The sequence below is a fragment of the Pseudomonas sp. TWI628 genome (genome assembly GCF_039673865.1).
In the GTDB taxonomy this organism is placed as follows: Bacteria; Pseudomonadota; Gammaproteobacteria; order Pseudomonadales; family Pseudomonadaceae; genus Aquipseudomonas.
In genome coordinates this window covers 57672-113816 of the sequence record NZ_JBDJMM010000009.1, presented here as the reverse complement: position 1 = coordinate 113816, position 56145 = coordinate 57672, and the positions used below count along the sequence as shown (strand labels likewise).

Here is a 56145-nt window from a genome sequence, read left to right as displayed (position 1 = left end):
CGCTTCAAAACGAGTTGTGGCGTTGACTTTTCCTACGATTTGGCCGGAATGCGCCGTCTATGCAATCGTGGCGACCGTTGAAAAACTATGCCCGTAACGGGTATGGTTTGGAGGCCGCTCATGGAAGTTCTCAAGCGCAAGGATTTTGCGCGCTGGCAAGCCGGGCAGAAACTATCAGATGCGATGTTGTGCCAGGCGGTGAATGAAATGCGCAGAGGGCTGGTTGATGCCAGCCTCGGCGGTGAGTTGTTCAAGAAGCGTGTTGCAGGGCACGGTACCGGCAAGCGCGGTGGTTACCGGACACTGCTGTCTGCTCGTATCGGCAATCGCTATGTGTTTCTGCACGGGTTTGCCAAGAGCGACAAGGCCAACATCACGCCGGAAGAACAAAAAGCGTTGCGCTTCGCTGGTAGGGTTTTCCTGGAGCTTTGTCCTGTAGCGCTCAGGCGGGCATTGCAATCAGGTGTATTGATGGAGGTTTGCTGTGAGCAGCAAAATTGTTGAATCGTTGCGAGAGGATCTGGCCGTTCTTCATGAGGCCGGGGCTGTTGGCAAGGTTACCCTTCGGGATTTCGAAATGCTCTGTCCCGCTCCGGTGCGGGATTTCAGTGCGCTGGATATTCGCCAGCTTCGTGAGGCACTGAATTTCAGCCAGCCGGTGTTCGCACTGCATCTGCATACCAGCGCATCAACGGTGCGTAAATGGGAGCAGGGCGAGACACGTCCGGCAGGCCCTGCGCTGAAGTTACTAAATGTCATTGCAATCAAAGGGTTGCAGGCAATTCTTTAGGTAATTTATTTGATTTCGTATCTGTCAGAGTAAACGTATATAAATCAGGTGTTTACCATGCTTTCATAAGGCTGCTTGTAAAGTTGAGCCGTCGCGAGAAGGTCATTCCCGCGACAAGCTCGGCCTGACTCGCACTTAACCCAGGGCCTCCCGCAACCGGTACCACAACATCCCCAGTGCCAGCAGCGGCGAGCGCAGCGCCTTGCCGCCGGGGAACGTCAGGTGTGGCACCGCGCTGAACACATCCAGCCCCTGGCTCTGCCCCAGCGCGATGCCTTCGGCCAGCAACTTCGCCGTCCAGTGGGTCACGTTCAGCCCATGCCCGGAATAGCCCTGGGCATAGAAGACGTTAGGGTGCTGGCTCAACCGTCCCACTTGCGGGAAACGGTTGGCGGTGATGCCGATCATGCCGCCCCACTGGTAGTCGATGCGCACATCGGCCAGTTGCGGGAACACCTTGAGCACCTTCGGCCGCATATAGGCCGCGATATCCTTGGGGTCACGCCCTGAATAATGGCAGGCACCGCCAAACAGCAGGCGGCGGTCGGCAGTGAGGCGGTAGTAGTCCAGGCCGACCTTCTGGTCACACATGGCCATGTTCTGCGGGATCAGCCTGCTGGCCACTGCTTCGGTCAGCGGCTCGGTGGCCACCACGTAGCTGCCGGCCGGCAGCACTTTACCGCTCAGGCGTGGCTCCAGTTCGTCGAGGTGGGCGTTGCAACCCAGCACCAGGCTCTGGGCCCGTACCTTGCCCCGTGCCGTGTGCAGGGTCACCGTGGGGCCATGCTCGATGCGCAGCACCGGGCTTTGCTCGAAGATGCGCACACCCAGGCCGTGGGCCACACGCGCTTCACCCTGCACCAGGTCGAGCGGGTGCAGATGGCCTGAGCCCATGTCCACCAGGCCGCCGGCATACTGGTCGCTGGCGACGATCTCATGTATGCCCTCGGGCCCGACCAGGCGGGTTTCGTGGCGGTAGCCAAGGCTGGCCAGGTCGTCCTGTTCAGCCTTGAAGGCAGCGAACTGTGCCGGGGTATTGGCCAGTTCGCAGAAGCCCCAGCGCAGGTCACAGGCAATCGCGTATTGCTCGATGCGGCGAGCCACCAGGGCCACCGAGTCGATGCCGGCCTGCTGCAGGTAGCGCACGCCGTCCTGGCCGACGTAGCGGGCAAAGCCGCTGACATCATGGCCGATGCCGCGGATCAGCTGGCCGCCGTTGCGCCCGCTGGCGCCCCAGCCGATGCGCCGGCCCTCCAGCAGCACTACAGAAAGCCCGCGCTCGGCCAGTTCCAGCGCGGTGTTGACCCCGGTCAGGCCACCGCCGACCACGCACACGTCAGCTGTCAGTTCACCCTCAAGGCAGGGGTAGGGCGTCGCGTTGCGCGCCGTGGCGGCGTAGTACGACGCGGTATGTTGGGTATCGAAAGGCATGGCGCGTTCTCGGTTCAACGGTTGGACTTGATCTTGCTCCAGGAGCGGGTCATGACGCGCATGATCTTCGGGCTCGGGGTGCTGGAGATGTACAGCTTGTCCAGCACCGCCTGGGGTGGGTAGATCTCGGGGTTGTCGACCAGCGACTTGTCCATGTAGGCCTGGGCATCCGGGTTGGCGTTGGCATAGCCGACCGTGGCGCTGACCTTGGCGATCACTTTCGGGTCGAGCAGGTAGTTGATGAACGCCAGGGCCTGCTCAGGGTTCTGGGCATCCTTGGGGATCGCCAGCAGGTCGAACCACAGGTTGCTGCCTTCCTTGGGAATGCTGTAGGCGATCTTGACGCCGTTCTTCGCTTCCACGGCCCGGTTGGCCGCCTGGAACACGTCGCCGGAATAGCCGAAGGCCACGCAGATATCACCATTGGCGAGGTCCGAGACGTACTTGGAGGAGTGGAAGTAATTGATGTACGGGCGCAGTTCGAGCAGGCGCGCTTCGGCCTTGGCATAGTCGCCCGGTTTTTCGCTGCGTGGGTCCATGCCCAGGTAGTTGAGCATCGCCGGGAACAGCTCGTCGGGGGAGTCCATGAAGGCCACCCCGCATTGTTTGAGCTTCTTCAGGTTCTGCGGCTCGAACAGGGTGGCCCAGGAGTCGATATGGTCGACGCCCAGCGCGGCCTTGACCTTCTCGACGTTATAGCCGATGCCGTTGGTGCCCCACAGGTACGGCACTGCGTATTGGTTGCCGGGGTCATTCTGTTCAAGCTGCTTGAGCAGCTTCGGGTCCAGGTGCTGCCAGTTCGGCAGCTTGCTGCGGTCCAGCGGCAGGAATGCACCGGCCTGGGCCTGGCGGGCCAGGAAGTGGTTGGAAGGCACCACCACGTCGTAGCCGGTGCGGCCAGCGAGCAGCTTGCCTTCCAGGGTTTCGTTGGAGTCGAACACGTCATAGACGACCTTGATTCCGCTGCTGGCCTGGAAGTCGGCCAGGGTCGTGTCACCGATGTAGTCGGTCCAGTTGTACACGCTGACGCTGGGCGTGGCCTGTGCGGCGGCGCCGAACAGCAGGGCGAATGTGGCGGGGATCAGGGCTTGCAGATGACGCATGTCGACACCTCGTTGGTCTTGTTCTTTGAATTCGGTGCAAGGGGGCGCTTGGCGCCCCCCGGAGAATCACACGCTCAGCAGCAGGAACTCGCGCTCCCAGGAACTGATGACGCGCTTGAAGTTTTCATGCTCGGCGCGCTTGACCGCCACGTAGCCCTGAACGAACTGCTTGCCCAGGTAGCGCTGCACGGTCTGGCAATCTTCCATGTGCTGCAGGGCATCCTCGATGGTGATCGGCAGCCGCAGGTTGCGCCGTTCATAGGCACGGCCCTGGACCGGCGCGCTCGGCTCGATCTTCTCGATCATGCCCAGGTAACCGCACAGCAGGCTGGCGGCAATCGCCAGGTAAGGGTTGGCGTCCGCACCCGGCAGGCGGTTCTCCACCCGCATGGCATCGGGGCTGGAGGTCGGCACGCGCAGGCCGGCGGTGCGGTTTTCCTCGCCCCATTCGACGTTGACCGGTGCCGAGGTGTCCGGCAGGAAGCGGCGGAACGAGTTGACGTTCGGCGCGAACATCGGCAGCAGTTTGGGGATGTACTTCTGCAGGCCGCCAATGTGGTGCAGGAACAGTTCGCTCATGCTGCCATCGTCATTGGCGAACACCGGTTTGCCGGTGGCAATGTCGACCACGCTCTGGTGCAGGTGCATGGCGCTGCCCGGCTCGTCGGTGATCGGCTTGGCCATGAAGGTGGCGGTGACGTTGTGCTTGAGCGCGGCTTCACGCATGGTGCGCTTGAACACGGTGATCTGGTCGGCCAGGTCCAGCGCGTCGCCATGACGGAAGTTGATCTCCATCTGCGCCGGGCCGTCCTCGTGGATCAGCGTGTCCAGGTCCAGGCCCTGCAGCTCGCACCAGTCGTACACGTCTTCGAACAGCGGGTCGAATTCGTTGGCGGCGTCGATCGAGAACGACTGGCGTCCGCTTTCGGCGCGGCCCGAGCGGCCCAGTGGCACTTGCAGGGGCAAGTCCGGGTCTTCGCAACGCTGGGTCAGGTAGAACTCCATCTCTGGCGCGACGATCGGCTGCCAGCCCTTGTCGGCATACAGCTTGAGCACCTTCTTCAACACGTTGCGTGGCGACAGCTCGATCGGGTTGCCCTGTTTGTCGAAGGTGTCGTGGATGACGATGGCGGTCGGTTCGATGGCCCATGGAATCTGGTAGACGGCTGTCGGGTCGGGGCGGCAGACCATATCGATGTCGGCTGCATCGAGCAGGCTGTAGTAGATCTCGTCATCGACGTAATCGCCGGTGACGGTCTGCAGCAGCACGCTTTCTGGCAGGCGCATGCCGCGCTCGTGAAGGAATTTGGCGGTCGGTGCGATCTTGCCGCGGGCGATGCCGGTCAGGTCGCTGATCACGCATTCGACTTCGGTGATGCGGTGTTCTTTCAGCCAGGTGGACAGCTGATCGAAGGGGGCGTTCATACAGACCTCTTGGTTGGGTTTTTGTGTGCGCGGCAGGTGCCGGTGGCTTCCCAGGTGGCGCGCTGGAGACTATCTTGAGCGCAGGCCCGCAAAGCCATCTATCCACTTTCTTCAGCGATGAATGCACCAAAAGAGTGCAACTAGGACAAAGCGTGACAACGCCCAATGCCTTGCAGGTTCAGGCTTTCCACACCACGGATGTCTCCGAACAGGTGCGCGCCACCCCCGGTTGGCAGCAGCAGTACCGGCAGATGTCGCCGGGGCATTTCAGCGGCCAGTTGCGCTGCCTGGGGCTTGATGGCGTGGAGGTCTACGAGGAACGGCTCAATACCCGCGTCGAGCAGTTCTTCCGCGCGCCGAGCGGTTCGCTGGCGTTCTGTTTCGACCAGAGCGAAAACAGCCTGTACCTGCTCAACGAGCAGAGCCGCAACATCTGGATCACCCCGGAGAACTACCAGGAAGTGGCCGTAGTGTTCGACCAGGCCTTTCTCGCCCGCCATGGCCTGGACCCGCAACGGCTCGAAGGGTTGTTCATGGTGCCGCTGGGCAGCGGGCAGAACGCGCTGTTCGGCAGTTGGCTGAGCGCCACCCTGACCCGCCTTGGCCAGGCCGACTGCCCGTTGCAAGGGCAGGCATTGGCCGAGCAGTTGCTCGAAGACTGCCTGTTCATCCTCGACAATGCCTGCCAGCGCTTGCAGGGCGGGGCGCTGGGGCGGCGCGGCGAGGAGCGGGCGATCATGCAGCGGGTCAGCGAATGGGCGGCAGATTGCCCGGAAGAAACCCTCAATCTGGTCGAGCTGGCCGAGGTGGCCGGTGTGTCGCTGCGCCAGCTGCAGCAGGCGTTCAAGGCCTTCACCGGGATGCCGCCGGCACACTGGTTGCGCTTGCGTCGGCTCAACGGTGCGCGACGGGACCTGTTGCGCGGCGGTGAGGTGACCGTGGCCGAGGTGGCCATGCGCTGGTCGTTCTGGCATTTGGGAAGGTTTTCAGAGAGTTACCGGCAATTGTTCAAGGAGTTTCCGAGCGAGACCTTGAAGCGGGGAAGGGGCTGAGTCCTATGGTGCCTTTACCGGCCTCTTCGCGGGTTCACCCGCGAAAGGGCCGGTGCAGACAACCCAGCATTCCCGTTGGAAAATTGCTATCGTGCCCGGCAGTTTCCACCCGAGGTCCCGATGTTCTACCTGCCTTTGCCCAGCGACCAGGCCGACCGCCTGGCCAGCGCGCCCACCGCCACTGACTACTTCCCGACCGCCAGCCTGCTGGAGGCTGCCGCCGTGCTGTTCGTGCAGAACCTGCCACGCCAGCCGGCCAGCGCCTCGGCGGACGCGCAGGAGCGCCGCTTCGCCGAGATCGTGCGTATCGCAAATGAAGTCGAAGGCGCAGCCCCGGGCCGCTTCCAGGGGCAGGTAGCGCAGCATTTCGACCGCGAGGCGTTCGCCATGGGGCTGGGCATGCTGGGTGAGAATGGCGTCGCCCTGGTGTCGGCCGAAACCGAGTACCAGGCCGACGAGTTCCAGGACGCCGAAGGCCAGTGGAATTTCCAGTTCGCCGACAGCTACCGCCAGCGCGTGACCCCGCTGCACCCGGTCTACCTGCCGTCACTGGCCACTGACCTGATGCTCAGTGACCAACAGAACCGCCTGCTGCGCGAGTTTCTTTGCGGCGTCGACGAATCGGTTGCCGTGCAGGGTTTTGCCGGCACCGGCAAGACCTTCCTGATCCACCAGTTCGCCCGCCTGCTCGACCCCCAGCGCACGCTGTTGCTGGCCCTTACCGAAGGCCAGTTGCGGGCATTGCAGGCACGGGTGAAGGATGCCCAGGCCTACACTGCGCTGACCTTCGGCCAGCTGGCCGACGAAATCCTCAACCGTGACCTCACCAGCAACGGCTGGCGCCTGCGCGACCCGTATCGCACCAAACTGTCCTGGCGCCCGCAGGAGGCGCAGGTGGTGCGCTGGCTGAACATCCCCGACATCGGCCCGCTCGCTGCGTGCGATGTGGTGGCCCTGTGCGTCAAGGCCGTGCGCAGCTTCTGCCGCAGCGGCGACAGCCAGTTGCAGCTGCATCACTTGCCTTGGGCCGGGCCGGGTACCTCGCCATTGGACCAGGAAGTGCTGCTGGAAAAGGCCCGCCTGTACTGGCAGGAGCTGATCCGCCCGTCAGCCCGCGAAATCCAGCTGCCGGTGCGTGACTACCACCGGGTCAAGCTGCTGTCGCTGACCGCCGAGGTGATCGACAGCCGCTACAGCCATGTCATCGTAGACGAAGCCCATGAATTGTCCGCGCCGATGCTCTCGGTGCTCGATCGCAGCCCGCAGTCGGTGATCGCCCTGGGTGACGAGTTGCAGAACCTCAATGGCCTCAGCCCGCACCATGGCAACTTCATCCGCCAGCGCTACATCGACCATTCGCTGCGCGCCGGCCCGGCCATGGACGGCGTGCTCAACCCGCTGATTCAGGCGCACCCGGCGGCGATCCAGGCCGCCTTCAGTGGCAGCGCCGAGCATTACACGCGGGTGAGTTTCTTCGACACCGTGACGGTGCCCGAGCAGCCAACCGCCTTGATCGTCGATGACGAGTGGGGCCTGTTTGGCTGGTTCCAGCGCCTGACCCACCAAGGGGTGCCCTTCGTGTTGCTGCAAAGCGCGCGCAAGGACTTCGAGCTGTTCGTCGAGGATTGCATCGAGCTGTATCGCCACGGCACCCGGGCGCGTCATCCGATGTTGTTCCGTTACCCCAGCTGGCAAGCGCTGGAGCAGGACAAGGGCGACGACAAGGCCTTTGTTGCCGTGGCCGGCATGCTGCGCAAAGGCTATACCTCCGAGCATTTTGCCAAGGCCAAGAGCCGTTACCGCTGGGACAAGGCGCCGAAGCTGTTCCTCGGGCGGGTGCGGGATGTGAAGAACATGGAGTTCGCCCGGGTGATGGTGTCGCCGGAGCTGATGGTGGCGCCTGCCACAGCGGGCAACCGCAACGAGCGGGCGCGGATGTTGGCGGGGCTGTATACCGCCTGTTCGCGGGCGCGGCATGAACTGATCGTGCCGGGGGGGATGCTGGACTGGGTCAAGGACCAGGTCCGGGGTTGACGGTGCTGGGGCCGCACAGCGGCCCCAATGCCTGGTATCAATTACGATCCAGCCAAACGGTCTGGGCATTGGTGAACTCGCGCACGCCAAAGTGCGACAGCTCACGCCCGAAACCGCTCTTCTTCACGCCACCAAACGCCACGCGGGGGTCGGAAGCGCAGTAGCCGTTGATGAACACGCCACCGGTGTCCAGCGCGGCGGTCATGCGCTCGGCCAGCGCATAGTCGGCGGTATAGATGGTCGACGCCAGGCCGAACTCGCTGTCGTTGGCCAGCTCCACGGCATGCTCGGCGTCACGGGCAGTGATGATCGCCGCCACCGGCCCGAACAGCTCCTGCTTGAACGCAGTCATGTCCGGGGTGACGTTGGCGAACACGGTCGGTGCGTAGAAGTTGCCCACGCCTTCGACCTTGTTGCCGCCCAGCAGCAGGGTGGCACCTTCGGCCAGCGTCGCCTGGACCTGGCCATCCAGCTCGTCGCGCAGATCAAAGCGGGCCATCGGGCCGATGTAGGTATCGTCTTCCAGCGGGTTGCCGAGTTTCAGCTTGCGCGTGGCTTCGACGAACTTGCGCGTGAATTCCTCAACGACGCCTTGTTCGATGATCAGGCGCTTGGCAGCGGCGCAGACCTGGCCGGTATTCTGGTAGCGACCGATCACGGCGGCCTGCACGGCGGCATCGATATCGGCGTCAGCCAACACGATGAACGGGTCGGAACCCCCCAGCTCCAGCACGCACTTCTTCAGCGCCGCACCCGCCTGGGCACCGATGGCCATGCCGGCACGCACGCTCCCGGTCAGGGTCACGGCGGCGATGCGCACGTCGTTGATGGCGCGGGTGACGCCGTCCGGGGTGACGTTCAGCACTTCGAACACGCCTTCAGGCAGGCCGGCGTCCTTGAACAGCTCACCCAGCAGGTAAGCGCTGCCCATCACGTTCGGTGCGTGCTTCAGTACATAGGTGTTGCCCGCCAGGATCGCCGGCACGGCGCCGCGCAGCACCTGCCAGACCGGGAAGTTCCACGGCATCACGGCGAGGATCGGGCCCAGCGGGCGGTACTCGATGCGGGCTTTCTCGACCTGGGTCGGCTCGGCGGCGAGCATGGCCGGACCGTGCTCGGCATACCAGCGGCACAGGCCGACGCACTTGGCGACTTCACCACGGGCCTGGGCGATCGGCTTGCCGATTTCGCGGCTGATCATCTGCGCGAAGGCTTCGGCCTTGGCTTCGAGGGTGCTGGCCAGGGCGAGCAGGTACTCGCTGCGCTGACCCAGCGACACCTGGCGCCACTGGCTATAGCCAGCCTTGGCACGTTGCAGCGCCGCTTCCAGTGCGGCGTCGGTGTCGAACGGGTAGGCGCCAATCTGCTCGCCGCTGAACGGGTTGACGGAGATGGCGTGGGTCAGGCTGCTGATCGCACTCATGGCGGGGCACTCTCGTTGTTGTTAATCAGTGAGGCCAGACTAGTGGGCTATGGCTTTAATGAAAACTGAATAATAATGAGCGAAACATTCACGTTTGGAGAATGACTGTGGACCTGGTGCAACTGGAGATCTTCAAGGCCGTGGCCGAGCAGGGCAGCATCAGCGCCGCCGCCCAGCATATCCATCGGGTGCCGTCGAACCTGACCACGCGCATCAAGCAGTTGGAGGAAGACCTCGGTGTCGAGCTGTTCATCCGCGAAAAAAGCCGCCTGCGCCTGTCGCCAGCGGGCTGGAACTTCCTTGAATACACCCGGCGCATTCTCGACCTGGTGCACGAGGCGCGGCTGACCGTGGCAGGGGAAGATCCGCAGGGCACCTTCGCCCTGGGTTCGCTGGAGAGCACGGCGGCGGTGCGCATTCCGGCGCTGCTGGCTGCCTACAACCAGCGTTACCCCAAGGTCGACCTCGACCTGTCCACCGGGCCGTCGGGGACCATGCTCGAAGGCGTGCTGGCCGGGCGCCTGGTGGCGGCCTTCGTCGACGGCCCGGTGCTGCACCCCACGCTCGAAGGCATGCCGGTGTTCGAGGAGGAGATGGTGATCATCGCGCCGCTCAACCACGCCCCGGTCACCCGTGCCCAGGACGTCAACGGCGCGAGCATCTATGCCTTCCGGGCCAACTGCTCGTACCGTCACCACTTCGAGAACTGGTTTGTCCAGGACCAGGCGGTGCCTGGCAAGATCCACGAAATGGAGTCGTACCACGGCATGCTCGCCTGCGTCAGCGCCGGTGCCGGCCTGGCCATGCTGCCGCGCAGCATGCTCGACAACATGCCCGGCTGCAGCACGGTCTGCGCCTGGCCGATGCAGGAGCAGTTCCGTTACCTCAAGACCTGGCTGGTGTGGCGGCGCGGCACGGTTTCGCGCAGCCTGAGCATGTTCGTGAAACTTCTCGAAGAGCGGCGAACGGCGTGAACATCAGCACCGTGTGGGGTCAAATATCAGGTAAGCCATCTCCTTGAGGAGGAGCTGACCATGCGTAACCATCACTATGCTTTGGGCGCCACGCTGCTGATCGCACTGGCGCTGCCCTGGACCCTGGCCGCCGCCGCGGAAGTGGACGACCACAACGCCCCCATCGACATGCAAGCCGTGCAACTGCAGCCGCAGGAGCAGAATGGCGTGCGCTACCTGGAGGGCGGTATCGGCCAGGACGAAGCCAATGCCATGCGCCGCACCAAGGGCTATGACCTGCACGTCGAACTGTCCACCGGCGCACACGGCCAGTTCGAAAGCGGCGCCGCAGTCGATATCCAGAATGCACAAGGCAAATCGGTGTTGAGCCTGCAGGATGCTGGGCCGCTGGTCTATGTCCAGTTGCCACCGGGTCAGTACAAAGTCGTTGGCCAGGGGCAGGGCACCACGGTCCAGCAACAGGTCACGGTGAACGGCAAGACGCCGGTCACTGCAAGCCTGAACTGGCACTAATGGGCAAAAACGGGCGGAGTACATCTGTACTCTGCCTGGGCAGGAGCTTGTTGGCATGAGCCTCGACACACAACTGCAAGCGCTGGAGGAGCAGGGCTACGTCCTGCTTCGCGGCGTGCTCGATGGCGTGCGGGTGGCGTTGCTGCGTTGCGCCATCGACGACCTGCAACCCCTGCACTGGGACTACCAGGGGCTGCTTGAACACTACAAGTGCGTCTTCAATCGTGACCCGCTGTGGTTGCCCTTTCTTGACCTGCCGCCATTGATCGAGCTCGCCGAAGCAGCCCTCGGTGCAGACTGCCACGTGATCGGCCAGACCGTCTGGCGCAGCCACCCTGGCTACCCGGGCATGGACCTGCACCTGGACCACCTGCCCATGACGTTGCCGGCCTGGCTGGTTGCACGCGGCGATTTTTGCCAGCCCATGCAGATTCTGACGGCGCAGCTGTACCTGAGTGACATTGACCTCGACCTCGGCCCCACCTGGGTGGTCCCCGGCAGCCATCGCGCTGCGCGTTCACCGCAACCTGGCGAACAGCAGTGGCAAGGCTGCGAAGCCCGCCCGGTACTGTGCCAGGCGGGCGACGCGCTGGTGTTTCGCAGTGACATCTGGCACAGCGGCGGTGCCAACTGCAGCAATACCCGCGAGCGCGACATGCTGCAGGTGCACTACGGCCGGCGCATGGTGGCGCAGAAGTTTTCCCCCTACCTCAGCTGGCAGTTCAACCCACAGGTACTGGAGCAGGCGACACCTCGGCAACGGCGCTTGCTGGGGGAGCATGAGGAGGCCGAATACGACTGAGGTACCGGAGCACGGCGGGTAAATTCAAACAATGCTGGCAATTCACTTTCAACTTTCTGATTATCTAGACAATAATCAGAAAAGTATTACCCCGTGTGACCGGTTGGATGCACCGTTCACCGTAAAAATCGAGGGGCCCAAGCCCCCACTTGCCAGTGTGACCATCAGGAGAAGTCATTGATGAAAACCCGTCTTGCCAGCACGCTGGCCGCCGCCCTATTGGCCCTCGCCGGCACCAGCCTGGCGCAGGCCGCGCAGATTTCCGGTGCCGTGGGGGCTACCGGGCAAGGTGACATGACCTACCGTCTCGGTATGTCGTTCGATTGGGACAAGCAGTGGCTGAAAAGCGACATCGGTTATGTGACGGGCTATTGGGATGCGGCCTACACCTACTGGGAAGGTGGCGATGCCAGCGGCGCTCACTCGCTGTCGTTCAGCCCGGTGTTCACTTATGAGTTCAGCGGTTTCACCTACACCCCGTATGTCGAAGCCGGGATAGGCCTGGCGGCCTTTTCCAAGACCGAGGTGGGCGACCACGACCTGGGTTCGGCAGTCAACTTCGAAGACCGCATCGGTTTCGGCCTGAAGTTGCCGGGTGCGCAGAAGGCGGGGGTCCGCCTGATTCACTACTCCAATGCCGGCATCAAGCAACCGAACGACGGCATCGAGTCGTACTCGCTGTTCTACAGCAAGAGCTTCTGATGCAGGGGGCCGCCAAGCGGCCCCAGCAGTTTAGAAGGTGTAGGAAACCCCAGCCTGCACCGTGCGCGGCGCCCCCGGGTACACATAGGTGTTGAACGCCCCCTCGTCATAGCCCTTGTTGAACACGTTCTTCACGTCCAGGTTCAAGCGCACGTGCTCGTTGACCTTGTAGAAGCTCAGCAAGTCCACCACGCTGTAGCGCTCCATGGTGTAGGTACTGGCGGCAGTCTGCCCGGCGCGGTCATCCACATACTTCACGCCAACCCCCAGCCCCAGGCCCTTGGCCAGCCCATCCTGGAACTCATAGGTGTTAAGCAGGCTGAAGCTGTTGCGCGGGATGTTCGCCAGGCGGGTGCCGGTGGGGATGCTGTTGTCCTGGGTCACCTCGGCGTCGACGTAGGCATAGCCGCCGATCATCCGCCACTCCGGGGTCAGGTTGCCGGCGACGTTGATGTCCAGGCCGCGGCTGCGCACTTCGCCGGCAGCGACGCTGTAGGTGCCGGTCGGGTCGTTCGGGTCGCGGGTCAACACGTTTTCCTTGACGATGTGGTAGATCGCCGCGTCCACGCTCAGCTGACGGTCCAGCGCTTCCCATTTCACGCCCAGCTCATAGGACTTGCCCTTTTCCGGGTCGAAGCCTGTGCCTTGCAGGCTCGCGCCGCTGTTGGGCTTGAACGAGCGCGCGGTGTTGGCGTACACGGCAACGGTATCGGTCAGGTCGTAGATCAGGCCGAAGCGCGGGGTGACGCCGTTCTCGCCCTTGTTGAAGTCACCGGCATTGTTGAGCTTGTTGTCATAGTCATGCTCGTAGCGCTCGAAACGCACCCCGGCGAGGGCTTTGAGGCGCTCGGTGAGGGCCACCTGGTCCTGGATGAAGGCCGCCCAGGTCTTGAGGTTTTCCTTGTCATGGGTGGTGGTGCGGGTCAGGGCAGGGCGCGGCTGGCCCAACACCGGGTCGAAAATGTCGATCGGGTAGGCGCCGGTACCTGCGGCAGAACGCTGGATGATCGAGTTGTAGTCGTAGTCTTCATATTCGATGCCGGTCAGCAGGGTGTGGGCAAAGCCGCCGGTGTCGAAGTGGCCGGTGAGGTTGAGCTGGTAGTCGCGGTCGGTCCACTCCAGCTTGCGGTAGTTGAAATTGCGCCCCAGCGTGCGACCGTCGGCCTGCAGGCCGTTGGCTTCCACGGCGTTGCCCTTGAGCGAGCCGTCCAGCCATTGCAGGCCGCCGCCCAGGGTCCAGTTGTCGTTGAGCAGGTGCTCGAAGCGCAACTGGGCCATGTTGTTGTCGTTGTGCAGCAGGTTGTCGCTGCCTTTTTCCCAGATATTGGTGTCGCGCGAGGCCGTGCCGATCTGGCCGGGCAGGCGGGTCAGGCCGCGATCCAGTGGGTGGTTGTTGCGCATGAAGTCGCCTTCGAAGATGACCTTGGTGGCGTCGTTGACTTGCCAGCTGATCACCGGAGCAACGTCATAACGCTCGCTTTCGACATCGTCGCGGAAGCTCTCGCCCCCTTCGCCCAGCACATTCAGGCGATACGCCAGCGAGCCATCGGCGTTCAGCGGCCCGGTGGCGTCCAGGGTCGCGCGGTGCATGCCCTGGTCGTCGAACTGGCTACCGAGGGTCACCTTGGGCTCGGCCAGCGGCTGTTTGCTGACCACGTTGAAGGTGCCGCCGGGGTCGCCGCGGCCATACAGGCTGGTGGCCGGGCCGCGGATCACTTCCAGGCGCTCGACGGTGTTGGCGTCGGGGGCGTTGGGGTAGCCGCGGTTGATCGGGAAACCGTTGCGGTAGAACTCGCCGGTGGTGAAGCCGCGCACGGTGAAAGTGGTCAGGCCCTGGCCGCCGAAGTTGTTGGCGCGGCCGACGCCACCGGCATAGTCCAGGCCGTCCTGCAGGCGGGTGGCGCCGGTGTCTTCGAGCACATCCCTGGGCACCACGCTGATCGATTGCGGGGTTTCGTGCAGGGCGGTGTCGGTGCGCGTGGCACTGGCCGAGCGGCTGGCCTTGTAGCCATCCACCGGGCCATCGGCGCGTTCGCTGTCGGCGCTGCTGGTGATGTTCAGGGCCTGGAGTTCGATCTGCGCCGGTTCGCCGAGCGGCTCAGGCTCGGCAAAGGCCAGCGGGGAGATAGCTTGAAGCACACAAAGCGAAACGAACGTGCGACGCATCGACGGTACGATCCTGGAGTAGGGCGCTGATAGGAAATGAGGAAAGCGCCGAGAAACTACTACGAATCATTATCAAATGCATTCTTTTTAATCGGAACTGGTGTGCCAGATACCAAGCGCTTGGCAGGCCTGGCCTGCGAGAGCCGGCAAGGGCGGCTCCCGCACGCCTGGACAAAGCTCAGCGGCGGTCCTTGATCGCCAGCACATTGCACAGCGGATGCTCCAGCACATGCGCCGTGGTGCCGCCAAGGAACGTCTGCATCGCATCATGCCGATGGCTGCCCATCACGATCACATCGACCCGGCTGTGGCTGACGAACTGGGCAATCGCCCGGATCGCCGCGCCCTCGACAAAATGCCGCCGTTCCAGCGGAATCTGGTGATGGTCGCCCAGCCGGTTGAATGCCGCCCGCTGCGACGTGCGCACACTGCCATCGAACCCTGGGATGGTGACGGTGCCGGCACCAAAGTCGGCGATATGGGTCTTGGCCGCGTCGCACACATGCAACAGGTGCAGTTCGGCGTTGCATTGCAGGGCCAGGGCATGGGCACTGTGGATCACCTGATCGTCCAGGTGCTCGCCGACGCCGTGGCAGTTGAGGTCCACCGCCGCGGCAATCTGCCGGGGCAGCGGCAGGCGGATGTCGCTGACCAGGTGCACGGCCACCGGGCTTTCCTTGAGCAATTGCCAGTCCAGCGGCGTGACCAGCAGGCGCTTGAGCACCGGTTCGTGCTGCACGTCCTTGATCAGCAGGTCGCAACCTAGCCGTTCGATGCGTTCGAGCACGCTGCTCAGCGGGTCGCGGGTCAGCAGCAGTTCGGTTGACACATCGAGCCCGGCGTTGCCCAGTTGCTCGGCCTCGTCGGCCAGCCACTGGCGGTTGTCGCCGAGTAGCCGTTCACGCTCGTGACCGTCGCTCATCAGGCCAAGCGTGTCGACATCGTCGACGAACACATTGATATCCAGCAGGGCACCGCTGGACTCGGCCAATGCCGCCGCGCGTTGCAGCGCCGGGGTATGGCGCATTTGCGGGCCGAGCATGACGAACAGACGCTTGAACTGGCTCATCGCACACCTCCACGTGTGGCAGCCCCCCGGTTCATGCCATGTTTTCTGGTCTGTACAGTCTAGACCGCGCTAGCGCTTCGGTCGGCCCACTGCGCTGCGGGTTGTCGGGTATGATGCGCGCCACACCATTTTTCACGAGGCCTGCCCCATGTCCCTGAATGCTGAACAGATCGGCGAATTCCAAGCCTTCGCCGAGCAGCTGGCCGATGCCGCTGCGCTGGCGATCAAGCCGTACTTCCGTGCCAGCCTGGAGGTCGAGGACAAGGGCGGGCGCCTGTACGACCCGGTGACCGTGGCCGACAAGGCGGCCGAGGATGCCATGCGTGAGCTGATCCAGGCGCGCTACCCGGAACATGGCATTCTCGGTGAAGAGGCCGGTGTGGCGGTGGGCAGCAGCCCGCTGACCTGGGTGCTCGACCCGATCGACGGTACCCGCGCATTCATCACCGGGCTGCCGCTGTGGGGCACGCTGATTGCTCTGAACGATGGCACGCGCCCGGTGGTGGGGGTGATGAACCAGCCGTTCACCGGCGAACGTTTCGTCGGTACCCCGGCAGGCGCCTGGCGCAGTGGCACGCCGCTGAAAACCCGTGCCTGCGCCGACCTGGCCTCGGCCACACTGATGTGCACCACCCCGGACATGTTCGACACCGCCGAGCGCAAGGCGGCGTTCGAGGCCGTGGCGGGCAGGGCGCGGCTGATGCGTTATGGTGGTGACTGCTATGCCTACTGCATGCTGGCTTCGGGCTTTGTCGACGTGATCGTCGAAGCGAGCTTGCAGCCGTATGACGTGCAGGCGTTGATGCCGATCATCGAAGGGGCGGGCGGGGTGATCACGGCCTGGGACGGCAGCAGCGCGCAGAATGGCGGCTGCGTGGTGGCCTGCGGCGACCCGGCGCTACATGCGCAGGTGGTGGAGATGTTGCGTCAGGCCATGTGAGCGCTTAGCCGAGGACGGCTGGCTATATCGACTGGCGGCGTTGGAGGGGCCCCATCGCAGGGGCCACCCACAGTCAGGACAGGAAGCGGGCAATCATTTCGTAAAAAGGTCGGTCGCCGACAGGCATGAGTGTAAGAACGCGGATGCCTTGGGTGTTGACGTGCATGCCGTTACTGGCCCAGAGATAGTCGTTCCGGTCTGAAAAGCCGTCTTTGCCAAAGCTGAGGTCCATCGTTCCGTCAACCAGCAATCGTGCTAGACGCAACTCGGCATGAATCTGCGGATCGCTGCCAGCCCTGTAGTATCGCTGGCCCGCGAGAACCAGACGACCTTGCTCGTCGAACGCGATATGCACAAGCGAGAGATTCCCATCAGGCAGTTTGAGTGTGCGCCTGAAGCGTTCGTCCTGGTGGCCCTCGAAGTTGAAACCGTAAAGCTCGGTTTCACTGGGTACACTGATGTTGAAGGTCGCACCGCTGCTGACCACGATCAACTCGTCCTTGATCGCTAGCCCGAACTGACGGTGCCTGAGCGGCAGCTCGATGAAGCCCACGCCCGCGAATGAAGTCTCAAGTTCTGCGTTGGCTTTGAAACGCAGCAAGTACATGGACGTGCCTGCTGCTGCCAACAGGAAGAAGCCGCCGTCATTGAGAAAAACAGCACGGTAGGGATCTAACGTTTTGTCTTGGAATGTCGGCAGGGCCCATCGACTTCTATCCAGCCCAGGGCCAAGCGCGTTGACCATTATTCCCGAGCCTGGATCGAGCGTCACGCACAAGGTTTCCTCGATCAATTCGCCGTCTGCCGTTTCGGTTTTGGCATTGAAAACAACCCTGATCAACCCAGCGGCCAATGCCATTTTCGGTGCGCTTCGGTAGTCCGATGCTTTTGCATTGAGGTTCCTGGCTAGCAATTGGCCCGCACGGCGGGTCACTGGACGTGTCGTGGCGATGCCGTCATCTGCAAAACCCGGCCAAGGTAGAAAATGCTGTGTGTAGCGACCGACAACAATTTCTTGATACAAGTTATCGTCTTCAAAATAGTACGCATACCCTGCCGTCAGAAGTCCGCCCTCTGCATTGCCTGTCGTGTGGCACAGCGTTGCAAAGTTGTCAAAATTCAATGGCATGGGGTCGTTCTGGTTTTTTGAAATCGGCACATGCCCTGTTGCGCGATCCCAGCGGCCGTCAGCATGTATCCGGGTGAACACTTTGTTTTCTTGAGTCGGGTCGTCGGGATTGTAGCCATAGAGCGCTGCTGAGCCTTCATTGGCCCATGCGCTGGGGCCTATCAGAAGTGTGTATACATCTGGGTCCAGATTGCCCAAGGGCGGTATGCGCGCAAGGCCGTCACCCTGGTCTCCGTAAGTAAGGTCCAGATCGCCAGCTTGTTGAGTAGTCATGGTGCTTGCTCTCATGTAATGGAGGTACAGCAACGTTAAGAGCGAAGTGATTTTCTCGAAACTGACAGAATTGCCAGGTGGGTGCTGAAGGGCGGCCGTCGCACTTTTTCCGATTTCCGGGCTCTATGCTTGGCCAGGCCGTACTGACCCCCGGTGCGGCCGCCGAATATCGATCCGGTGCCGATGGTTGCAAGCAATTTCCGATTTTTCCCGCGTCTGCTGCTGGCAGGCGCCCTGATTGGCCTGGCCGGCTGCAGCCCGCAGCAAGGCCACGACATCGTCAACCAGTTTGGTAACGGCAAGCCCAGCGAGCTGTTCCAGACCAGCGTCGACCGTATGGCCACACTGGCCATGCGCGACAACCTGCAGAGTCTGTACCTGCTGATGAACAAGCTGTACCTGCGCAACCCCAACCAGTTGACGCTGTCCGGCTACCTGGATGCAGCTACCGCCGAACGGCAGATCCGCATCGCCATCGAGCAGCGCCAGCCGTTGCCGCAACTGGGCAACCGCCGCGACCTTGCCGCCCTGAGCTACGCCCTGAGCCCGGAGTTTCGCGGCGACCGGGTCGGCGCCTTCATCTACGCCATCGGCAGCATGCTGATCACTGCGCACGGCGGGCGTACCGAGTTCTACATGACCGATACCCTCGACCCGTTGTTCATCAATAACGCGGCGCGCAATATCGAGAAGGCCACGTGGATGCTCAGCCAGCGCCAGGATGCCAACGGGGTGCTGTTGCTGTTTTCCAACGAGATCTCGGAGGAGGGCAGCAACCTGAGTTTTGCCGTGGAGTTCGGCAAGGTCGTGGCGCGGCTGGACCTGCTGGCGGAGTTGCTGGACGAGCGCTATCGGCGAATCGGCCTTAATTATGCGCAGAGCCTTTTGTTGATGAATTTCCTGCCGGTGCAGTGAGGCCTACAGGGTCCGCCTTGTTTGACCCTTCGATATCGATGCTGCATGCAATACAAAAAAATCAATTTTGTTCGATAATCGCCCGCATAACACCAGTCGCGGTCCGTTATTCGCCCACCCAATCCGAACATCGGATTGCCCAAGCCCCGCGTTTTTGCTTAGCTGTGACAATACTACGCCAGTGGTCAGCTGCCCCAAGATACCTGACCCCGGCCCGATAGAATGACTGTTAACGACCGCAACCACAGGCCCACGGGCCAGTAGGGCGCGGCGACCAAAACAATAACGATGCCGAGTGCCTTGCCTATGGAAAGCCGCCTGCTGAGCGAGCGCAGTAGCGTGTTCCATCACGCCGACCCTTATGCCGTGTCCGACTACGTCAACCAGCACGTCGGTCAGCACTGCATCGGCCTGTCGCGCACCACCCACCCGCAGGCCAGCCTCAGCCACCGCAAATTCGCCGAGCTCGACCTGTGCCGCATCAGCTATGGCGGCAGCGTGCGGGTCACCTCGCCGGCACTGGAAAGCATCTATCACCTGCAAGTGCTGCTCAACGGCAACTGCCTGTGGCGCGGTCGCCAGCGCGAACATCACCTGGTGCCGGGCGAGTTGCTGCTGATCAACCCGGACGACCCGGTCGACCTGACCTATTCCGATGACTGCGAGAAGTTCATCCTCAAGGTGCCGACCCGCTTGCTCGACAGCATCTGCGACGAGCAGCGCTGGCAGCGCCCGGATGGCGGCGTGCGGTTCCTGCGCAATCACTACCGGCTGGAGGAGCTGGATGGCTTCGTCAACCTGCTGGCCATGGTATGCCACGAAGCCGAGGTCATTGACTCGTTACCGCGGGTGCAGGGGCACTACAGCCAGATCGTCGCCAGCAAGCTGATGACCCTGATGAGCACCAATATCCGCCGCGAAAGCCTGGGTACGCCGGGTGCGAGCCTGGAGCGGATCCTCGATTACATCGAGCGCAATCTCAAGCTGGAGCTACCAGCCGAAGCGCTGGCAGAGCAGGCCTGCATGAGCGTGCGCTCGCTGTATGCGCTGTTCGATCGCCAGCTGGGCACCACGCCCAAGCAGTATGTGCGCCAGCGCAAGCTGGAGCGGGTGCATGCGTGCCTGGGCGATGGCAGCTGCGCGGTGCGCAGCGTCACCGAACTGGCCATGGATTATGGCTTTCTGCACCTCGGGCGCTTCTCCGAGGTGTATCGCCAGCGGTTTGGCCAGCTGCCTTCGGAAACCTTCAGGCAGCGCCAGTGACAGGGCTTACAAGGGGTAGTGCTTGAGTTCGCGTGCGATCAGCATGCGCTGGATCTCACTCGACCCCTCATAGATCTGGGTAATCCGCGCATCGCGGTAGTAGCGCTCGACCGGGTAGTCTTCCAGGTACCCATACCCGCCATGCACCTGAATCGCCATCGAGCAAACGCGCTCGGCCATCTCAGACGCAAACAGCTTGGCCTGCGACGCCTCCGACAGGCACGGTTTGCCCGCCGTGCGCAGCCGTGCGGCATGCAGGATCAGCAAGCGCGCAGCATTCACCTGCACCTGCATGTCAGCCAGCAGGTTGGCAATGCTCTGGTGTTCGTTGATCGGCTTGCCGAACTGGATGCGATCACGCGAATACACCAGCGCCGCCTCGAAAGCGGCACGGGCAATGCCCAGGGCCTGGGCGGCGATGCCGATGCGGCCACCTTCGAGGTTGGACAGGGCGATGGCCAGGCCTTTGCCGCGCTCGCCGAGGATATTGGCCGCCGGGATGCGGCAGTTGTCGAAGGTCACCGCGCAGGTGTCGGAGGCGCGGATGCCCATCTTGTGCTCGCTGCGGTCGACCTTGAAGCCTGGGTTGTCGGTCGGCACCAGGAACGCCGACAGGCCTTTCTTGCCCAGCTCCGGGTCGGTCACCGCGAAAACGATGGCCAGGCCCGCACGCCGGGCGTTGCTGACGAACTGCTTGGCACCATTGATCACCCACTCGCCATTGACCAGCTCGGCGCGGGTGCGCAGGTTGTGCGCTTCGGAGCCGGCCTGAGGCTCGGTCAGGCAAAAGCAACCGATCACCTCGCCAGCGGCCAGGCGTGGCAACCAGGCCTGTTGCTGTTCGGGCGTGCCGTAGGCGAGCAGGGGGCCGCAACCGACCGAGTTGTGGATGCTCATCATCGCGCCGGTGGCACCGCAACCGGCGGCGATTTCCTCAACTGCCAGGGCGTAGGCCACGTAATCGGTGTAGCTGCCGCCAAAGTCTTCGGGCACGACCATGCCGAGCAGGCCCAGTTCACCCATCTTGCGGACCACGCCATCGTCGATCCAGCCGGCCTTTTCCCAGGCCTGGGCATGCGGCGCGATCTCGCCACGGGCGAAGTCCCGGGCCATGTCGCGGATCATGATCTGTTCTTCGCTCAGTTCCAGGTCTTGCATCTGTGTACTCCCGGGCTCACAGGCCTTCGAAGAATTGGTCGACCCGCTGGCGCGACAACCCGGCCAGGGTCGGCGGGTTCCAGCGCGGCTGCTTGTCCTTGTCGATGATCAGGGCGCGCACGCCCTCGATGATGTCGCCGTACTGGAACCACTGGCGGTCGATGTGCAGCTCCATGGCGAAGCAGTCTTCCAGTGCCAGGTGGCGACCGCGGCGCAGCATCTCCAGGGTAACCGCCATGGCCAGCGGCGAGCGGCTTTCCAGCTGGTCGGCAGTGGCCACCGCCCATGCGTGGCTGTCGCCGATGCGCACCGCACGCAGCTGCTCGATGATCGCCGCCAGGTCGGGCTGGGCGAAGAAGTGGTCGATGACCGGGCGCAGCTTTTCCAGCGGCGCATCGTGCAGGACCTGGCTGCCGAGCTTGGCCAGCAGGTTTTGCAGGTCCTTGAGCGGATGGTCGCCGAAGCGCAGGGTGTTCAGGCCTTCATCCAGGGCGGCGAGTTTGTCGCTGGCCAGGTACCAGTCGGCCAGCCCGCAGTACAGGGCATCGGCGGCCTGGATCTGGGTGCCGCTGACGCCCAGGTAGGTGCCCAGTTCGCCCGGGATACGCGAGAGGAAGTAGCTGCCGCCGACATCCGGGAAGTAGCCGATGCCGACTTCGGGCATGCCCAGGCGGCTGCGTTCGGTGACGATCCGCAGGTCGCAGCCCTGGGCCAGGCCCATGCCGCCACCGAGGGTGAAGCCGTCCATCAGCACCAGCACCGGCTTGCGGTAGCGGTGGATGGCCAGGTCCAGGGCGTATTCCTCGACGAAGAAGTCTTCGTGAAGGGTTTCGCCTGCTTTATAGCTGTCGTGCAGCGAGCGGATATCGCCACCGGCGCAGAAGCCCTTGGGGCCTTCGCCGCGCAGCACCACGGCCTGCACCTGTGGGTCTTCGGCCCATTGGTCGAAGTGCTGGCGCAGGCTGCGCACCATGTCCAGGGTCAGGGCATTGAGGCCGGCAGGGCGGTTGAGGGTAAGGTGGCCAATCTGGTTACGGACCTCGGCCAGTACATGAGCCGTTGCCGAGGTATGAGCGTGCGCGGTCATCGCGTTCTCCCTGCTTTGTTATTGATTTTCCAAGTGAAGTCTGGAGTGCGCTGGAGGGTCGCTGGATCCTGGCATGCGAATTTGCCTTGTACAATCGACAAATCTGCAGGGGCATCGTGCGTTTTTGCCTTGAGCCATTCAGCGCCTATCGAAATTACGTCGTCCGCCCAAGGCTGGCAACCATGGCCACGTTGCAACAGATGTGGGAGCGGATTTCTCCGCGATGCGCCGCGCGGGCGGCGCTCGATCTCGAAACCCCTGAAAAACTATCGCCAGGCACCCCAAACCAGCAACCATTACTAAAACCGTAACGATCATCCCCCCAGCTTGATTGATCCCCCGACCAACCCCGCCCTAATGTGCCCCCACGACAGCGAACCCGTGGAGTCACCCAATGACCATAACGAAGAATCCACCGCCGCAATGGTCCAGGCGGCGCGCCGAGAAGCAGCGCCGCCTGGACCGCGTCCGTCACCTGGCCGACGGTGTGGTGCTGCCCACCGAGCGGATCGTCGAAGCCCTGGAACTGCTGATTGCCCCCGGCGACCGGGTGGTGCTCGAAGGCAACAACCAGAAGCAGGCCGACTTCCTCTCGCGTTCGCTGGCCAAGGCCGACCCCGAGCGCCTGCACGACCTGCACATGATCATGCCCAGCGTCAGCCGCGCCGAGCACCTGGACCTGTTCGAGCGCGGCATTGCGCGCAAGCTCGACTTCTCCTTCGCCGGCCCGCAGAGCCTGCGCATCGGCCAGCTGCTGGAAGACGGCCTGCTCGAAGTCGGTGCGATTCACACCTATATCGAACTGTATTCGCGGCTGCTGGTCGACCTGATCCCCAATGTCACCCTGGTCGCCGGCTTCATGGCCGACCGCGATGGCAACCTGTACACCGGCCCGAGCACCGAAGACACCCCGGCACTGGTCGAGCCTGCCGCCTTCAGCGACGGCCTGGTGATCGCCCAGGTCAATCAGCTGGTGGACCGCGTGGACGACCTGCCGCGCGTGGACATTCCGGCGTCCTGGGTCGACTTCGTGGTGGTTGCCGACCAGCCGTTCTACATCGAACCGCTGTTCACCCGCGACCCGCGCCACATCAAGCCGGTGCATGTGCTGATGGCGATGATGGCGATCCGCGGCATCTACGAGAAACACCAGGTGCAATCGCTGAACCACGGCATCGGTTTCAACACTGCCGCCATCGAGCTTATCCTGCCGACCTACGGCGAAGCGCTGGGCCTGAAAGGCAAGATCTGCCGCAACTGGGCGCTCAACCCGCACCCGACGCTGATTCCGGCCATCGAAACCGGCTGGGTCGAGAGCGTGCACTGCTTTGGTACCGAACTGGGCATGGAGGACTACATCGCCCAGCGCCCGGACGTGTTCTTCACCGGCCGCGATGGCTCGCTGCGGTCCAACCGCATGATGTGCCAGCTGGCCGGGCAGTACGCGGTCGACCTGTTCATCGGCGCCACCTTGCAGGTCGATGGCGACGGCCATTCCTCGACCGTCACCCGCGGCCGCCTGGCGGGCTTTGGCGGGGCGCCGAACATGGGCCACGACCCTCGCGGCCGGCGCCATGCAACCCCGGCCTGGCTCGACATGACCGTGCCCGAGACGATGCTTGAACGTGGCCGCAAGCTGGTGGTGCAGATGGTCGAGACCTATCAGGAAGGCGGCAAACCCACCTTCGTCGAAACCCTCGACGCCGTGGACGTGGCGAAGAAAGCCGGCATGCCCCTGGCGCCGGTGATGATCTACGGCGACGACGTTACCCACCTGCTCACCGAGGAAGGCATTGCCTACCTGTACAAGGCGCGCAGCCTGGAACAGCGCCAGCAGATGATCGCCGCCGTGGCCGGCGTCACCGCCATCGGCCTGCGCCACGACCCCAAAGACACCCTGCGCCTGCGCCAGCAAGGCCTGATCGCCCTGCCCGAGGACCTCGGCATCCGCCGCACCGACGCCAGCCGCGAGTTGCTCGCCGCGCGCAGCATCGCCGACCTGGTCGACTGGTCCGGCGGCCTCTACAACCCGCCTGCACGGTTCAGGAGCTGGTGATGACTGCATACGCGATCCCTGTAGGAGCGGCTTCAGCCGCGATGAGGCCGGCCCGGCAAACCGAGATTTCATTGGCTGAGCAACTGGCCGACCTGGCGGTTGATGCCCTCATCGACGAAGCCGACCTGTCCCCCAAGCCCGGCCTGGTCGACCGCCGTAGCAGCGGCGCCCACACCGACATGACCCTGGCCCTGATGCATGCCTCGGCGCTGGCCCTGTGGCCTTGCCTGCGGCAGATGGCCGAAGCCGCGCAGGCCCATGGCGACATCGGCCTGCCGCTGCGCGCCGAGCTGGGCCGCATCGGCCGCGAAGGTGAACAGGCCATGCTCGCCACCACCGGCGGCATCAACACCCATCGCGGCGCGATCTGGGCCCTTGGCCTGCTGGTGGCTGCGCAAGCGCTCGATGCCAAGGCCGCCCCCCAGGCCGTTGCTGCCCGCGCCGGCCGCATCGCCCTGATCGACGACCCGGCGGCCCCTGTTCGGGACAGCCACGGCACCCAGGTCCGCCACCGTTACGGCGCCAGCGGTGCCCGCGAACAGGCCCAGCAAGGGTTCCCCGCCGTGCTCGAACACGGCCTGCCACAACTGCGCCGCAGCCGCGCCAACGGTGCCAGCGAGAGCCAGGCCCGGCTGGATGCCCTGCTGGCGATCATGGCCGCACTCAGTGACACCTGCGTGCTCTGGCGGGCCGGCCCGCAAGGCCTGCAAACCCTGCAGGCAGGTGCCCGCGCTGTGCTCGAAGCCGGCGGCTGCGCCAGCCTCGATGGCCGCCGTCAGCTGCGCCTGCTGGATGCGCAACTGCTGCAACTGAACGCCTCACCGGGCGGCGCCGCCGATCTGCTGGCCGCCTGCCTGTTCCTCGACCACGCCGGGAGCCTGTGAAATGGAAACCCTGACCTTTCAATTCCCCGCCGCCGAGCCTGGCCGTGGCCGCACCTTGGTCGGCTGCGTCAGCTCCGGCGACCTGGAAGTGCTGATCGAGCCCGGCAGCGCTGGCCGCCTGGAGATCCAGGTGGTCACTTCGGTCAACGGCAGCAGCGCCCGCTGGAGCCAGTTGTTCCAGCGCCTGTTCGACGGCCGAACCCTGCCCGCGGTGAAGATCGACATCCACGACTTCGGCGCCACCCCAGGCGTGGTGCGCCTGCGCCTGGAACAAGGTTTCGAGGAGATAGCCCATGACTGACATCGCCCGCCTGCTGCAAAGCCGCAGCTTCGTCGAGCTGGGCGCCCGCCAGCGTGCCCGAGCCTTGCTCGACCCTGGTAGCTTGCGCGAACTGCTCGGCCCGTTCGACCGCCTGATGTCGCCGTGGCTGCCGCGCCAGGGCATCGTGCCCCAGGCCGACGACGGCGTGGTCATCGCCAAAGGCCTGCTCGATGGCCGCCATACCGTGCTCGCCGCCATCGAAGGTGCCTTCCAGGGTGGCAGCATGGGCGAGGTGGGCGGCGCCAAGATTGCCGGCGCCCTGGAGCTGGCCATCGAGGACAACCGCAACGGCATCCCCACCTGCGCCGTGCTGCTGCTGGAGACCGGCGGCGTGCGCCTGCAGGAGGCCAACCTCGGCCTGGCGGCGATTGCCGAGATCCAGGCGGCGATCGTCGAACTGCGCGCCTATCAACCCGTGATCGGCCTGATCGCAGGCTCGGTCGGTTGCTTCGGTGGCATGTCCATCGCAGCCGGGCTGTGCAGCCACCTGCTGGTCACCCGCGAAGCACGCCTGGGCCTCAATGGCCCCCAAGTGATCGAGCAGGAGGCCGGTATCGCCGAGTACGACGCCAAGGACCGCCCCTTCATCTGGAGCCTGACCGGTGGCGAACAACGCCACGCCAGCGGCCTGGTGGATGCCTATGTGGCGGATGACGTCGACAGCATCCGCCAGCAGCTGCTGCAACTGCTGGACACGCCATCCGCCAACCGCGCCGGCCGCCATGCCTGGTACCTGGAGCGCCTGGCCAGCCTGGGCGCCGACTGCCCGCAACTGGACGCCGCCGCCGTGCGTGCCCTCTACCAAGGAGATGCCCCATGAACCGTGCCCTGAACTGGCTGCCGGGCCTGGCCGGCGGTGAACCGCTGGCAGGCTACCCGGCCTCGTTGCAGGTGGTCGATGGCGAACTGGACAACCGCCTGGCGCGCTTCATTGCCGTGGTGCCAGACGCGCACAACCCGTTCCCACGGGCACGTGAGGGCGAAGTCGGCCTGCTGGAGGGCTGGGGCCTGGCCAAGGCCGTGAGCGATGCGCTCGAGCTGGACCGCGACGGCGAAAAACGCGCCATCGTCGCGATCATCGATGTGCCGAGCCAGGCCTATGGCCGCCGCGAGGAAGCCCTGGGTATCCACCAGGCATTGGCCGCTGCCGTGCAGGCCTACGCCCAGGCGCGCCTGGCAGGGCACCCGGTGATTGGCCTGTTGGTCGGCAAGGCCATGTCCGGAGCCTTCCTCGCTCACGGCTACCAGGCGCAACGGCTGATTGCTCTGGATGACAGCGGGGTGATGGTGCATGCCATGGGCAAGGCGGCAGCAGCGCGCATTACCCTGCGCAGTGTCGAGCAACTGGAGGCGCTGGCCGCCGAGGTGCCACCGATGGCCTACGACCTCGCCAGTTATGCCTCGCTGGGCCTGCTGTGGCGGCGCCTGCAGGTTGAGAGCGCCGAGGCGCCGAGTGCCGCCGACATTGCCCAGGTACGTGCCTGTCTGGCCGAGGCGGTGCGCGATATCGGCCATTCGACCGACCTGAAATCACGCCTGGGGGGTGAAAACCGCAGTGCCTCCCGCGACGTGCGCGCACGCCTGCGTAGCCAGTGGCAGGAGGCCTGAGATGAACCTGCCACAGCCACATGACCTGCTCTGGGGCATGCCCCTGGCCGACCTGCCTGCCGATGCGCCTGCCTGGGCCGTGCAGGCATTGGCCGCCGGGCAGCCGGTGGTGGTGCGGCGTGCCGCCTGCGCCAGCGGCTGGGTGGCAGTGGGCGTGCGCGGGCAGGGGCGTGAGCAGCGCCTGGGTGTGCTGATGCGTGTGCGCGATATCCAGCGGCAACTAAGCCCCGAGGCACTGCGCGGGGCGGGGCAAAGCCCCTGGCCAGCCCTGCGGGCGCTGGCCTCGGTGGCGCCCGTGCTCGATGCCAGTGGGCTGGCTTGGGGGCCGACCGGAGGCGTCGGTTATCAGCTGGCCACTGGGTGCAACGTCGTGCATGGCGCCAGTGACCTCGATCTGCTGGTGCGCACGCCGCAGTTCATGACCCGGGCGAAGGCACGCGAGCTGCTGGATATTCTTGATTGCGGGCCGTGCCGCATCGATGTGCAGTTGGAGACGCCAGCAGGTGCCGTGGCCCTGCGCGAGTGGGCTGGTGTGGCGCGCCGGGTGCTGCTCAAATCGGCCCAGGGCGCGCGCCTTGTCGCTGACCCGTGGAATGCGCTGGAGTGTGCAGCGTGAGCAGCCTGTTCGCCTTCCCTGGCCAGGGCGCGCAACAGGCAGGCATGTTGCAGCGCCTGCCCGAGGGCGCCACGCTGCTTCTTGAGGAGGCCAGTGATGCGCTGGGTGAACAGGTCGCGGCCCTCGACAGTGCGCAGGCGTTGCAGTCGACCCGCGCCGTGCAGTTGTGCCTGCTGCTGGCCGGGGTGGCCTGGGCGCGCTGGCTGTTGCAGCGCAGCCCGGCACCGGAATATGTAGCCGGGCTGTCCATCGGCGCTTACCCCGCCGCCGTGACAGCCGGGGCGCTGGCGTTTGCCGATGCGGTGCGCCTGGTGGCCCTGCGTGGCGAATTGATGCAGCGGGCCTACCCAACGGGTTACGGCATGACCGCCCTGAGTGGCCTCGACGTGAGCAGTGTCGAACGCTTGCTGGCCGAAGTGGGCGGCGAGGTGTACCTGGCCAACCTCAACAGCGACAACCAGATCGTCATCGCCGGCAGCGACAGGGCCATGGCCGAGGTCGCTGCCAGGGCTCGCGGGCGTGGCCAGGGCGTGGCCCGGCGCCTGGCCGTGAGCGTGCCGTCCCATTGCGCATTGCTCGACGGCCCGGCCGCCGAGCTGGCCACTGCCTTTGCCAGCGTCGAATTACATCGCCCGCGCATCACCTACCTGAGCGGCAGCCGTGCGCGGCCGATCTTTGATCCGCAACGCCTGCGCGATGACCTGGCCGGCAACATGGCGCGGCTGGTCGACTGGCGTGCTACGTTGCGCAACGCCTATGAACGCGGCGTGCGCCTGCAGGTGGAAATACCGCCGGGCAGCGTGCTCAGCGGCCTGGCCCGCCCGGTGTTCGAACAGGGCAGGGTGGTTGCCCTCGAAGCGACGCGCTGGGATACCGTAGACGCGCTGTTGCGCCAGGAGGTGAATCAACACTGACAAGCACCGTGTTTTTCGAAGGACAACAACAAGCAACTTCGACCCAACGCGAGGACAACAACAATGATTATCTACGGTGTGGCCTTCCTGGCCTTGTGTACCCTTATTGGCCTGTTTATCGGTGAGTTGCTGGGCAAGCTTCTGGGCGTGCCTGCCAACGTTGGCGGCGTGGGCATTGCCATGCTGTTGCTGATCTTCATCGGCAGTTACCTCAACAAACGCGGCCTGATCACGGCCAAGTCCGAACAGGGCGTGGAGTTCTGGAGCGCCATCTATATCCCCATCGTGGTGGCCATGGCCGCACAGCAGAACGTGTTTGGCGCGCTGTCCGGCGGGCCTATGGCCATTCTTGCCGGTACCGTTGCGGTGTTGGCCAGTTTCGCCATGGTGCCGCTGCTGGACCGCCTTGGCCAAAAAAAGCCTGAACCGGCTGCAGATAAACCCCTGACAACGTCACAGCGGTGATCGCCATGTACGAATCCATGATGAAAGTGATCGGTGGTTATGGGCTGGTGAGCGGCTTTGCAGTCATCGGCGTGACCATGTGGCTCTCTTACTGGCTGTCCGCCAGGCTTACCCACGGCCGTTTGCACGGTTCAGCCATCGCCATCTTCCTCGGCCTGGTCCTGAGCTATTTCGGCGGGGCACTCACAGGCGGGCAGAAAGGGCTGGTGGATATTCCGCTGCTGTCCGGTATCGGCCTGCTGGGTGGCGCGATGTTGCGTGATTTCGCGATTGTCGCCACGGCCTTCGGGGTAAACATCGATGAACTCAAGCGTGCCGGAGTATCGGGAGTCGTTTCGTTGTTCTTTGGCATTGGGGTGTCGTTTGTCGCGGGCGTCGGCGTGGCCATGGCATTCGGTTACACCGATGCGGTCAGCCTGACCACTATCGGCGCCGGTGCCGTGACCTACATCGTCGGCCCGGTGACCGGAGCTGCCATCGGGGCCAGCTCCGAAGTGATGGCACTGTCGATTGCCGCCGGGCTGGTCAAAGCGATCCTGGTGATGGTGGTCACACCGTTCGTGGCGCCGATGATCGGCCTGAACAACCCACGCACTGCCGTGATTTTTGGCGGTTTGATGGGAACCTCCAGTGGTGTCGCCGGCGGGCTGGCGGCCACCGACCCGAAACTGGTGCCTTATGGTTGCCTGACGGCGGCGTTTTACACAGCCCTGGGCTGCCTGCTTGGGCCTTCGCTGCTGTTTTTCATCATGCGAGCGGTTGCAGCATGAGGATCATTGCCCTTTGCCAACATGTAACGTTCGAGGCGGAGATTTTACTCAACTTGTCGGCTATACATCCGGCACTCAGCCAACAAGGCCAACAAATTCGGCTCCCGCTCCCGGGCCTTGAGAAACACCACCCCGATATGCTGCTGCAAGCGATACCGCGCCTGCAGCGCAATCAGCTTCACGCGGTTCTCGTAAACCGCTGCGATCCGCCCCGGCAGCAGGGCAAACCCCACCCCGGAGCTGACCATGCTCAGCAGGGTGAAGATGTCATTCACCTGCATGGCCACCTTCGGCTCGAACCCCGCCTGCTGGAACACCCGCGCGCCATCGCGGTGGGTGGCGAAGCCCTGGGTCAGGGTGATGAAGGTGGAGTCGGCCAGGTCCGCCAGGTCCACTTCCTGCTGCTCAGCGAACGGTGAATCGGTGGGCACGGCGAGGAAGATGTCGTCGGAGAACAGCGGCAGTTGCTCGCAGGCCGGGTCCGCCGCGCTTTCGTCCAGCGACACCAGGATGGCTTCCAGTTCGTGGTTCTTCAGGCGTTGCAGCAAGTCGACGTTCGAGCCCAGGGTCAGGTCGATGTTCAGTTCGCTGCGCCGCAGTTTCAGGCCCATCACCAGCTTCGGCACCGTTTTGACGGTCAGCGAATACAGCGCGCCGAGGCGGAAACGTTCGGCATAGAAACCGGCGGCCTCGCGGGTCTGGCGCACCATCTGCTCGGCGTCCTGGATCAGTTGCCGGGCTTTCTTTTCCAGCACATAGGCGCTTTCCAGCGGGATCAGCTGGCGGCCTTCGTGCTTGAACAACGGGCAGCGCAGAGCGCTTTCCAGGGAGTGGATGGCGCGGTGCACGCTGACTGCGCTGGTGGACAGCTCGGCGGCGGCGCGGCCGAGGTTGCCGCTGCGCATGAAGGCGAGGAAGGTCTCGAGCTTTTTCAGGGTCAGTTCTTCGTCGATCAGCATGCAGAAAGGCCAGCGTGAAGGGAGGCGCTGATCATGCCACAGCCGCCTGCTTCATGGCGGCGTCAGGTTGCTCGGCAGCAAGCGCGCCCGGCGCAGTTGCGCAAGGTTGCGCGAGCCGGTACAGAAGCAGGCGATACGCAACTGGCGCAAAAGAATATCGAAATGTTCCACCACCGCCTGGGTGGAGATCATCGCCGCGCTCAGTACATTGGCAGCCTGGCCTACCAGGTCGGCACCGAGGCGAATGGCCTTGGCGGCATCGACGCCGTTGGCCACGCCGCCGGAGGCGATCAGGCTGATTTCCGGCACGGCGCGGCGCACCGCCAGCAGGCACTGCGCGGTCGGGATGCCCCAGTCGGCAAATGCCAGGGCGATCTCGCGCTCGGCGGCGTTGCCGGCGCGCTCGGCTTCCACCGCTGCCCAGCTGGTGCCACCGGCACCGGCCACGTCGATCATGGCCACGCCCACGTCGCAGAGCATGCGCGCCACGCGGGGTGAAATGCCGGCACCGACTTCTTTGACGATCACGGGTGTTGGCAGCCGGGTGGTCAGGGCCTCGATGCGTTTCAGCACCCCGCGCCAGTCACGGTCGCCTTCAGGCTGTACGGCTTCCTGCAGCGGGTTCAGGTGGATGATCAGGGCATTGGCCTGCAGGGTGTCGACGGCGCGGCGCGCCAGGTCCAGGCCATCGGTCTCTTGCAGCTGGGCGGCGCCGAGGTTGGCCAGTAGCGGCACATCCGGTGCCAGGCGTCGGAGCTCGCCGGTCAGGCCCTGGTCCTGGCCGCTACGCAGGCTCACCCGCTGCGAGCCGACGCCCATGGCGATGCCAAGCGCCTGGGCGGCTTCGGCGAGGTGCTGGTTGATGAAGCGCGCGCGTTCGGCGCCTCCGGTCATGGAGCTGATCAGCAGTGGGGCGTGTAGCGCACAGCCGAACAGGTTGGTGCTGAGGTCTATGTCGTCCAGAGCCATTTCCGGCAATGCGCAATGTTCGAAGCGCAGTGCTGACCAGCCTGGGTCCACGCCATGTGGGGTGGTGTTGGTGGTCAGCACGATATCCAGGTGATCGTCCTTACGTTGGCTTAGCGGGTTTTTCTTCATGCCGGCTCCGTGTTGAGGGGGCAGCAGTTGTGGGGCAATTGTGTTGTATAGATAAGCTGAAATATCGGTAAGGCATCAGGCAGCAGGGGATGGTGCGGGTTCCTTTGGGGGGCGCAGTGAGGGCTGTCGGCGGACACCTGCCAGTTGACCACCCGCCACCCCCCGCGTAGCCTTGCGACTTCGAGGTTCTTCGGCCATGCCGAAGCTAAGACGGGAACGCGGTACAAGCCGCGGCTGCCCCCGCAACTGTAGGCACCGACCACGGATCGACACAGCCACTGCGCCAACGCGCGGGAAGGCGTCATCCCGCCAGTTTCTCCTCTGTGAAACGCTGGCACGGTGCAAGCCAGGAGACCTGCCTCGAGACGATTTCGACTTTCAACCGGGCGGGGTGATCCGGTGGCGAACAAGCCCGGCCGGCCTGGCCCGCGGCTCTCGTCCCGTGTGCCCGCGCCAACCTGCCAAGGGCAACGCGACATGAAAACACTGGCCAAGCTCCCCGTCACCATCGTTACCGGCTTCCTCGGCTCGGGCAAGACCACCTTGCTCCGCCACATGCTCGACAACGCCCAAGGCCGCCGCATCGCGGTCATCGTCAACGAATTCGGCGAGCTCGGCATCGACGGCGAAATCCTCAAGCAATGCAGCATCGGCTGCACCGAGGAAGAAGCCAGCGGCCGCGTCTATGAACTGGCCAACGGCTGCCTGTGCTGCACGGTGCAGGAAGAATTCTTCCCGGTCATGCGCGAACTGGTTGCACGTCGCGGCGATCTCGACCACATCCTCATCGAAACCAGCGGCCTGGCACTGCCCAAACCCTTGGTGCAAGCCTTCCAGTGGCCGGAAATCCGCAATGCCTGCACCGTCGACGCAGTCATTACCGTGGTCGACAGCCCGGCCGTGGCCGCCGGCACCTTCGCCGCCTACCCGGACCAGGTCGACGCGCAACGCAAGCTCGACCCCAACCTGGACCACGAATCGCCGCTGCACGAACTGTTCGCCGACCAGCTGGCCAGTGCCGACCTGGTGGTGCTGAACAAGGCCGACCTGATCGACGCCGAAGGCCTGGCCAAGGTGCGTGCCGAAGTGGCCGAGGAGCTGCCAGCAGCCGTCAAGGTGATCGAAGCCAGCAGCGGCCGGCTGCCGCTGGAGGTGCTGCTGGGCGTGGGCGCGCAGGCCGAGGCGCACATCGATGGCCGTCGCACCCATCATGATTCCCACCATGACGGCGACGATCATGACGATCACGACCACGACGCCTTCGACTCGATCTCCATCGACCTGCCCGAAGCCGACGAAAGCCTGCTGCTCGATGCCCTGACCCAGCTGGTGGTGGAGTTCGGCATCCTGCGTGCCAAAGGTTTCGCGGCCATCCCCGGCAAGCCGATGCGCCTGCTGGTACAGGGCGTGGGCACCCGTTTCGACAAGCACTTCGACCGCGCCTGGCGCGCCGACGAGCCACGCATCACCCGCCTGGTGCTGATTGGCCAGGACCTCGATGCCGTGCAACTGGAAGCGCGCCTGCGCCAGGCCCTGGGCGCCTGACCCATGCACCTGCTGCGGACCCAGCCCGGCGGCTTCGTGCCGGACGACAGCATCGCCGATCTCGGCCAGACCCCCGCCGACCTGGTGATTCTCTGCAGCGGCGATTCGCATCTGGCATTGCTCGCCGAAACCGCCGAGCAATTGCCAGACGACTTCCCTAGCCTGCGCCTGGCCAACCCGATGCAGGTGCAGAACCATGCCTCGGTGGACCTGTATGTCGACGAGGTCCTGCGCCATGCCAAGGTGATCCTGGTGTCGCTGCACGGTGGTGTCGGCTACTGGCGCTACGGCGTCGAGCAGCTGGTCGAGCTGGCGGCGCGGGGCGTGCAGTTGATCCTGGTCCCCGGCGATGACCGCCCGGACCCAGAGCTTACCGGCCTGGGCACGGTCACCGGCGAGCCGGCCGAGCGCCTCTGGCATTACCTGCGCCAGGGCGGCAAGCGCAATGCCGTCAACCTGTTCAAATGCCTGGCCAATCAGTGGCTGGGGCGCGATTACCCGTGGGACGAACCGCAGCCTTTGCCGCGGACTTCGGTGTATCACCCGCGCAAACCAGGCGCGCTGCTCGAGGATTGGTACAGTCAGTGGAACACCGAATACCCGGTGGCCCCGTTGCTGTTCTATCGCTCGCATCTGCAGGCTGCCAATACCGCATTCATCGACGTGTTCTGCGAGCGCTTGCTGGCAGCCGGGCTCAACCCGCTGCCCATCGCGGTGGCCAGCCTCAAGGAAAGCGCCTGCCTGGAGCAGGTCGAGGCCTGGCTGGACGAAGTGGGCGCCGAGGTGTTGATCAACACCACAGGTTTTGCCCTGTCCAGCCCGGAGCGCCCCAATTTGCGGCCGTTCCGTCGTGACATCCCGGTGCTGCAGGCCATCTGCGCGCAGGACAACCAACCTGGTTGGGAGGCCAGCGAGCAGGGCCTCGGTGCCCGTGACCTGGCCATGCACATCGCCTTGCCGGAACTGGACGGGCGCATCATTACCCGCCCGGTGAGCTTCAAGGACATGGCCTGGCGCAGCGAGCGCAGCCAGTCCGATGTGGTCTGTTACCGCGCTCACCCCGAGCGCATGGACTTCGTCGCCGAGCTGGCACGGCGCTGGGTCGAACTGGCGCGCCTGCCCAATGAGCAAAAGCGTGTGGCCCTGGTGCTGGCCAACTACCCGACCCGCGATGGCCGCATCGGCAATGGCGTGGGCCTGGACACGCCGGCTGCTGCCCTGAACATCCTCAAGGCACTGCAGGCCGAGGGCTACCCACTTGCGCAGCTGCCAGGCAGCGGCACGCAGCTGATTCATCAGTTGCTCGGCGGCGTCACCAACGACCTTGAACACCTCGACCAGCGCCCTTGCGCCCAGAGCCTGAGCCTGGCGGACTACCACGCGGCGTTCGAACGCCTGCCCGAGGCCAACCGCCGGGCCGTGCTGGAGCGCTGGGGGCCACCCGAGCAGGACCCGATGTACCGCGCTGGCCGCCTGATGGTGGCCGGTCTGCGCTTTGGCCTGACCTTCGTCGGCATCCAGCCGGCGCGGGGTTACCAGGTCGACCCCAGTGCGGTGTACCACGACCCGGACCTGGTGCCGCCGCATGGTTACCTGGCGTTTCACTTCTGGCTGCGCCATGCCTTTGCTGCCGATGCCGTCATCCACGTCGGCAAGCACGGCAACCTGGAATGGCTGCCCGGCAAGGGCGTCGGCCTGTCCGCACAATGCTGGCCGGATGCGTTGCTCGGCCCGTTGCCGAACATCTACCCGTTCATCGTCAACGACCCGGGCGAAGGCGCCCAGGCCAAGCGCCGGACCCAGGCGGTGATCATCGATCACCTGATGCCACCGCTGACCCGCGCCGAAACCTATGGCCCATTGCGCCACCTGGAACAGCTGGCTGACGAATTCTACGAAGCCCAGTTGCTCGACCCGCGCCGCGCACGTGAGCTGCAGCGCGACATTCTCGAGCTGGTCAAGGCCAACCATATCGACCGTGAGTTGCAGCTGGAAGGCCAGTTGGACGACGCCGCGGTGTGGCTGCCGCGCTTGGACACCTACCTGTGCGACCTCAAGGAATCACAGATTCGTGATGGCCTGCATGTATTCGGCCAGTCGCCGCAGGCACGCCTGCGCATCGATACCTTGCTGGCCTTGCTGCGCGTGGAGCGTGGCGATGGCCGCGGCGGCAATGCCAGCTTGCTGCGGGCACTGGGCAAGGCGCTGGCACTGGGCTTCGATCCCCTTGACTGCGACCTTGGCGAGGCCTGGTCAGGCCCGCGCCCGGCGCTGCTGCAAGCCGTGAGCGAGGACGCGTGGCGCACCTGTGGCGATACCCGCGAGCGCCTTGAGTTGCTTGCGCTGGGTATCATCGAGCAGGCACTGGAGGGGCATGCGCCACTGCCCGAACAGCCCGAATGGCTGCCAGTGCACGACGTGATCAACGCCCTGCGCGAGCAGGTTGCGCCGGACCTGGATGCGTGCGGCGCTGCCGAAATCAATGGCCTGCTTGCCGCGCTGGCCGGGCGTTTCGTACCGGCCGGCCCCAGCGGCGCACCCAGCCGCGGCCGCCTGGATGTGCTGCCCACCGGGCGCAACTTCTACACCGTCGATGTGCGCAACCTGCCTACCACCACGGCCTGGCGCCTGGGGTTCGCCTCGGCCAACCTGATCCTCGAACGGCACCTGCAGGACCATGGCGACCACCTGCGCCAGCTGGGCTTGTCGGTGTGGGGTACGGCAACCATGCGCACCGGTGGTGATGACATCGCCCAGGCCATGGCGCTGATGGGCGTGCGCCCGGTGTGGGCCACCGGCAGCCAGCGGGTCGACGACTTCGAGATTTTGCCACTGAGCCTGCTCGACCGCCCACGGGTGGACGTGACACTGCGTGTTTCGGGCTTCTTCCGCGATGCCTTCGGCAACCTGATCCGCCTGTTCGATGCCGCGGTGCAGGCGGTGGCGGCACTGGACGAGCCGGACGACCTCAACCCCTTGGCCGCACGGGTGCGTGACGAACGCGCCAGCCTGCAGGCGCAGGGCGTGGAGGCCGAACAGGCGGCGCGCCAGGCCGGCTGGCGGGTGTTCGGGGCCAAACCTGGCGCCTACGGTGCCGGCGTGCAGAACGCCATCGATGGCCGCCTGTGGCACAGCCGTGACGACCTCGCCGAGGTGTACCTCAACCATGGCGGCTACGCCTACGGTGCCAGCGATGAAGGTACCCCGGCGCGCGCCCAGTTCGCCCGGCGCCTGGGCCAGGTGCAGGCGGTGTTGCAGAACCAGGACAACCACGAGCACGACCTGCTCGATTCCAATGATTACTATCAGTTCCAGGGCGGCATGCTGGCGGCGTCGGAGACCTTGTCTGGCGGGGCAGTGGCCAGTTACCACGGCGACCACAGCCAGGTCGACCGGCCGCGCATCCGTACCTTGAAGGAAGAGCTCAACCGCGTGATCCGTGCCCGTGCCCTGAACCCGAAATGGATCGACGGGGCGAAACGCCATGGCTACAAGGGCGCGTTCGAGCTGGCCGCGACCGTCGACAACCTGTTCGCCTTCGATGCCACCACGCACCTGATCGATGATCATCACTACCAGTCGCTGGCCGATGCCTACGTGCTCGATCCGGCGACCCGCGACTTCATGCGCGAGCACAACCCCGAGGCCCTGCGCGACCTCACCGAACGCTTGCTGGAAGCCCAGCAGCGTGGGCTTTGGGAAGCCCCCGGTGATTATCGCGAGGCGCTTGAGGAACAGTTGCTCGACGGCGAGGAACAGGCTTGAAATGAGTGAACCCGTACAATTCCCCCTGGCAGCCGTGGTCGGTGCCGAAGACCTCAAACTGGCCCTGTGCCTGACGGCCATCGACCCGAAGATCGGTGGTGTGCTCATCGAAGGCCCGCGCGGCATGGCCAAGAGCACCTTGGCTCGCGGCCTGGCCGACCTGCTGGGTGAGGGCCCGTTCGTGACCTTGCCGCTGGGGGCGAGTGAAGAGCGTCTGATCGGGACGCTGGACCTGGATGCCGCGCTCGGCCAAGGCAAGGCGCAGTTTTCTCCCGGTGTGCTGGCCCAGGCCGATGGTGGCGTGCTGTATGTCGATGAAGTCAACCTGCTGCCCGACACCTTGGTCGACCTGCTGCTGGATGTGGCTGCCAGTGGCACCAACCGCATCGAGCGTGACGGCATTTCCCACCGGCACAGTGCCCGTTTCGTCCTGATCGGCACCATGAACCCCGAGGAAGGCGAGTTGCGCCCGCAACTGCTCGACCGTTTTGGCCTGAATGTGGCGCTTGATGGCTTGCCAGCCCCGGCGGCGCGCCAGCAGATCATTCGCCGGCGGTTGGCCTTCGACAGCGACCCGCAGGCGTTCTGCGAGCAGTGGGCCAGTGCCCAGGCGCAACTGCGCGAGCGCTGCCAGGCCGCGCGCCAAGGGCTGGCGGCGATTGCCCTGGACGATCAAGCCCTGGCCTGGATCACCGAGCGTTGTTTCGCCGCTGGCGTCGATGGCCTGCGTGCCGACCTGGTCTGGCTGCGCGCCGCCCGTGCCCATTGCGCCTGGCGCGGTGGCCAGGTGATCGAAGAGGGGGATGTCGACGCTGTGGCTGAATTCGCCTTGCGCCATCGTCGGCGTACGGCGCCCGATGCGCCAGCCTCTGCGCCACCCGGTGCAGCGGAGGGCCGCGACAGGCAGGGCGAGGGCGGGCAGGGCGATTGGGGCGCGCTACCCGCGCAGCCCGTGAGCAGCGGCGCGCGGCGAGAGGTGCCGAACTGGGCAAAAAAGCCCTGAGCATCCGCCCGCCAGGTTTGAGGGGGGCGGATGCCATGCCCCGTGTCGGCAAACTGGCAGGTGCCAGCCGTGGCCGCGCCCGTGCGGCATCCTCTGGCCGGGTGGCCTGGCTGCCGACCTTGCTCAAGGGGCGCCCGAAGCTGCGCCAGGACCTTTGCTGGCAGCAGCGCCAGGCCCAGGCCAATGAACTGTGGCTGGTGATCGTCGATGCTTCGGCTTCGACGCGGCGCCATCAGGCCCTGGCGCAGTGCAAAGGCCTGCTGGCCGAGTTGTTCGACCAGGCCTATCGGCAACGCGCCCGTCTTGCCCTGCTGACGGCCAGCGGTGCTACACCGCAATGGCAGCGCCATGGCCTCAAGGCTTCGGCAAGCCTGCAGCCCTGGTTGCAAGCCTTGGGTTCGGGCGGCGGAACGCCGTTGATCGCGGCGCTTGAGCAGGCACGGCGCTGGCTGCAGGCCCGGCAGAAAGCCCATCCCCATGAGATGCAGCGCTGCCTGGTCTTCACCGATGGTCGCCTGCAACGCTGGAATGCCGTGCACCCCATGCCTTGCGCAACCGTGTTGGTGGACATGGAATTGGCGCCAGTTCGCCTGGGCCGGGCACAACAGTTGGCCACGCAACTACAAGCCGTCTATCAGCATCTTGAGCAATTCAAGGTCACGGAGTGAGTTAGGCGGGAAGGGAGGGGCGCGACACTATGTCGCAATAAGAAAGTTGCCGGGCAGGCCATTGGGAAGTTGTGCAAGTGCGTGCCGGGCACGCACTTGCAAGGACGCAGCGCTATTACTTTGGCATTGACCAAGGCTGCAGGTCATAACCTTTCTGGCACAGTTCGGCGCGCACTTCCTCGATCAGGCTGGCCCATTGCGCAGGGTCCGAATAGATACGCGACGATACTTGTTTGCTGCCGATACGGGTGCTGGTCCGGTCGATCACCGCCAGGCTCAGTTCGCCAGTACCGTTGGGCGCATCCCAGGCAACGCACTGGAAGGGTTCGAACGCGTGGTCGGCAATCAGCAGTGCCTCGTTGACACGCAGCGGTGCATTCATGGTTCGGTCTCTCTATGGTCCCAAACATCTAAATTAGGTCCGCGTAACTGCTACGTCGCTTCAGGTGTTATCGCGATCCGCAGCGCGGGGTTACTCGTACTGATGCTCCAAGTTAGGGGTGAAGTCACACAGCGCGTGTAAATTTTTTGCCGGTTACACATTTTTTGTTTCCCAGCGCCGGCTGTGACGCCAATTAATATGAAAAATTCCCGACCGGGTTTGGCCGTGCAGAAACCGGCAGACAGACGGTCGTGGGTAGCGTCAAGTTCGTTGCTACTGTTAATTCGGCGCCGCAACTTACTGTTTTCTCGTAAAAAACCAACAATTGGCGCCAAGGAACGGTCATGCACGAGACTGCCGCTCTTCGTCGCTTGCTCATCGTCGACCCCTGCGACGATTGCCACCGTCTGTTACCCGGCCTTGAGAGTGCCGGTTGGGAGGTTCACAGCTGTGGCCTGGATCAGGCCCTGGAGCACCGTTGCGATATCGGCGTGTTGCGCCTGCAGGCCTCGCACCTGAGGCATCCGGACGCGGTCAAGGACATGATCAAGCGCAGCAATACCGAGTGGATTGCCGTGCTCAACGCCGAGCAGTTGCGCATGCAGAATGTGGGTGATTTTGTCTGCGAGTGGTTTTTCGACTTTCATACCTTGCCGTTCGACTTTTCCCGCGTGCTGGTGACGCTGGGGCGTGCGTTCGGCATGGCCCGCTTGCGCGGCAAGGGCACGGTGAGGGTGGATGGGCTGGAACATGAGCTGCTCGGTGACAGCCGGCCGATCCTGGAATTGCGCAAGTTGCTCGGCAAGCTGGCGCCTACCGAATCCCCTGTGCTGATCCGCGGTGAGAGCGGTACCGGCAAGGAGCTGGTGGCGCGTACGTTGCACCGGCAGTCACAGCGCAGCGAAATGCCGTTTATCGCCATCAACTGCGGGGCGATACCTGAGAACCTGATCCAGTCCGAGTTGTTCGGGCATGAAAAAGGTGCCTTTACCGGTGCCCATCAGCGCAAGGTGGGGCGGATCGAGGCGGCCCATGGCGGCACCTTGTTCCTCGACGAAATTGGCGACCTGCCGCTGGAGTTGCAGGCCAACTTACTGCGTTTCCTGCAGGAAAAACACATCGAGCGGGTAGGTGGAAGCCAGCCGATACCGGTCGACGTGCGGGTACTGGCGGCAACCCATGTGGACCTTGAAAAAGCCATCGAACAGGGGCGCTTTCGTGAAGACCTGTACTACCGGCTTAACGTGCTGCAGGTGGTGACTGCACCGTTGCGTGACCGGCATGGCGACCTGTCGATGCTGGCCAACCACTTTTCGCACTTCTACAGCCTCGAAACAGGCCGCAGGCCGCGGTCATTCAGCGATCATGCGTTGGCAGCGATGGGGCGCCACAACTGGCCAGGCAACGTACGTGAGCTGGCCAACCGGGTAAGGCGTGGGCTGGTGCTGGCCGAAGGGCGCCAGATCGAAGCCCAGGACCTTGGCCTGCAGGGCCTGGAGCAGGAAGAGCAGTCGTTGGGCACCCTGGAAGACTACAAGCACCGGGCTGAGCGCCAGGCGCTGTGCGATGTGTTGGACCGGCACAGCAACAACATGAGTATTGCCGCGAAGGTGCTTGGCGTATCACGGCCGACGTTCTACCGGCTGCTGCACAAGCACCAGATCCGCTGATCAACTGGAATGGGCGATATGCCCGTCAGACAAATCCTCAGGGGGCTCTTGCTCGCCCGGTAGCGCGGTAATTACGCTGAAATCACTGACCTCGACCTCGCCGCCACCGTAACCGAGCAAGTGGAACGAAAACGCCTTGCGCATCGTCGGGTTATCGAAGCCGAATTCCATTTCCAGCGGTTGCTCGGCTGTCACCCGGATCTCCTCGGGCAACCCCAGCGGCACGTCCTGCTCCAGCTCCTTGGCCTTGAGCTGGATGTAGGCCGCGTGCTGCGGGTCCAGCGAGCGCACCTTGACCCGCACCCGAGTGTGCGAACCCTCGGGCATTTCCAGATACTGCGCGCCGATCAGGTTGTCTGCCCAGTCATCGCGGATGCGCGCCTGCAACTGAATGGCGGACGGGCCACCGAACTGGTAACGCAGGTTCAGCGGCGTCTGCAGCAGGGACTGGTCGAGCACACCGGCCAGCGCGCCGATCTGTGCGCCGAGGCTGCTGTCGCCAGGGCCGAGGTAGCGGGCCTTATCGGCGATGAACCCCGGGCTGTCGTAGCGACGGCAGCGCTGCTGGAAGTCGCATTCAGTGAAGATGCCCTTGCCATCGTGGTAGCGCAGCATGCCGTTGGTGTAGGAAATCATCTCCCGGCCGCTGTCGTAATCGCGGTACAGCGAGCGCCCGCCAAGGGCGACCGGGATCGGCAGGGCAAAGTAGTCGAGCAGGGAGGTGGCCAGGTCGATGTGGCCGTAGGTACCGCTCTTGATGCGCGGTAGTTGCGCCTGCTCCGGTGCCAGGGTCAGGTTGAAGCCCCAGGACGAGGCCAAGCGCACCCCATCGATACCGTGGGATTCGTCCGAGGTAATCACCACCAGGGTGTCCTTGAGTACGCCCTGGCGTTCGAGGTTGTCGAGGAAGGCGCCGATCGCATCATCAAGGTAGGCGACCGCCGCTTGCTTGGCGCTGTCGTAGCGCTGCAGATAGTCGTCGGGAGCGGAGTAGGGCTGGTGGGTGCCCACGGTCAGCAAGGTGAGCATCCACGGGTGGTCTTGCTGGCGCAACTGGCCGACGTAATCCAGGGCGCCTTCAAAGAAGGCCCGATCGTCCTTGCCCCAAGGGAATTCCAGGTAGTTCTGGTTGCTGAACCACTCCAGCCCGTGCACCGAGTCAAAGCCGATGTGCGGCATGATCCGGTCCTTGGCCATGAAGCGCAGGCCCGCACCTTGCAGGTAGTGAGTGGTGAAGCCGGCCTGGCGCAGCTGTGCCGGCAGGCAGGCCTGGTTGCGCTGCTGCTGGGTGAGCAGTTCGACCCCCTTCGGCGTGCCGTTGGCCAGCTTGTCGTAGTCGCCGCACAGCATCGCATACAAGCCGCGGATGGTCTGGTGCGTATGCAATACGTAGTCCGGGGTGTTCATGCCACGTTCCGCCCAGTGGCTGAGCTTGGGCATCAGCTCTTCGTCAAAACGGCTGTGCAGGGCCTGGCGGTTGGGGCGCACATAAGCGCCCGGGATGCCTTCGAGGGTAATCACCAGCAGGTTGCGGGCACGGCCTGGCGCTGCCAGCAGCTTTTGCCCGCTCAGGTCATGCTGGGTCAGGCCGGCACTTGGCAGCGGTGTGACCGTGGGCGCCTGACCGGCCCAGTACTGGGCCTGGCGCTGCAGGTCACTGGCGGCGGCGGACAGCAACTGATGAGCAAGGTTGTATTGGCGCCACTGGTCAGCGTCGCTGGGTGCCAGGTGCTGGCTGCCCCAGTGGGCAGCGAACAGCAGTGCCGGGATGGCCCAGGCCTTGCGCGCGAACTTCGCGCCAGGCTGCTTGCGGCTGCGCCAGGCGCTCCCCAGCCAGGCCAGCAGGCCGCCTGCCAGCAACAGGGGCAACCAGGCATGGGCCAGGCCGCCGCCCGTGGAGTTCTCCATGAACTGCGGGTCGAACAGATAGCTCAGGTCGGCACTGTTGGGCAGCCTGCCAACGGCGCTGACCAGCTCCGCCGAAGCCACCCACAGCGCGGCCCAGGCCAGCAGCACCGGCAGCGCCAGCCACCACGTGCGGCGCTGCAACAGCAATATCAGCAGGCTGCCCAGCGCCAGGTCCGACAGATAGCCATACGGGCTGGACCAGCCCAGCACCGCGCGCACAACCAGAGGGATCACCAGCACCAGTGTTGCCAGGGCGAGCAGCCGGGTGCGTGGTGGGCCTTGCAGGTTCTTCACGAAAACTTTCCTTCTTGCCATGAAATCGTCACACAGTTGTGCGCGATGATAACAGGCCGATACCCGGAAAGCCGTTGGCTACAAGGTTGGTAACCAATTGGGGCGCAATGCGCCCCGGATGTCAGAAGTAATACGGGAACTTCAGGCTGAAGGAAAAGTCCGGTGCATCGTCTGTCAGGCCGATCGACAAGTTCGGCACGATTGTCAGGTTGTTGGAGGCAGCAAAGGTCAGGCCGACGTTGAAGTTGGCCGCGTTATAGTCGCTGTTGGTGATCGATTGCCAATCGCTGCCGTCAGGCCTGATCTTGCTCTTGCGGGCAAATTGATCGGTGACCGAGAACGACATACTCATCTTCTCGTTGAGGGCGAAGGCAATACCACCGCCGATCTGCCAGGAATCGCCCAGTTTCACGTCCCCCGGCACCTTGGTATTGACCTGCGGGCTTATGTCGCTGAACGAGTCCTGCATGTTGTAGGTGTACGACAGGCTGCCGAACAGCACGGCCGGGTCGAAGGTCTTGACCAGCGAGATGCCTGGGGTAATGGCCCACACACCGTTGCCGGTCGGCAGGTCCTCAGGCACCGACAGGTTGTCGTTGCCCGCCACCTGTTGCAGCTTGATGCCGTATGGGTCCTTGCCGGTTGGCGCCTTGACGCGCAAGGTGGCAACGGCATCTGGCCAGGTCTCCGACTCGTCGAGGAACTTGTAGGCGATACCGAAGTTGACGTCGCCGATGGTCGGGTCGCGGGTAACCGATGCGTCGGACGTGGTGCCGGCAGCGCCGCCTGCCCCACCGGACGAGTAGGTGGAATCGCGGTAGACGATGGGCACGTTGATGTCGAACTGCCAACGCTGGTCGACGTTGTAGCGCGCCGTCAGGTCCAGGGTCCAGTTGTCCGCCTTGATGCGGTCGATGTTGATGTTGCCGAGGAAGATCGAGTCCAGCGCCAGAAACCCGTTGAGCACCAGGGCGCGGGTGTCGTAATGGGTGTAGGTCAGCCCGGTTTCGACGCTGAACTTGCCGCCACCGAAGAAGCCGCTGGCTTCGTCATACAGGTTGGACACGCTCTGCGCCGGCTCCGAGTTGTCCTGCAGTGACTGCCCGTAAGAGGCGCCGCTGCTGCCTGGTGTGCCGGTGGCCACGGTCTGGCCGCCTTTCACCCCCTCGGCGGGGGACTTGGTCAGGCGCTTCGGTTGCGGCTGTGCGGGGGCCTCCTCGACCTGCTTGAGCCGCTGTTCAAGCACCATCAGTGCGTTCTGTTGGGCTTCGTAGCGCTGTTTCAGCGCAATCAGTTCCTGTTTGAGTGCTTCGACCTGAGGGTCGGTTGCCGCCTGTAGCAGAGTGGCCGGGGCCAGTGTTGTTAAACAAACGATAGCTCTGAACGTCAACAAACGGTGCATGGTTAGCCGTCCCTTCTGACTACATATACGATGAGACTTGAGCGTAGATCAGTATCCGAGATTGCGAATGCCTTTGAGCTGCTCAAGATTGGCGCTCACCGAACCTGCCATGGGCGCACTGTCGCGCAGCACCACATTGAGTGATGTCAGGTTGCTGACACGGTTGCTGGCACCGAGCAGGGTGGTGTTCTGCATCAGCCCACCTTGGCCCAGGCTTTGCGTAGAATTGCCTTGGTTGCCGTTGGCGACGATATTCATCTGCACGCCAGTACCTGTTGACGACACGCTCAACGAGCCCGCGCCGTTGCTCCCGACTAGTGTGGAGCCAGCAGCCAGGGCCTGGCCCTGCGGTTGCCCGGCGGGCGCTTCGTTGCCTTTGCTGACGTTGATGTCGACATTGTTGTTGGCCGTGTTGAAGTCACCGGCAGCACGTACCACCTGGGTCACGCCCTGGGTGGTGTTGAGCCCGCCGCCGCCACTTACGGTGCCGGTGCCGGTGCTGCTGGTCTGTGAGCTGCCCGTGCCTTTTTCATTGATCATCGAGACATAGAACTGCGGCTTGATGGTCGATTGCTGAACCTGCATCGCCGAAGTCGCGCCAATTACTTCGCCGTTGGCGTTCTGCCAGGTGCTGGTCATGACGATGCCAAAGCTCACGATCCGCCCTGGCATCACGTAGCGGCCGCGCAGGTTGGCCAGCTCCTGATCCTTCAATTCGATCGGTTTGAACGTTTCTGCATGGGTTGGCAGGCTGGCGGCCAGGCAAACCACTGCCAGCCAGAGGGAAGTCTTCATGGGTGCTCCCTGAGCGTCTTGCCCTACGTCATTGAAAGAAAGTCGTTAGAAGAAGTCGCTTTGAATGAAACCGAAGTCCATCAACTCCGCGTCCGGCACCGGCGTGAAATTACTGATGCGGTTCTTCGCGCTAAGCGGAAGCGGCGGGTCGAGCAGGATGTTGTTCTTGTCATAGCCCTTGCCGATGACGGCGAAAATGATGCCGTTCCAGCCTTTGACGAAATCATCGAGCTTGAAACGTTTGTGGCCTAGTACCGGGTCACCGATGTACACCCAGCCTCGGTCGACCTTCTGCATCACCACGAAGTGCTTGTAGCCGCGGATGTCCATCAGCACGACCACCGGGATGCGGATGCTGTGCAGGGTGTCGGGGGCTACCTTGTAGCCGCGCGCACGCATGCCCAGGCTTTCCACATATTTTTTCATGTCGAGCATCGAGAAGCCTTGCGTACGGACCAGATCCTCGTTGGCGTGGGCCAGCATGCCCTCGATGACCTGGGTTTCATCCACGTCCAGCCAGTAGGCCTGGCGCAGGATGGTGGCCAAGGATGCCGCACCACAGCTGAAGTCGGTTTTTTGCTGGACCAGGTCGGCGAATTTGCGCTCGCGGATGCTCTGGACCGGTTTGTAGATCACCGCACCACCCGGCAGCACGGACAACGGCATCTGCGAGGCTTCGCCGACACTGGCGATGCACAGCAGAATTGCCAAGGCGATAATGCGCATGTTCGACGCCCCCTGCCTTTTCTTGTTAGAAAGAGGCTCCCCGAAGGGAGCCTCCAGACCGCAGTGGTTACATCGAGGTGTTGGAGATGGCCAGCGAGTTGCTTTGCTGGTTGCCGACACCTGCCGCCACGTTCACGCCCAGGTTGCCGCTGCCACCGTTCACCGAGCCACTCAGGGTGGCGGTGTTGGTCACAGGGTTGGCCCAGCCGGTCGGGGTCAGCACTTGGAACGATACGGTGTTGCTCAGGGCATACTCGCTAGACTCGCTGAAGCTCTTCGAGATGCTGTCCGAGGATTGCGACGCTTTCTCGCCAGCTTTCTCGTAGGCCGATGCACTGGCTTTTTCCCATGCCGATGCGTTGGCCTTCTCGTAGGAGGTATCGCGAGACTTGTCATAGGACGAGTCATGGCTACGGTCATACGAGGAGTCATAGGACTTGTCGAAGGACGAGCTCAGCGACTTGTCGAACGACGAGTTGCTGGCCGACTGATGCGACTTGTCAACCGATGCATCGAGCGAAGCACTGAGCGACGCATCGAAGTCGGAGCTGCGCGAGCGGGTGAAGTTGCCGAAGGTTTCCGACGACGACGCGCTGCCATTGGCGTTGGCATCGAGCGATGCGCTGACCGTGGTGTTGGACGACGAGCTGTGGTCGCGGCTAGAGCTTCCGTTTGCAGCCCAGTTGTTGGAACCACTGGCATTCATGCTGTTGCTGCCGCTGGAGCTGCTGCTGTTGGAGCCGCTGGCGGTCATGCTGGTAGAACCGCTGGAGCTGCTGCTTTTGCTGCCGCTGGCGCTGGCACTCTGGCTGCCCGATGCGCTGTAGCTCGAACTGGAGCTCTTGTCGACGTTGGCATCGAACGAACCGCTACGCGAAGCCGAACCACTCGAAGAAGTGGTAAAGGTCAGCGTATCGACCCGGTAGGTGCGGTCGGCACGGTTGTCCACCGTCAGGCCAGGGCCGTTCTGATCGGCCGAAGCAGTGGCGCTGGAGTTACCGATAGGCGCGGCGTTGTTGGCGATGGCCATGGTATTTTTCTGCTGGTTCAGGTCGCCGCCAGCAATGTTGATACCAATGTTGCCGCTGCTGCCGTCGGCCGAGCCACTCATGACGGCGGAGCTTTGGGTCGACCAGTTGTGGACGGTGTTGTTGTTGCTGCGCTGGGTCACTTCAGCGTTCGCGGTGGCGGTGCCGAAGACGAAGCTGTTGTCGATGTCGGCATTGTTGGACGAAGTGTTGGCAATAGCCGCGGCGTTGTCCTGTTGGTTGCCGTTACCGGCCGCCACGTTGACGCCCACGTTGCCGCTGGCGCCAGCACCGGAGCTGCTCATCTCGGCTTCGTTGATGGTGCCTTGGTTAGTGATGGTGTTGCCAGTGCTTCTTTGGGAATCAGTGGCAGTGGCAGAGGCGTTGGTGTAGACCGCCTTGTCCATTTGCCGGTGGTGGTTATTGTGGTTGTCGTGTCCGCGACGATTATTCTGATCCGCTTGTGCAGCAACAGCCATGACCGCAGCAATTGCGAAAACCAGAGGCTTGATTGCCATCGAGGGTTTCATGGTGTTTCTCCGTCTTTAGGTTAAGTGTTGTTCTTACCTGTACCTATCTGGATCTGGGTCAGTTCGCGACCCTTACGCTCAGGGTGTTTGCCGTCTGGTTGCCCACCCCGGCGCTCTGATTCAGCTGGATGACCCCGCGGCTACCGGTGAATGCCTGGTCACCGGTGGTGACATGGCGATAGCCGGGTGAGGTATCAGATGGATCGGAGCTGTTGATCAGCGCCACGTTCTGTTGCAGCAGGACGCTGTCATCGATGCTTTGCGGTTGTGTACTGATGCTGATGCGCAGGGCATTGGCCTGCTGGGTGGCAGCGCCGGCGCTCTGGTTGACCCCCAATGCGCCGCTGCCATGGCTGAAGGCGCTGCCCTGGATGCTGGCGCTGGCGCCCATGTTGGGGTCGACAATCGACAGCTGGCGTTGGCGGATCTGCGTGGTCGCGGCGGCCTCGTGGCCGGTGGCGATCGCCCGGGCGTTGGCTTGTTGCTGGCCATCGCCTGCGGCCTGGTTGACGCTGAAGTTGCCTTGGTACCGCGCGCCGGAATTGTCGATGGTGGCATCGTTGATCACCGGGACCGGCGAGGGTATTGGTGATTGCGCCAGCGCCGAGGCACTGCTCAACAGGGCCAGGATAAACAGCGTCTGCCTCATCTCATTTGCCTCCGGTGAGGATCTGCAGTGGGGCAAGACCGCGCTGGACGCTCGAATTGACCATGTTGGAAATGCCGTTGCCCGAACCGGTGCCTCGGCCAGCAGCCTGGTTCGACAGCTGCGTCTGGTTGCCGATGTGGCCGCCGAGGTTGTCGGTCTGCTGGGTGATCAGCGAGGAAATCCCGGTGCCGCTGGTGATGCTGGCGAAGTCGCCATCGCTCAACTCGTTGGTCTGCTTGAGCACTTGCGGGGCGGGGTTGGCATTGGCGGTGGTGGGGTAGGGGTCGGGCGCCAGGGGCGCACGAATGGCCATGCGCGGTTGCACATCGCGGGTGATCACGATGATGCCGTTATCGGCCTGTGCGGGCAGCGCCGAACCGAGTGCACAACTGACCAGCAGCAGGCGAAAGACGCCTCTATCCAGTTTCCCCATGACGGCTACTCCTTCTTCGTGCGCTGGTCTTGTGCAGCGGTGCGAAGGAGGAGAGCGAAAGCCGTGCCGTATTTGGATAACTGTTGAAAATCAGCAGGTTGAGCGCATTGCCTGAACTAGCTTGCAATTTGCTGTAACAGCGCTGAGACAGGTTTTCGGTGACTGGGCGTTTGGCCCGGCATTTGCGTTAGCCGAAGGGCGTTTTTCACGAATGTTTCACAACCTTGACACTGCCCCCACAAATGGCTGGGAGCCCGCAGAAACGGGGGCTTGGCCTAAGTCGGGTGTGTCATGGGGTTAACACTCGGTGGGGCAGAGCGGGGGTTTTCCTTGCAGCAGCCGCTGAACCGCTAGCAGGGCGGTCGCGCTGCGTTGCGGCCAGTCACCTTCGATGAGCTGCAGCGGTTGCCCATGGCGCTCCAGCCAGCGGCGGCTGTCATCGAAAAACACCTGGCGGTCGGCAAGCGCCGGCTGGCTGCGCTGACCATCGGCGACCCAGCCCACCCCTTGCGGGCTGAGCAGCAGGTGCAGGTCGTAATGACGGGCAAGCAAAGCCTGTTCCAGCCAGGGCGGGCAAGCGTCGAACAGGGCGCGGCTCCACAGCATGTTGCTGAGCAGGTGGGTATCGAGGATCAGCAGCTCAGGTGCCTGCCGGCGGGCCTGGTCTTCCCAGGCCAGTTGGCCGCGGGCGATGGTGGGGATATCGGCATAGCAGGTGTCGCGGCGCTCCTGGTCGATGAAGTGACGCACGTATTCGGCCACCACGATGCCGCCGAAATGCGCCTGGATTTCACCGCTTAGCCAGCTTTTGCCGCTGGATTCGGGGCCGCACAGCACCAGGACTTTCATGCTTGCACCAGGGCCGGGGCACGGCGCCATTCCAGCCAGCCGCGGACCGCGATCAGGGTCAGTACGGCAAAGAAACCGGCGGTGAAATACAGTTGCTGGTGCAGGTACTGGCCGACATAGGCCACATCCACCACGATCCACAGCGGCCAGCATTGCACGCGCTTCTGCGCCATCCACAGTTGCGCGACCAGGCTGAAACCGGTCAACGTGGCATCCAGCCAGGGCAGGGCGGCATCGGTCCAGCCGGCCATCGCCGCACCGAGTGCCACGCTCAGCAGCAGCCCCGCCAGCAAGCCGCCGAGCAGCGCCCAGGTTGGCAGGCGCGAGACCTGGCGAGCGTCCTCGACCCGGTCCGGGCGCTTCCACTGCCACCAGCCGTACAGCTGCAGCACGGCGTAGGCCAGCTGCAGCAGCATGCCCGAGTACAGCTTCACCTCGTAGAACAGCCAACCATAGATCAGCACCATGACCAGGCCGATTGGCCAGCACCAGGCGTTCTGTTTGACGGTAAGCCACACGGCGGTGACGCCGAGCACGGCGGCGATGAGTTCGAGGCCGGACATCGGCGATCCTTGGTTGGCAAAGGGCGGCGATTGTAGCGTGTGCAGGACGGGAGGTGTAGCGCGTACCCCGCACCGGCCCGCTCACGGGCCGGTGATGACAGCCGGTTCAGACCCGGAACTGGCGCAATAGCTGTTCAAGCTCTTGACTCAGTTGCCCCAGGGCCATGCCGGCGTCGCTGGACTGGCGTGCGGCATCGGCGGTCTGTTGCGACAAGCCGGCAGTGTCCAGCACATTGCGGTTGATTTCCTCGACCACATGCGACTGCTGCAAGGTGGCACTGGCGATCGAGGCGTTGAGGGCGGTGAGGCTGTGCAGCGCCTGGCTGATGGCATTGAGGCTGGAACCGGCCTCACGGGCTTGCTGCACGGTCTGGCGCGAGGCCTCGCTGCTGGTGTCGATGGCTTTGACAGCGGCATCGGACTGGCCTTGCAGGTGCTCGATCATGGTGTGGATTTCGGCCGTCGACTGCGCGGTACGTTGCGCCAGCAGGCGTACCTCGTCGGCGACCACGGCGAAGCCGCGGCCCTGTTCGCCGGCGCGAGCCGCTTCGATGGCAGCGTTGAGGGCGAGCAGGTTGGTCTGTTCGGCGATGGCGCGGATCACCTCCAGCACACCGCCAATCTTGGTGCTGTGCCCGGCCAGATCACGGATCACCTGCACGGCCTGGTCGATGGTCGCCGAGAGGCGGTCGATCTGCTGCAGGCTGCCGTGAATGGCCTGCTGGCCGTGCTCCACCTGCTGCTGCGCGGCGCGCATCTCACCGGCCGCCTGTTCGGCGGTCTTGGCCACGTCCTGCACGGCGTAGGTCACTTCGTTGACCGCCGTCGCCACCTGGTCCATCTGCAGGGACTGCTGGGCGCTGCGCTGCTGTGCGGCGCCGGCATTGTCGCCGACGTGCCCGGCCGACTGCGCCAGGGCGTGGGCCGCGCCCTGAAGCTGGCCGACCACCCCTTGCAGTTTGCCGTTGAACTGGTTGAAGTGCTGGCCCAGGCAGGTGATCTCGTCACGGCCGTGGGTATCCAGGCGGCGGGTCAGGTCGCTTTCGCCGCTGGCGATGTTGCCCATGGCCTGCACGGCTTCCTGCAGGGGGCGGGCAATGCTGCGGGCGATCAGCATGACCACCAGGGCCATCAGCACGGCGATGGCCAGGCCTACCAGCGAGGCATCACGCAACTGGCGGGCGAATTCGGCTTGCACATCGTCGACGTAGACGCCGGAACCGATGATCCAGCCCCAGGGTTTGAACAGCTGGATATAGGAGGTTTTGGCCACCGGCTCGCTGGCGCCCGGCTTGGGCCAGCGGTAGTCGACCGGGCCGGCGCCCTGGGTGCGGGCGAGGGCAACCATCTCGTTGAACACGGCGAAGCCGTCCGGGTCGCGAATGGCGGAGAGGTCCTGGCCATCGAGCTTGGGGTTGGCCGGATGCATGATCATCTTCGGCCCCAGGTCGTTGATCCAGAAATAGTCGTTCTGGTCGTAGCGCAGCGCCCGCACCACTTGCAGGGCCTGCTGCTGGGCTGCCTCGCGGCTGAGCGTACCGGCGGCCTCCAGGCCCTGGTAATAGGCCAGCACGCCAGCGGCGGTCTGCACCACGTGGCGGGTCTTTTCCGCCTTGGCCTGGTACAAGTCGCCATGGATCTGGCGCAGCATCAGCAGGCCGAGCACCACCAGCATGCCCACCGCAACCACCAGAATCAGCCATAGACGACGGCTGATCGACATCGACCGCAATGCCTTCATTGAACCCACTCCTGCATTGTTCTTTTTATTCAGGTGCATCCAAACACGCTTTGCTGGCGGCAGGCACTCGACTAATGGCTAAGTGCTAGTTATTGGCTACTCTGCCACGGGCCGCACGAGCCTTTGCCTTGCCGCTTTGATAGGATCTCGGCCGGGCAAGATGAAACCTTTAGCCGGGGTGAACTTTTCCACTGGCGCCGGCGCCGGCAGTCGCTGTAAAAAGGCCGCGCCGCGAGCGGTAATCACAAGCAAACCAAGAACAAGAGGCCTGCAAGCAGCAGTGCTTCATCGGGGGAATAATGGATTTTTGGACTGCCTTCCAGGCAATCATCTTAGGTGTGGTCGAGGGGCTCACGGAGTTTCTGCCCATTTCCAGTACCGGCCACCAGATTATCGTCGCCGACCTGATAGGGTTTGGTGGCGAACGGGCCATGGCGTTCAACATCATCATTCAACTGGCGGCGATCCTTGCGGTGGTGTGGGAGTTCCGCGGCAAGATCCTCGAAGTGGTGTTCGGCCTGGCCAGCCAGCCGAAGGCTCGGCGCTTCACCGGTAACCTGTTGCTGGCGTTCATGCCGGCGGTGGTGCTGGGCGTGCTGTTCGCCGACCTGATTCACGAATACCTGTTCAACCCGATCACCGTGGCCACGGCGCTGGTGATTGGTGGCGTGATCATGCTCTGGGCTGAGCGTCGCCAGCACACCGTGGCAGTCGACCACGTCGACGACATGCGCTGGACCCATGCCCTGAAGATCGGTTTCGTGCAGTGCCTGGCGATGATCCCGGGCACCTCGCGCTCCGGTTCCACCATCATCGGCGGCCTGCTGTTCGGCCTGTCGCGCAAGGCAGCTACCGAATTCTCGTTCTTCCTGGCGATGCCGACCATGGTCGGTGCAGCGGTGTACTCGGGCTACAAATACCGCCACCTGTTCGAACCGAGCGACCTGCCGGTATTCGCCCTCGGCTTCGTGACTTCGTTCATCTTCGCGATGATTGCCGTTCGCGCGCTGCTGAAGTTCATCGCCAACCACAGCTACGCGGCCTTTGCCTGGTACCGCATCGTCTTTGGTCTGCTGATTCTGGCGACCTGGCAGTTCGGCTGGGTGGACTGGTCGACGGCGCACAGCTGACATGGCGCGGGCACAGAGCACGGCGCCACGCGGCGCCGAACGCACACAGGGCGTGCGCAATGCACGCCTGAAACTGTTGCTGCTGGCGGTGCTGTGCCTGTTGCCGGGGCTTGGCGCGGCCAATATGGGCTGGAGCGGGCAGAGTTGGGTGCCACTGGCGATGTACCCGCTGGCCAGCCTGATCAGCCTCCTGCTGTACTGGCAGGACAAGCGCCAAGCCCAGGGCGATGCCTGGCGCACGCCAGAAAAGGTTCTGCATGCCAGCGAGTTGCTGGGCGGCTGGCCCGGCGCGCTGGTTGCCCAGCAGCTGTTCCGGCACAAGACGCGCAAACTGTCCTTCCAGCTTGTGTTCTGGGGCATCGTGCTGCTGCACCAGGTGTTCTGGCTCGACTACCTGTTCCTGGGCAGCCGTTTCCTGCCGTTCAGCTGATCAGTCCAGCAGGCCAACCTGCAACCGTTTTGGCAGCCGTCGCACCACCAGCTGGTGCGAGCGCTGCAGCAGGTCGCACAGCTCATCCCGGCCCATGGGGTAGGGGGTGGCCATGCTGATCCACTTCGCTCGTGCCAGATAAGGCGCTGGCCGCACGCCAGGCCGGTCGCAATAGCCCAGAAACAGCTCATCGGCCACCTTGAACGATAACCCCGCCCCAGCCAGGTCGAGTACCGCGAACATCTTGTTGCCGGCCACGGAGAACACCCGGATACCGCCCCATTTGTAGTCTTCCCGCGCACCCGGCAGGCCCAGGCAGAACGCCGCCACCTGGTCTTCGCTGATCTTCTGCCTAGACATAACGCTCCCCACACGCTTCGAATGACGCCGCCAGGTGGTCTATCCATGCCCGCACGGCCGGTAACAAGCCTCGTCGATGAGGGTAGACCGCCTGCAGGTAACCGCCTGGCAATGACCAGTCCGGTAGCAGCTTCACCAGCTCGCCGCGCTCCAGTTCCTCTTCGCAGAACATGCTGGGCAAGGCGGTAAAACCCAGCCCGGCGCGCACGGCAGCGTTGCGCACGACAAAATCGTCAATCGCCAGGCGTGGCTCGAGGGCGATTTCCTGTTGCCGGCCATTGGGCCCGAACAAGCGAAAGTGCACCAGTCGATCAGCTTCGGCGGCACCCAGCACGGGCAACGTGGCCAACTCGGCGGGGTCGCGCAGATGGTCGGCAAAGCCCGGCGCTGCCACCAGCTGCATCTGTGCCTGGCGCAGCCGGCGGGTGACCAGCGCCGGGTCCTCGTCGCCCAGGTCGCGTACGCGCAGGGCCACGTCGATGCCTTCGGAAATCAGGTCGACACGGCGGTTGAGCAGGACCATGTCCAGTTGCACCTGTGGATACTGCTCGAGAAACCGGCTGATGATGTCTGGCAGGAACGCATGGGCCAGGGCCACCGGGCACGACACGCGCAGCCGTCCGCGCGGCTCGCTGCTCATGCTTGCCACCACCTCATCGGCGGCCTCGGCCTCCAGCAGCATGGCCTGGCAATGGTGCAGGTAGCGTTCACCGACGGCCGTCAGCTTGAGCTGGCGTGTGGTGCGCTGTAGCAAGCGGGTGCCGAGGCGTTCCTCCAGTTCGGCTATGCGCCGCGAAAGGCGCGACTTGGGGATGCCCAACTGGCGCCCGGCAGCAGCAAAACCGCCGGCTTCGACCACCTGGGCAAAATAGAAGAGGTCATTGAGGTCTTGCATCGAAGGGTCTCACTGTTCTATCTGTGGGACAAACTGACGCATTTTTACCGACTTATCAGCTATTCGCCACCCCGGTAGGATTCTCTCCATCGTGATCGCCCACCGCCGCGGTCTTCAATCACAGGAGAGTCCCATGAAACTGTTGCATATCGATTCGAGCATCCTGGGCGACAATTCCGCCTCTCGCCAACTGAGCCGCGAAGTGGTCGAAGCCTGGAAAGCCGCAGACCCAAGCATCGAAGTGGTCTACCGTGACCTGGCCGCAGACGCCATCGCCCACTTCTCGTCCGCTACCCTGGTGGCTGCCGGCACCCCGGAAGAAGCCCGTGACGCCGCCCAGGCCTTCGAGGCCAAGCTGAGCGCCGAAACCCTGGACGAATTCCTCGCTGCTGACGCCGTGGTGATTGGCGCGCCAATGTACAACTTCAGCGTGCCGACCCAGCTCAAGGCCTGGATCGACCGCGTTGCCGTAGCCGGCAAGACCTTCCGTTACACCGAAGCCGGCCCGGAAGGCCTGTGCGGCAACAAGAAAGTGGTGCTGGTCTCCACCGCCGGTGGCCTGCACGCTGGCCAGCCGACCGGCGCAGGTCATGAAGACTTCCTCAAGGTGTTCCTCGGCTTCATCGGCATCACCGACCTGGAAGTCGTCCGTGCCCACGGCCTGGCCTATGGCCCGGAACACCGCACCCAGGCCATCGACGCCGCCCAGGCGCAGATTGCCAACGAGCTGTTCGCCGCGGCCTGATCGCCTGGCGACCAAAAAACCGGCTGGCGCCCCGTGCGCCAGCCGGTTTTTTTCATCCAGTTTTCATCTGGCGGTGCTAAGGCCGGAACTATGCTGACGCTATCCTGATGCCTGCTGCGCGATAGCTGACCGATGAACACTCCCCGCTGTTTGCTGGCCTTGCTGCTCGGTGGCCTGTTGGCCCATGCCGAAGCCTCCCCGTGGGTTGCCGGTTTGCATCACATGACCCTCGACGACCCGGTCGATGCCAGGCCGATGCAGGCTCTGGCGTTCTACCCCTCCCATGGCACAACGCGCAATATCCGCATCGACGGTTACCCCATCGACGTCGCTGAAGAGGCCCCGGTAGCGCTCGGGCAGTTTCCCCTGCTGGTGCTGTCCCACGGCAACACCGGCAGCCCGCTGGCGCTGCATTACCTGGCCACCTCCCTGGCCCGCCAGGGCTTCATCGTGGTGGCGGTGGTGCACCCAGGCGACAACGCCCGTGACCACAGCCGCCTGGGTAGGCTGAGCAATCTGTATGGTCGGCCATTGCAGGTCAGCGAGGCCATCACGTCCGCCCGCGAAGACGCGTTGCTTGGCCCCTACCTGAATGACGGCAAGGTCGGTGTGATCGGCTATTCAGCTGGGGGTGAAACCGCGTTGATCCTGTCTGGCGCCCAGCCCGACCTGGATCGCCTGCGCCGTTATTGC

Annotated in this window: 53 protein-coding genes and 1 riboswitch (1 of these 54 cut by a window edge); of the genes, 29 read left to right on the top strand and 24 right to left on the bottom strand. The window is 64.0% G+C overall.

Annotated features, from left to right (window positions below; genetic code table 11):
* The first annotated feature begins 120 nt into the window (after nt 1-120).
* Nucleotides 121-504 carry a type II toxin-antitoxin system RelE/ParE family toxin gene (locus tag ABE528_RS09215; RefSeq protein ID WP_152955128.1) on the top strand — a complete coding sequence of 128 codons (384 nt, stop codon included), beginning with the start codon at nt 121-123 and terminating at the stop codon, nt 502-504.
* Entirely contained in the window at nt 485-790 is a 306-nt protein-coding gene (locus tag ABE528_RS09210) for a DNA-binding transcriptional regulator (RefSeq protein ID WP_159410229.1), read from the top strand. The genes ABE528_RS09215 and ABE528_RS09210 overlap by 20 nt, the downstream gene beginning before the upstream one ends.
* 135 nt (nt 791-925) lie before the next feature.
* Here the strand turns inward: ABE528_RS09210 and ABE528_RS09205 are convergent, their stop codons facing one another.
* From ABE528_RS09205 to ABE528_RS09195, 3 genes are all read right to left on the bottom strand, one after another.
* On the bottom strand, nt 926-2221 hold the full coding sequence (locus tag ABE528_RS09205; protein WP_346652738.1) for an FAD-binding oxidoreductase: 1296 nt from the start codon (nt 2219-2221) through the stop codon (nt 926-928).
* Nucleotides 2222-2235: 14 nt separating this feature from the next.
* A complete protein-coding gene (locus tag ABE528_RS09200; RefSeq protein ID WP_346652737.1) occupies nt 2236-3324 on the bottom strand; it encodes a polyamine ABC transporter substrate-binding protein in 1089 nt (362 codons plus the stop codon).
* A 66-nt stretch (nt 3325-3390) separates the two neighbouring features.
* Nucleotides 3391-4749, bottom strand: coding sequence for a glutamine synthetase family protein (locus ABE528_RS09195; protein WP_152955123.1), 1359 nt, complete (start codon nt 4747-4749; stop codon nt 3391-3393).
* 152 nt (nt 4750-4901) lie between these two features.
* On the opposite strand from ABE528_RS09195, the gene ABE528_RS09190 reads away from it, so the two are divergent.
* Both ABE528_RS09190 and ABE528_RS09185 read left to right on the top strand, forming a co-directional pair.
* Nucleotides 4902-5801 carry a helix-turn-helix domain-containing protein gene (locus tag ABE528_RS09190; protein WP_346652736.1) on the top strand — a complete coding sequence of 300 codons (900 nt, stop codon included), beginning with the start codon at nt 4902-4904 and terminating at the stop codon, nt 5799-5801.
* Nucleotides 5802-5921: 120 nt separating this feature from the next.
* The gene (locus ABE528_RS09185) at nt 5922-7835 is read left to right on the top strand and encodes a hypothetical protein (RefSeq protein ID WP_346652735.1); all 1914 of its coding nucleotides are present in this window, start codon (nt 5922-5924) and stop codon (nt 7833-7835) included.
* Between the two features lie 37 nt (nt 7836-7872).
* On the opposite strand, the gene ABE528_RS09180 is transcribed toward ABE528_RS09185, so the two are convergent.
* Entirely contained in the window at nt 7873-9258 is a 1386-nt protein-coding gene (locus tag ABE528_RS09180; protein WP_346652734.1) for an aldehyde dehydrogenase family protein, read from the bottom strand.
* Nucleotides 9259-9365: 107 nt separating this feature from the next.
* Here ABE528_RS09180 and ABE528_RS09175 point away from each other — a divergent pair, with 107 nt between their 5' ends.
* The 4 genes from ABE528_RS09175 to ABE528_RS09160 all read left to right on the top strand — a co-directional run bounded on the left by ABE528_RS09175 (nt 9366) and on the right by ABE528_RS09160 (nt 12249).
* Complete coding sequence (locus ABE528_RS09175) at nt 9366-10232, top strand: LysR family transcriptional regulator (RefSeq protein WP_346652779.1); 867 nt, start codon at nt 9366-9368, stop codon at nt 10230-10232.
* A 60-nt stretch (nt 10233-10292) separates the two neighbouring features.
* Entirely contained in the window at nt 10293-10745 is a 453-nt protein-coding gene (locus tag ABE528_RS09170) for a carboxypeptidase regulatory-like domain-containing protein (RefSeq protein ID WP_152955119.1), read from the top strand.
* A 55-nt stretch (nt 10746-10800) separates the two neighbouring features.
* Nucleotides 10801-11547 (top strand): phytanoyl-CoA dioxygenase family protein, encoded by a 747-nt coding sequence (locus ABE528_RS09165; protein ID WP_346652733.1) that lies wholly within the window; start codon nt 10801-10803, stop codon nt 11545-11547.
* A 180-nt stretch (nt 11548-11727) separates the two neighbouring features.
* Nucleotides 11728-12249, top strand: a complete 522-nt coding sequence (locus tag ABE528_RS09160; protein ID WP_152955117.1) for an acyloxyacyl hydrolase — start codon at nt 11728-11730, stop codon at nt 12247-12249.
* A 30-nt stretch (nt 12250-12279) separates the two neighbouring features.
* Here the strand turns inward: ABE528_RS09160 and ABE528_RS09155 are convergent, their stop codons facing one another.
* Both ABE528_RS09155 and ABE528_RS09150 read right to left on the bottom strand, forming a co-directional pair.
* Nucleotides 12280-14415 (bottom strand): TonB-dependent siderophore receptor, encoded by a 2136-nt coding sequence (locus ABE528_RS09155; RefSeq protein WP_346652732.1) that lies wholly within the window; start codon nt 14413-14415, stop codon nt 12280-12282.
* A 178-nt stretch (nt 14416-14593) separates the two neighbouring features.
* Complete coding sequence (locus ABE528_RS09150; protein ID WP_152955115.1) at nt 14594-15484, bottom strand: universal stress protein; 891 nt, start codon at nt 15482-15484, stop codon at nt 14594-14596.
* Nucleotides 15485-15632: 148 nt separating this feature from the next.
* Here ABE528_RS09150 and hisN point away from each other — a divergent pair, with 148 nt between their 5' ends.
* The gene (gene hisN / locus ABE528_RS09145) at nt 15633-16424 is read left to right on the top strand and encodes a histidinol-phosphatase (RefSeq protein ID WP_346652731.1); all 792 of its coding nucleotides are present in this window, start codon (nt 15633-15635) and stop codon (nt 16422-16424) included.
* A 73-nt stretch (nt 16425-16497) separates the two neighbouring features.
* Here the strand turns inward: hisN and ABE528_RS09140 are convergent, their stop codons facing one another.
* Nucleotides 16498-17826 carry a delta-60 repeat domain-containing protein gene (locus ABE528_RS09140; protein WP_346652730.1) on the bottom strand — a complete coding sequence of 443 codons (1329 nt, stop codon included), beginning with the start codon at nt 17824-17826 and terminating at the stop codon, nt 16498-16500.
* A gap of 183 nt (nt 17827-18009) precedes the next feature.
* On the opposite strand from ABE528_RS09140, the gene ABE528_RS09135 reads away from it, so the two are divergent.
* Entirely contained in the window at nt 18010-18741 is a 732-nt protein-coding gene (locus tag ABE528_RS09135) for a hypothetical protein (RefSeq protein ID WP_346652729.1), read from the top strand.
* 306 nt (nt 18742-19047) lie between these two features.
* On the top strand, nt 19048-20004 hold the full coding sequence (locus ABE528_RS09130) for an AraC family transcriptional regulator (protein ID WP_346652728.1): 957 nt from the start codon (nt 19048-19050) through the stop codon (nt 20002-20004).
* Nucleotides 20005-20010: 6 nt separating this feature from the next.
* Here the strand turns inward: ABE528_RS09130 and ABE528_RS09125 are convergent, their stop codons facing one another.
* Nucleotides 20011-21162, bottom strand: a complete 1152-nt coding sequence (locus ABE528_RS09125) for an acyl-CoA dehydrogenase family protein (RefSeq protein WP_346652727.1) — start codon at nt 21160-21162, stop codon at nt 20011-20013.
* Nucleotides 21163-21178: 16 nt separating this feature from the next.
* Entirely contained in the window at nt 21179-22249 is a 1071-nt protein-coding gene (locus tag ABE528_RS09120) for an enoyl-CoA hydratase/isomerase family protein (RefSeq protein WP_346652726.1), read from the bottom strand.
* Nucleotides 22250-22643: 394 nt separating this feature from the next.
* Between ABE528_RS09120 and mdcA the strand changes: the two genes are divergently transcribed.
* From mdcA to madM, 9 genes are all read left to right on the top strand, one after another.
* Nucleotides 22644-24305, top strand: coding sequence for a malonate decarboxylase subunit alpha (gene mdcA, locus ABE528_RS09115; RefSeq protein ID WP_346652725.1), 1662 nt, complete (start codon nt 22644-22646; stop codon nt 24303-24305).
* Entirely contained in the window at nt 24305-25189 is an 885-nt protein-coding gene (locus ABE528_RS09110; protein WP_346652724.1) for a triphosphoribosyl-dephospho-CoA synthase, read from the top strand. Before mdcA ends, ABE528_RS09110 begins: the two co-directional genes overlap by 1 nt.
* Before the next feature lies 1 nt (nt 25190).
* A complete protein-coding gene (locus ABE528_RS09105; RefSeq protein ID WP_152955100.1) occupies nt 25191-25490 on the top strand; it encodes a malonate decarboxylase subunit delta in 300 nt (99 codons plus the stop codon).
* The gene (locus tag ABE528_RS09100; RefSeq protein ID WP_346652723.1) at nt 25483-26331 is read left to right on the top strand and encodes a biotin-independent malonate decarboxylase subunit beta; all 849 of its coding nucleotides are present in this window, start codon (nt 25483-25485) and stop codon (nt 26329-26331) included. Before ABE528_RS09105 ends, ABE528_RS09100 begins: the two co-directional genes overlap by 8 nt.
* Nucleotides 26328-27119, top strand: a complete 792-nt coding sequence (gene mdcE / locus ABE528_RS09095; protein ID WP_152955095.1) for a biotin-independent malonate decarboxylase subunit gamma — start codon at nt 26328-26330, stop codon at nt 27117-27119. The genes ABE528_RS09100 and mdcE overlap by 4 nt, the downstream gene beginning before the upstream one ends.
* Before the next feature lies 1 nt (nt 27120).
* The gene (locus ABE528_RS09090; protein ID WP_152955093.1) at nt 27121-27735 is read left to right on the top strand and encodes a malonate decarboxylase holo-ACP synthase; all 615 of its coding nucleotides are present in this window, start codon (nt 27121-27123) and stop codon (nt 27733-27735) included.
* Entirely contained in the window at nt 27732-28649 is a 918-nt protein-coding gene (gene mdcH / locus ABE528_RS09085; protein ID WP_346652722.1) for a malonate decarboxylase subunit epsilon, read from the top strand. The genes ABE528_RS09090 and mdcH overlap by 4 nt, the downstream gene beginning before the upstream one ends.
* A gap of 63 nt (nt 28650-28712) precedes the next feature.
* The gene (gene madL / locus ABE528_RS09080; RefSeq protein WP_152955092.1) at nt 28713-29114 is read left to right on the top strand and encodes a malonate transporter subunit MadL; all 402 of its coding nucleotides are present in this window, start codon (nt 28713-28715) and stop codon (nt 29112-29114) included.
* 5 nt (nt 29115-29119) lie between these two features.
* The gene (madM, locus tag ABE528_RS09075) at nt 29120-29884 is read left to right on the top strand and encodes a malonate transporter subunit MadM (protein WP_152955090.1); all 765 of its coding nucleotides are present in this window, start codon (nt 29120-29122) and stop codon (nt 29882-29884) included.
* A gap of 44 nt (nt 29885-29928) precedes the next feature.
* Here madM and ABE528_RS09070 read toward each other — a convergent pair whose 3' ends face one another.
* On the bottom strand, nt 29929-30843 hold the full coding sequence (locus ABE528_RS09070; RefSeq protein WP_346652721.1) for a LysR substrate-binding domain-containing protein: 915 nt from the start codon (nt 30841-30843) through the stop codon (nt 29929-29931).
* Between the two features lie 51 nt (nt 30844-30894).
* Nucleotides 30895-31941 (bottom strand): type 2 isopentenyl-diphosphate Delta-isomerase, encoded by a 1047-nt coding sequence (gene fni, locus ABE528_RS09065; RefSeq protein WP_346652720.1) that lies wholly within the window; start codon nt 31939-31941, stop codon nt 30895-30897.
* Between the two features lie 166 nt (nt 31942-32107).
* A riboswitch (cobalamin riboswitch) is annotated at nt 32108-32319 on the top strand.
* A gap of 99 nt (nt 32320-32418) precedes the next feature.
* On the opposite strand from fni, the gene cobW reads away from it, so the two are divergent.
* Genes cobW through ABE528_RS09045 form a run of 4 tightly spaced genes read left to right on the top strand, consistent with a single transcriptional unit; the run spans nt 32419 to nt 38922 of the window.
* Nucleotides 32419-33486, top strand: coding sequence for a cobalamin biosynthesis protein CobW (gene cobW / locus ABE528_RS09060; RefSeq protein WP_152955075.1), 1068 nt, complete (start codon nt 32419-32421; stop codon nt 33484-33486).
* A gap of 3 nt (nt 33487-33489) precedes the next feature.
* On the top strand, nt 33490-37251 hold the full coding sequence (cobN, locus tag ABE528_RS09055) for a cobaltochelatase subunit CobN (RefSeq protein WP_346652719.1): 3762 nt from the start codon (nt 33490-33492) through the stop codon (nt 37249-37251).
* 1 nt (nt 37252) lies between these two features.
* Nucleotides 37253-38254 (top strand): ATP-binding protein, encoded by a 1002-nt coding sequence (locus ABE528_RS09050; protein WP_152955071.1) that lies wholly within the window; start codon nt 37253-37255, stop codon nt 38252-38254.
* A 35-nt stretch (nt 38255-38289) separates the two neighbouring features.
* Complete coding sequence (locus ABE528_RS09045) at nt 38290-38922, top strand: VWA domain-containing protein (RefSeq protein ID WP_346652718.1); 633 nt, start codon at nt 38290-38292, stop codon at nt 38920-38922.
* 115 nt (nt 38923-39037) lie between these two features.
* Here ABE528_RS09045 and ABE528_RS09040 read toward each other — a convergent pair whose 3' ends face one another.
* On the bottom strand, nt 39038-39304 hold the full coding sequence (locus tag ABE528_RS09040) for a hypothetical protein (RefSeq protein ID WP_027919312.1): 267 nt from the start codon (nt 39302-39304) through the stop codon (nt 39038-39040).
* 344 nt (nt 39305-39648) lie between these two features.
* Between ABE528_RS09040 and ABE528_RS09035 the strand changes: the two genes are divergently transcribed.
* Complete coding sequence (locus ABE528_RS09035) at nt 39649-40974, top strand: sigma-54 dependent transcriptional regulator (RefSeq protein WP_152955066.1); 1326 nt, start codon at nt 39649-39651, stop codon at nt 40972-40974.
* On the opposite strand, the gene ABE528_RS09030 is transcribed toward ABE528_RS09035, so the two are convergent.
* From ABE528_RS09030 to ABE528_RS08985, 10 genes are all read right to left on the bottom strand, one after another.
* Nucleotides 40975-43176, bottom strand: coding sequence for an LTA synthase family protein (locus tag ABE528_RS09030; RefSeq protein WP_346652717.1), 2202 nt, complete (start codon nt 43174-43176; stop codon nt 40975-40977). It abuts the gene before it with no gap.
* A gap of 121 nt (nt 43177-43297) precedes the next feature.
* A complete protein-coding gene (locus tag ABE528_RS09025; protein WP_152955062.1) occupies nt 43298-44578 on the bottom strand; it encodes a hypothetical protein in 1281 nt (426 codons plus the stop codon).
* A 48-nt stretch (nt 44579-44626) separates the two neighbouring features.
* Nucleotides 44627-45373, bottom strand: coding sequence for a hypothetical protein (locus tag ABE528_RS09020; protein ID WP_346652716.1), 747 nt, complete (start codon nt 45371-45373; stop codon nt 44627-44629).
* Between the two features lie 45 nt (nt 45374-45418).
* Nucleotides 45419-46099 carry a C39 family peptidase gene (locus ABE528_RS09015; protein WP_152955058.1) on the bottom strand — a complete coding sequence of 227 codons (681 nt, stop codon included), beginning with the start codon at nt 46097-46099 and terminating at the stop codon, nt 45419-45421.
* 67 nt (nt 46100-46166) lie between these two features.
* Nucleotides 46167-47657 carry a heme utilization protein gene (locus ABE528_RS09010; RefSeq protein WP_346652715.1) on the bottom strand — a complete coding sequence of 497 codons (1491 nt, stop codon included), beginning with the start codon at nt 47655-47657 and terminating at the stop codon, nt 46167-46169.
* 58 nt (nt 47658-47715) lie between these two features.
* Nucleotides 47716-48306 (bottom strand): adhesin, encoded by a 591-nt coding sequence (locus ABE528_RS09005; protein ID WP_346652714.1) that lies wholly within the window; start codon nt 48304-48306, stop codon nt 47716-47718.
* Between the two features lies 1 nt (nt 48307).
* On the bottom strand, nt 48308-48739 hold the full coding sequence (locus ABE528_RS09000; protein ID WP_152955051.1) for a hypothetical protein: 432 nt from the start codon (nt 48737-48739) through the stop codon (nt 48308-48310).
* Nucleotides 48740-49036: 297 nt separating this feature from the next.
* Nucleotides 49037-49588: an AAA family ATPase gene (locus ABE528_RS08995; protein ID WP_346652713.1), complete on the bottom strand. Its 552-nt coding sequence runs from the start codon at nt 49586-49588 to the stop codon at nt 49037-49039.
* Nucleotides 49585-50151: a nicotinamide riboside transporter PnuC gene (gene pnuC / locus ABE528_RS08990; protein ID WP_346652712.1), complete on the bottom strand. Its 567-nt coding sequence runs from the start codon at nt 50149-50151 to the stop codon at nt 49585-49587. The genes ABE528_RS08995 and pnuC overlap by 4 nt, the downstream gene beginning before the upstream one ends.
* Before the next feature lie 106 nt (nt 50152-50257).
* Nucleotides 50258-51892 (bottom strand): methyl-accepting chemotaxis protein, encoded by a 1635-nt coding sequence (locus ABE528_RS08985; protein ID WP_152955045.1) that lies wholly within the window; start codon nt 51890-51892, stop codon nt 50258-50260.
* Between the two features lie 299 nt (nt 51893-52191).
* Between ABE528_RS08985 and ABE528_RS08980 the strand changes: the two genes are divergently transcribed.
* Entirely contained in the window at nt 52192-53022 is an 831-nt protein-coding gene (locus ABE528_RS08980) for an undecaprenyl-diphosphate phosphatase (protein WP_152955043.1), read from the top strand.
* Nucleotide 53023: 1 nt separating this feature from the next.
* Complete coding sequence (locus ABE528_RS08975) at nt 53024-53452, top strand: DUF1294 domain-containing protein (protein WP_346652711.1); 429 nt, start codon at nt 53024-53026, stop codon at nt 53450-53452.
* Here ABE528_RS08975 and ABE528_RS08970 read toward each other — a convergent pair whose 3' ends face one another.
* Both ABE528_RS08970 and ABE528_RS08965 read right to left on the bottom strand, forming a co-directional pair.
* Nucleotides 53453-53812, bottom strand: coding sequence for an MmcQ/YjbR family DNA-binding protein (locus tag ABE528_RS08970; protein ID WP_152955040.1), 360 nt, complete (start codon nt 53810-53812; stop codon nt 53453-53455).
* A complete protein-coding gene (locus ABE528_RS08965; protein WP_152955038.1) occupies nt 53805-54707 on the bottom strand; it encodes a LysR substrate-binding domain-containing protein in 903 nt (300 codons plus the stop codon). Before ABE528_RS08965 ends, ABE528_RS08970 begins: the two co-directional genes overlap by 8 nt.
* A gap of 133 nt (nt 54708-54840) precedes the next feature.
* Here ABE528_RS08965 and ABE528_RS08960 point away from each other — a divergent pair, with 133 nt between their 5' ends.
* Both ABE528_RS08960 and ABE528_RS08955 read left to right on the top strand, forming a co-directional pair.
* Nucleotides 54841-55452: an FMN-dependent NADH-azoreductase gene (locus ABE528_RS08960; RefSeq protein ID WP_152955036.1), complete on the top strand. Its 612-nt coding sequence runs from the start codon at nt 54841-54843 to the stop codon at nt 55450-55452.
* 132 nt (nt 55453-55584) lie between these two features.
* Nucleotides 55585-56145 carry the 5' portion of a dienelactone hydrolase gene (locus ABE528_RS08955; RefSeq protein ID WP_152955034.1) on the top strand. Its footprint extends 474 nt past the window's final position, so only the first 561 of its 1035 coding nucleotides appear in the window; it begins with the start codon at nt 55585-55587; the stop codon falls past the right edge of the window.

Bases quoted from the DNA above. Each gene is read 5' to 3' on its own strand.
- ABE528_RS09215 (WP_152955128.1), top strand. From the start codon at position 121: ATGGAAGTTCTCAAGCGCAAGGATTTTGCGCGCTGGCAAGCCGGGCAG.
- ABE528_RS09205 (WP_346652738.1), bottom strand. From the start codon at position 2,221: ATGCCTTTCGATACCCAACATACCGCGTCGTACTACGCCGCCACGGCG.
- ABE528_RS09200 (WP_346652737.1), bottom strand. From the start codon at position 3,324: ATGCGTCATCTGCAAGCCCTGATCCCCGCCACATTCGCCCTGCTGTTC.
- ABE528_RS09195 (WP_152955123.1), bottom strand. From the start codon at position 4,749: ATGAACGCCCCCTTCGATCAGCTGTCCACCTGGCTGAAAGAACACCGC.
- ABE528_RS09185 (WP_346652735.1), top strand. From the start codon at position 5,922: ATGTTCTACCTGCCTTTGCCCAGCGACCAGGCCGACCGCCTGGCCAGC.
- ABE528_RS09180 (WP_346652734.1), bottom strand. From the start codon at position 9,258: ATGAGTGCGATCAGCAGCCTGACCCACGCCATCTCCGTCAACCCGTTC.
- ABE528_RS09170 (WP_152955119.1), top strand. From the start codon at position 10,293: ATGCGTAACCATCACTATGCTTTGGGCGCCACGCTGCTGATCGCACTG.
- ABE528_RS09165 (WP_346652733.1), top strand. From the start codon at position 10,801: ATGAGCCTCGACACACAACTGCAAGCGCTGGAGGAGCAGGGCTACGTC.
- ABE528_RS09160 (WP_152955117.1), top strand. From the start codon at position 11,728: ATGAAAACCCGTCTTGCCAGCACGCTGGCCGCCGCCCTATTGGCCCTC.
- ABE528_RS09155 (WP_346652732.1), bottom strand. From the start codon at position 14,415: ATGCGTCGCACGTTCGTTTCGCTTTGTGTGCTTCAAGCTATCTCCCCG.
- ABE528_RS09150 (WP_152955115.1), bottom strand. From the start codon at position 15,484: ATGAGCCAGTTCAAGCGTCTGTTCGTCATGCTCGGCCCGCAAATGCGC.
- hisN (WP_346652731.1), top strand. From the start codon at position 15,633: ATGTCCCTGAATGCTGAACAGATCGGCGAATTCCAAGCCTTCGCCGAG.
- ABE528_RS09140 (WP_346652730.1), bottom strand. From the start codon at position 17,826: ATGACTACTCAACAAGCTGGCGATCTGGACCTTACTTACGGAGACCAG.
- ABE528_RS09135 (WP_346652729.1), top strand. From the start codon at position 18,010: ATGGTTGCAAGCAATTTCCGATTTTTCCCGCGTCTGCTGCTGGCAGGC.
- ABE528_RS09130 (WP_346652728.1), top strand. From the start codon at position 19,048: ATGGAAAGCCGCCTGCTGAGCGAGCGCAGTAGCGTGTTCCATCACGCC.
- ABE528_RS09125 (WP_346652727.1), bottom strand. From the start codon at position 21,162: ATGCAAGACCTGGAACTGAGCGAAGAACAGATCATGATCCGCGACATG.
- ABE528_RS09120 (WP_346652726.1), bottom strand. From the start codon at position 22,249: ATGACCGCGCACGCTCATACCTCGGCAACGGCTCATGTACTGGCCGAG.
- mdcA (WP_346652725.1), top strand. From the start codon at position 22,644: ATGACCATAACGAAGAATCCACCGCCGCAATGGTCCAGGCGGCGCGCC.
- ABE528_RS09110 (WP_346652724.1), top strand. From the start codon at position 24,305: ATGACTGCATACGCGATCCCTGTAGGAGCGGCTTCAGCCGCGATGAGG.
- ABE528_RS09105 (WP_152955100.1), top strand. From the start codon at position 25,191: ATGGAAACCCTGACCTTTCAATTCCCCGCCGCCGAGCCTGGCCGTGGC.
- ABE528_RS09100 (WP_346652723.1), top strand. From the start codon at position 25,483: ATGACTGACATCGCCCGCCTGCTGCAAAGCCGCAGCTTCGTCGAGCTG.
- mdcE (WP_152955095.1), top strand. From the start codon at position 26,328: ATGAACCGTGCCCTGAACTGGCTGCCGGGCCTGGCCGGCGGTGAACCG.
- ABE528_RS09090 (WP_152955093.1), top strand. From the start codon at position 27,121: ATGAACCTGCCACAGCCACATGACCTGCTCTGGGGCATGCCCCTGGCC.
- madL (WP_152955092.1), top strand. From the start codon at position 28,713: ATGATTATCTACGGTGTGGCCTTCCTGGCCTTGTGTACCCTTATTGGC.
- madM (WP_152955090.1), top strand. From the start codon at position 29,120: ATGTACGAATCCATGATGAAAGTGATCGGTGGTTATGGGCTGGTGAGC.
- ABE528_RS09070 (WP_346652721.1), bottom strand. From the start codon at position 30,843: ATGCTGATCGACGAAGAACTGACCCTGAAAAAGCTCGAGACCTTCCTC.
- fni (WP_346652720.1), bottom strand. From the start codon at position 31,941: ATGAAGAAAAACCCGCTAAGCCAACGTAAGGACGATCACCTGGATATC.
- cobW (WP_152955075.1), top strand. From the start codon at position 32,419: ATGAAAACACTGGCCAAGCTCCCCGTCACCATCGTTACCGGCTTCCTC.
- cobN (WP_346652719.1), top strand. From the start codon at position 33,490: ATGCACCTGCTGCGGACCCAGCCCGGCGGCTTCGTGCCGGACGACAGC.
- ABE528_RS09050 (WP_152955071.1), top strand. From the start codon at position 37,253: ATGAGTGAACCCGTACAATTCCCCCTGGCAGCCGTGGTCGGTGCCGAA.
- ABE528_RS09045 (WP_346652718.1), top strand. From the start codon at position 38,290: ATGCCCCGTGTCGGCAAACTGGCAGGTGCCAGCCGTGGCCGCGCCCGT.
- ABE528_RS09040 (WP_027919312.1), bottom strand. From the start codon at position 39,304: ATGAATGCACCGCTGCGTGTCAACGAGGCACTGCTGATTGCCGACCAC.
- ABE528_RS09035 (WP_152955066.1), top strand. From the start codon at position 39,649: ATGCACGAGACTGCCGCTCTTCGTCGCTTGCTCATCGTCGACCCCTGC.
- ABE528_RS09025 (WP_152955062.1), bottom strand. From the start codon at position 44,578: ATGCACCGTTTGTTGACGTTCAGAGCTATCGTTTGTTTAACAACACTG.
- ABE528_RS09020 (WP_346652716.1), bottom strand. From the start codon at position 45,373: ATGAAGACTTCCCTCTGGCTGGCAGTGGTTTGCCTGGCCGCCAGCCTG.
- ABE528_RS09015 (WP_152955058.1), bottom strand. From the start codon at position 46,099: ATGCGCATTATCGCCTTGGCAATTCTGCTGTGCATCGCCAGTGTCGGC.
- ABE528_RS09010 (WP_346652715.1), bottom strand. From the start codon at position 47,657: ATGAAACCCTCGATGGCAATCAAGCCTCTGGTTTTCGCAATTGCTGCG.
- ABE528_RS09005 (WP_346652714.1), bottom strand. From the start codon at position 48,306: ATGAGGCAGACGCTGTTTATCCTGGCCCTGTTGAGCAGTGCCTCGGCG.
- ABE528_RS09000 (WP_152955051.1), bottom strand. From the start codon at position 48,739: ATGGGGAAACTGGATAGAGGCGTCTTTCGCCTGCTGCTGGTCAGTTGT.
- ABE528_RS08995 (WP_346652713.1), bottom strand. From the start codon at position 49,588: ATGAAAGTCCTGGTGCTGTGCGGCCCCGAATCCAGCGGCAAAAGCTGG.
- pnuC (WP_346652712.1), bottom strand. From the start codon at position 50,151: ATGTCCGGCCTCGAACTCATCGCCGCCGTGCTCGGCGTCACCGCCGTG.
- ABE528_RS08985 (WP_152955045.1), bottom strand. From the start codon at position 51,892: ATGAAGGCATTGCGGTCGATGTCGATCAGCCGTCGTCTATGGCTGATT.
- ABE528_RS08980 (WP_152955043.1), top strand. From the start codon at position 52,192: ATGGATTTTTGGACTGCCTTCCAGGCAATCATCTTAGGTGTGGTCGAG.
- ABE528_RS08975 (WP_346652711.1), top strand. From the start codon at position 53,024: ATGGCGCGGGCACAGAGCACGGCGCCACGCGGCGCCGAACGCACACAG.
- ABE528_RS08970 (WP_152955040.1), bottom strand. From the start codon at position 53,812: ATGTCTAGGCAGAAGATCAGCGAAGACCAGGTGGCGGCGTTCTGCCTG.
- ABE528_RS08965 (WP_152955038.1), bottom strand. From the start codon at position 54,707: ATGCAAGACCTCAATGACCTCTTCTATTTTGCCCAGGTGGTCGAAGCC.
- ABE528_RS08960 (WP_152955036.1), top strand. From the start codon at position 54,841: ATGAAACTGTTGCATATCGATTCGAGCATCCTGGGCGACAATTCCGCC.